This is a genomic window from Sphingomonas echinoides ATCC 14820 (assembly GCF_000241465.1).
GTDB classification, from domain to species: Bacteria; Pseudomonadota; Alphaproteobacteria; order Sphingomonadales; family Sphingomonadaceae; genus Sphingomonas; species Sphingomonas echinoides.
In genome coordinates this window covers 1,841,964-1,895,981 of sequence record NZ_JH584235.1, presented here as the reverse complement: position 1 = coordinate 1,895,981, position 54,018 = coordinate 1,841,964, and the positions used below count along the sequence as shown (strand labels likewise).

The 54,018-nt window shown below is 65.5% G+C and carries 59 protein-coding genes (2 of these 59 running past the window's edge); 35 read left to right on the top strand and 24 right to left on the bottom strand.

The window, feature by feature from the left end; genetic code table 11:
* On the top strand, window positions 1-50 hold the 3' end of the coding sequence (locus ON00_RS08890) for an AI-2E family transporter (protein ID WP_010405109.1). The gene continues 1,024 nt to the left of window position 1, outside the view; only the last 50 of its 1,074 coding nucleotides appear in the window; its start codon lies off the left edge, out of view; it ends in the stop codon at window positions 48-50.
* Window positions 47-685: a maleylacetoacetate isomerase gene (gene maiA / locus ON00_RS08885; RefSeq protein ID WP_010405107.1), complete on the top strand. Its 639-nt coding sequence runs from the start codon at window positions 47-49 to the stop codon at window positions 683-685. The genes ON00_RS08890 and maiA overlap by 4 nt, the downstream gene beginning before the upstream one ends.
* On the opposite strand, the gene ON00_RS08880 is transcribed toward maiA, so the two are convergent.
* From ON00_RS08880 to ccmA, 3 genes are all read right to left on the bottom strand, one after another.
* Window positions 669-1,772, bottom strand: coding sequence for a glycosyltransferase (locus ON00_RS08880; protein ID WP_010405105.1), 1,104 nt, complete (start codon window positions 1,770-1,772; stop codon window positions 669-671). The genes maiA and ON00_RS08880 overlap by 17 nt on opposite strands.
* 121 nt (window positions 1,773-1,893) lie before the next feature.
* Window positions 1,894-2,538 (bottom strand): heme exporter protein CcmB, encoded by a 645-nt coding sequence (locus ON00_RS08875; protein WP_010405103.1) that lies wholly within the window; start codon window positions 2,536-2,538, stop codon window positions 1,894-1,896.
* A complete protein-coding gene (gene ccmA / locus ON00_RS08870) occupies window positions 2,535-3,185 on the bottom strand; it encodes a heme ABC exporter ATP-binding protein CcmA (protein ID WP_010405101.1) in 651 nt (216 codons plus the stop codon). Before ccmA ends, ON00_RS08875 begins: the two co-directional genes overlap by 4 nt.
* A 51-nt stretch (window positions 3,186-3,236) precedes the next feature.
* Between ccmA and ON00_RS08865 the strand changes: the two genes are divergently transcribed.
* Window positions 3,237-3,530: a 4a-hydroxytetrahydrobiopterin dehydratase gene (locus tag ON00_RS08865; protein WP_010405099.1), complete on the top strand. Its 294-nt coding sequence runs from the start codon at window positions 3,237-3,239 to the stop codon at window positions 3,528-3,530.
* Here ON00_RS08865 and ON00_RS08860 read toward each other — a convergent pair.
* Window positions 3,519-4,319: an SDR family oxidoreductase gene (locus ON00_RS08860; protein ID WP_010405097.1), complete on the bottom strand. Its 801-nt coding sequence runs from the start codon at window positions 4,317-4,319 to the stop codon at window positions 3,519-3,521. The two genes, ON00_RS08865 and ON00_RS08860, sit on opposite strands and share 12 nt — an antisense overlap.
* A gap of 51 nt (window positions 4,320-4,370) precedes the next feature.
* On the opposite strand from ON00_RS08860, the gene ON00_RS08855 reads away from it, so the two are divergent.
* Both ON00_RS08855 and ON00_RS08850 read left to right on the top strand, forming a co-directional pair.
* Window positions 4,371-5,153 carry an ATP-binding cassette domain-containing protein gene (locus ON00_RS08855; protein WP_029622574.1) on the top strand — a complete coding sequence of 261 codons (783 nt, stop codon included), beginning with the start codon at window positions 4,371-4,373 and terminating at the stop codon, window positions 5,151-5,153.
* Window positions 5,150-6,682, top strand: coding sequence for an ABC transporter permease/substrate-binding protein (locus ON00_RS08850; protein ID WP_010405092.1), 1,533 nt, complete (start codon window positions 5,150-5,152; stop codon window positions 6,680-6,682). Before ON00_RS08855 ends, ON00_RS08850 begins: the two co-directional genes overlap by 4 nt.
* A 120-nt stretch (window positions 6,683-6,802) precedes the next feature.
* On the opposite strand, the gene ubiG is transcribed toward ON00_RS08850, so the two are convergent.
* Entirely contained in the window at window positions 6,803-7,543 is a 741-nt protein-coding gene (gene ubiG, locus ON00_RS08845; RefSeq protein WP_010405091.1) for a bifunctional 2-polyprenyl-6-hydroxyphenol methylase/3-demethylubiquinol 3-O-methyltransferase UbiG, read from the bottom strand.
* Between the two features lie 62 nt (window positions 7,544-7,605).
* Here ubiG and ON00_RS08840 point away from each other — a divergent pair, with 62 nt between their 5' ends.
* Complete coding sequence (locus ON00_RS08840) at window positions 7,606-8,865, top strand: aspartate kinase (RefSeq protein WP_010405089.1); 1,260 nt, start codon at window positions 7,606-7,608, stop codon at window positions 8,863-8,865.
* Between the two features lie 18 nt (window positions 8,866-8,883).
* On the opposite strand, the gene ON00_RS08835 is transcribed toward ON00_RS08840, so the two are convergent.
* Together ON00_RS08835 and ON00_RS08830 are read right to left on the bottom strand one after the other, a co-directional pair.
* On the bottom strand, window positions 8,884-9,558 hold the full coding sequence (locus ON00_RS08835) for a hypothetical protein (RefSeq protein ID WP_040601984.1): 675 nt from the start codon (window positions 9,556-9,558) through the stop codon (window positions 8,884-8,886).
* A gap of 42 nt (window positions 9,559-9,600) precedes the next feature.
* Complete coding sequence (locus ON00_RS08830; RefSeq protein ID WP_010405087.1) at window positions 9,601-10,674, bottom strand: hypothetical protein; 1,074 nt, start codon at window positions 10,672-10,674, stop codon at window positions 9,601-9,603.
* Window positions 10,675-11,095: 421 nt separating this feature from the next.
* Between ON00_RS08830 and ON00_RS08825 the strand changes: the two genes are divergently transcribed.
* Entirely contained in the window at window positions 11,096-12,082 is a 987-nt protein-coding gene (locus tag ON00_RS08825; protein WP_010405086.1) for an NAD(P)H-dependent flavin oxidoreductase, read from the top strand.
* Window positions 12,083-12,085: 3 nt separating this feature from the next.
* On the opposite strand, the gene ON00_RS08820 is transcribed toward ON00_RS08825, so the two are convergent.
* Both ON00_RS08820 and ON00_RS08815 read right to left on the bottom strand, forming a co-directional pair.
* Window positions 12,086-13,546 (bottom strand): hypothetical protein, encoded by a 1,461-nt coding sequence (locus ON00_RS08820; protein ID WP_010405084.1) that lies wholly within the window; start codon window positions 13,544-13,546, stop codon window positions 12,086-12,088.
* Complete coding sequence (locus tag ON00_RS08815) at window positions 13,543-14,301, bottom strand: ABC transporter ATP-binding protein (protein ID WP_010405082.1); 759 nt, start codon at window positions 14,299-14,301, stop codon at window positions 13,543-13,545. Before ON00_RS08815 ends, ON00_RS08820 begins: the two co-directional genes overlap by 4 nt.
* Window positions 14,302-14,352: 51 nt before the next feature.
* Between ON00_RS08815 and ybgC the strand changes: the two genes are divergently transcribed.
* The 10 genes from ybgC (at window position 14,353) to ON00_RS08765 (ending at window position 21,464) form a co-directional block, all read left to right on the top strand.
* The gene (gene ybgC / locus ON00_RS08810; protein WP_010405080.1) at window positions 14,353-14,880 is read left to right on the top strand and encodes a tol-pal system-associated acyl-CoA thioesterase; all 528 of its coding nucleotides are present in this window, start codon (window positions 14,353-14,355) and stop codon (window positions 14,878-14,880) included.
* Window positions 14,881-14,888: 8 nt separating this feature from the next.
* Complete coding sequence (gene tolQ, locus ON00_RS08805) at window positions 14,889-15,578, top strand: protein TolQ (RefSeq protein ID WP_010405078.1); 690 nt, start codon at window positions 14,889-14,891, stop codon at window positions 15,576-15,578.
* 50 nt (window positions 15,579-15,628) lie between these two features.
* A complete protein-coding gene (gene tolR / locus ON00_RS08800) occupies window positions 15,629-16,066 on the top strand; it encodes a protein TolR (protein WP_010405075.1) in 438 nt (145 codons plus the stop codon).
* Window positions 16,063-16,968, top strand: coding sequence for a hypothetical protein (locus tag ON00_RS08795; RefSeq protein WP_010405074.1), 906 nt, complete (start codon window positions 16,063-16,065; stop codon window positions 16,966-16,968). Before tolR ends, ON00_RS08795 begins: the two co-directional genes overlap by 4 nt.
* Before the next feature lie 8 nt (window positions 16,969-16,976).
* Window positions 16,977-18,410 carry a Tol-Pal system beta propeller repeat protein TolB gene (gene tolB, locus ON00_RS08790; protein WP_010405072.1) on the top strand — a complete coding sequence of 478 codons (1,434 nt, stop codon included), beginning with the start codon at window positions 16,977-16,979 and terminating at the stop codon, window positions 18,408-18,410.
* A 56-nt stretch (window positions 18,411-18,466) separates the two neighbouring features.
* Complete coding sequence (gene pal / locus ON00_RS08785) at window positions 18,467-18,967, top strand: peptidoglycan-associated lipoprotein Pal (RefSeq protein WP_010405070.1); 501 nt, start codon at window positions 18,467-18,469, stop codon at window positions 18,965-18,967.
* A 162-nt stretch (window positions 18,968-19,129) separates the two neighbouring features.
* Complete coding sequence (locus ON00_RS08780; RefSeq protein ID WP_029622567.1) at window positions 19,130-20,032, top strand: SPFH domain-containing protein; 903 nt, start codon at window positions 19,130-19,132, stop codon at window positions 20,030-20,032.
* Window positions 20,033-20,042: 10 nt separating this feature from the next.
* A complete protein-coding gene (locus ON00_RS08775) occupies window positions 20,043-20,258 on the top strand; it encodes a type II toxin-antitoxin system antitoxin (RefSeq protein ID WP_029622566.1) in 216 nt (71 codons plus the stop codon).
* Window positions 20,245-20,514 (top strand): hypothetical protein, encoded by a 270-nt coding sequence (locus ON00_RS08770; protein ID WP_010405063.1) that lies wholly within the window; start codon window positions 20,245-20,247, stop codon window positions 20,512-20,514. Before ON00_RS08775 ends, ON00_RS08770 begins: the two co-directional genes overlap by 14 nt.
* On the top strand, window positions 20,511-21,464 hold the full coding sequence (locus tag ON00_RS08765) for an alpha/beta hydrolase (RefSeq protein ID WP_010405060.1): 954 nt from the start codon (window positions 20,511-20,513) through the stop codon (window positions 21,462-21,464). The genes ON00_RS08770 and ON00_RS08765 overlap by 4 nt, the downstream gene beginning before the upstream one ends.
* A gap of 116 nt (window positions 21,465-21,580) precedes the next feature.
* Here ON00_RS08765 and ON00_RS08760 read toward each other — a convergent pair whose 3' ends face one another.
* The 3 genes from ON00_RS08760 to ON00_RS08750 all read right to left on the bottom strand — a co-directional run bounded on the left by ON00_RS08760 (window position 21,581) and on the right by ON00_RS08750 (window position 24,583).
* Window positions 21,581-22,456, bottom strand: a complete 876-nt coding sequence (locus ON00_RS08760; RefSeq protein ID WP_010405058.1) for a S1/P1 nuclease — start codon at window positions 22,454-22,456, stop codon at window positions 21,581-21,583.
* A 73-nt stretch (window positions 22,457-22,529) separates the two neighbouring features.
* On the bottom strand, window positions 22,530-23,444 hold the full coding sequence (locus tag ON00_RS08755) for an isoaspartyl peptidase/L-asparaginase family protein (protein WP_010405057.1): 915 nt from the start codon (window positions 23,442-23,444) through the stop codon (window positions 22,530-22,532).
* Window positions 23,441-24,583 carry an acyltransferase family protein gene (locus ON00_RS08750; protein ID WP_010405056.1) on the bottom strand — a complete coding sequence of 381 codons (1,143 nt, stop codon included), beginning with the start codon at window positions 24,581-24,583 and terminating at the stop codon, window positions 23,441-23,443. Before ON00_RS08750 ends, ON00_RS08755 begins: the two co-directional genes overlap by 4 nt.
* Window positions 24,584-24,684: 101 nt before the next feature.
* On the opposite strand from ON00_RS08750, the gene ispG reads away from it, so the two are divergent.
* The 5 genes from ispG (at window position 24,685) to ON00_RS08725 (ending at window position 28,571) form a co-directional block, all read left to right on the top strand.
* Window positions 24,685-25,809 carry a flavodoxin-dependent (E)-4-hydroxy-3-methylbut-2-enyl-diphosphate synthase gene (ispG, locus tag ON00_RS08745; RefSeq protein WP_010405055.1) on the top strand — a complete coding sequence of 375 codons (1,125 nt, stop codon included), beginning with the start codon at window positions 24,685-24,687 and terminating at the stop codon, window positions 25,807-25,809.
* Window positions 25,810-26,019: 210 nt separating this feature from the next.
* Window positions 26,020-26,547, top strand: a complete 528-nt coding sequence (locus ON00_RS08740; protein ID WP_010405053.1) for a P-loop NTPase family protein — start codon at window positions 26,020-26,022, stop codon at window positions 26,545-26,547.
* Between the two features lie 167 nt (window positions 26,548-26,714).
* Window positions 26,715-27,146, top strand: a complete 432-nt coding sequence (locus tag ON00_RS08735) for an ACT domain-containing protein (RefSeq protein ID WP_010405051.1) — start codon at window positions 26,715-26,717, stop codon at window positions 27,144-27,146.
* 43 nt (window positions 27,147-27,189) lie between these two features.
* Window positions 27,190-28,095: a DMT family transporter gene (locus ON00_RS08730; protein ID WP_010405048.1), complete on the top strand. Its 906-nt coding sequence runs from the start codon at window positions 27,190-27,192 to the stop codon at window positions 28,093-28,095.
* Window positions 28,092-28,571: a GNAT family N-acetyltransferase gene (locus tag ON00_RS08725; RefSeq protein WP_010405046.1), complete on the top strand. Its 480-nt coding sequence runs from the start codon at window positions 28,092-28,094 to the stop codon at window positions 28,569-28,571. Before ON00_RS08730 ends, ON00_RS08725 begins: the two co-directional genes overlap by 4 nt.
* A 36-nt stretch (window positions 28,572-28,607) precedes the next feature.
* On the opposite strand, the gene ON00_RS08720 is transcribed toward ON00_RS08725, so the two are convergent.
* Genes ON00_RS08720 through ON00_RS08710 form a run of 3 tightly spaced genes read right to left on the bottom strand, consistent with a single transcriptional unit; the run spans window position 28,608 to window position 29,988 of the window.
* On the bottom strand, window positions 28,608-29,072 hold the full coding sequence (locus ON00_RS08720; protein ID WP_010405044.1) for a RidA family protein: 465 nt from the start codon (window positions 29,070-29,072) through the stop codon (window positions 28,608-28,610).
* Window positions 29,069-29,716 carry a hypothetical protein gene (locus ON00_RS08715; RefSeq protein ID WP_010405041.1) on the bottom strand — a complete coding sequence of 216 codons (648 nt, stop codon included), beginning with the start codon at window positions 29,714-29,716 and terminating at the stop codon, window positions 29,069-29,071. The genes ON00_RS08720 and ON00_RS08715 overlap by 4 nt, the downstream gene beginning before the upstream one ends.
* Window positions 29,713-29,988, bottom strand: a complete 276-nt coding sequence (locus ON00_RS08710; protein ID WP_010405039.1) for a DUF3572 domain-containing protein — start codon at window positions 29,986-29,988, stop codon at window positions 29,713-29,715. The genes ON00_RS08715 and ON00_RS08710 overlap by 4 nt, the downstream gene beginning before the upstream one ends.
* Before the next feature lie 37 nt (window positions 29,989-30,025).
* Between ON00_RS08710 and ON00_RS08705 the strand changes: the two genes are divergently transcribed.
* On the top strand, window positions 30,026-30,388 hold the full coding sequence (locus ON00_RS08705; RefSeq protein ID WP_010405037.1) for a response regulator: 363 nt from the start codon (window positions 30,026-30,028) through the stop codon (window positions 30,386-30,388).
* Window positions 30,389-30,639: 251 nt separating this feature from the next.
* Here the strand turns inward: ON00_RS08705 and rpmG are convergent, their stop codons facing one another.
* A complete protein-coding gene (gene rpmG / locus ON00_RS08700) occupies window positions 30,640-30,807 on the bottom strand; it encodes a 50S ribosomal protein L33 (protein WP_010162189.1) in 168 nt (55 codons plus the stop codon).
* Window positions 30,808-30,978: 171 nt separating this feature from the next.
* Between rpmG and ON00_RS08695 the strand changes: the two genes are divergently transcribed.
* From ON00_RS08695 to ON00_RS08685, 3 genes are all read left to right on the top strand, one after another.
* Window positions 30,979-31,302: a hypothetical protein gene (locus tag ON00_RS08695; RefSeq protein WP_245535548.1), complete on the top strand. Its 324-nt coding sequence runs from the start codon at window positions 30,979-30,981 to the stop codon at window positions 31,300-31,302.
* Between the two features lie 10 nt (window positions 31,303-31,312).
* Window positions 31,313-31,876 carry a TMEM165/GDT1 family protein gene (locus ON00_RS08690; protein ID WP_010405027.1) on the top strand — a complete coding sequence of 188 codons (564 nt, stop codon included), beginning with the start codon at window positions 31,313-31,315 and terminating at the stop codon, window positions 31,874-31,876.
* Window positions 31,877-31,984: 108 nt separating this feature from the next.
* Entirely contained in the window at window positions 31,985-32,476 is a 492-nt protein-coding gene (locus ON00_RS08685) for a Dps family protein (protein WP_010405025.1), read from the top strand.
* Between the two features lie 4 nt (window positions 32,477-32,480).
* Here ON00_RS08685 and ON00_RS08680 read toward each other — a convergent pair whose 3' ends face one another.
* Window positions 32,481-33,311 carry a metallophosphoesterase gene (locus ON00_RS08680; protein ID WP_010405024.1) on the bottom strand — a complete coding sequence of 277 codons (831 nt, stop codon included), beginning with the start codon at window positions 33,309-33,311 and terminating at the stop codon, window positions 32,481-32,483.
* A 49-nt stretch (window positions 33,312-33,360) separates the two neighbouring features.
* On the opposite strand from ON00_RS08680, the gene ON00_RS08675 reads away from it, so the two are divergent.
* Window positions 33,361-34,950 carry a cisplatin damage response ATP-dependent DNA ligase gene (locus ON00_RS08675; RefSeq protein ID WP_010405022.1) on the top strand — a complete coding sequence of 530 codons (1,590 nt, stop codon included), beginning with the start codon at window positions 33,361-33,363 and terminating at the stop codon, window positions 34,948-34,950.
* 41 nt (window positions 34,951-34,991) lie between these two features.
* On the top strand, window positions 34,992-35,945 hold the full coding sequence (pip, locus tag ON00_RS08670; RefSeq protein ID WP_010405020.1) for a prolyl aminopeptidase: 954 nt from the start codon (window positions 34,992-34,994) through the stop codon (window positions 35,943-35,945).
* A 27-nt stretch (window positions 35,946-35,972) separates the two neighbouring features.
* Here the strand turns inward: pip and ON00_RS08665 are convergent, their stop codons facing one another.
* The 3 genes from ON00_RS08665 to ON00_RS21315 form a co-directional block, all read right to left on the bottom strand.
* Entirely contained in the window at window positions 35,973-36,200 is a 228-nt protein-coding gene (locus ON00_RS08665) for a hypothetical protein (RefSeq protein ID WP_010405017.1), read from the bottom strand.
* A 219-nt stretch (window positions 36,201-36,419) separates the two neighbouring features.
* Window positions 36,420-36,926, bottom strand: a complete 507-nt coding sequence (locus ON00_RS08660; RefSeq protein ID WP_010405015.1) for a thioredoxin family protein — start codon at window positions 36,924-36,926, stop codon at window positions 36,420-36,422.
* Window positions 36,927-37,066: 140 nt separating this feature from the next.
* A complete protein-coding gene (locus ON00_RS21315; protein ID WP_010405012.1) occupies window positions 37,067-37,867 on the bottom strand; it encodes a cold-shock protein in 801 nt (266 codons plus the stop codon).
* A gap of 206 nt (window positions 37,868-38,073) precedes the next feature.
* Here ON00_RS21315 and ON00_RS08650 point away from each other — a divergent pair, with 206 nt between their 5' ends.
* From ON00_RS08650 to rpoN, 6 genes are all read left to right on the top strand, one after another.
* Window positions 38,074-38,850, top strand: coding sequence for a TerC family protein (locus ON00_RS08650; RefSeq protein ID WP_010405010.1), 777 nt, complete (start codon window positions 38,074-38,076; stop codon window positions 38,848-38,850).
* Between the two features lie 47 nt (window positions 38,851-38,897).
* The gene (locus ON00_RS08645) at window positions 38,898-39,518 is read left to right on the top strand and encodes a ribonuclease D (protein WP_010405006.1); all 621 of its coding nucleotides are present in this window, start codon (window positions 38,898-38,900) and stop codon (window positions 39,516-39,518) included.
* Window positions 39,511-40,146, top strand: a complete 636-nt coding sequence (gene lptC / locus ON00_RS08640; RefSeq protein ID WP_010405003.1) for an LPS export ABC transporter periplasmic protein LptC — start codon at window positions 39,511-39,513, stop codon at window positions 40,144-40,146. The genes ON00_RS08645 and lptC overlap by 8 nt, the downstream gene beginning before the upstream one ends.
* Before the next feature lie 5 nt (window positions 40,147-40,151).
* Window positions 40,152-40,676, top strand: coding sequence for an LptA/OstA family protein (locus ON00_RS08635; protein ID WP_010405000.1), 525 nt, complete (start codon window positions 40,152-40,154; stop codon window positions 40,674-40,676).
* Between the two features lie 144 nt (window positions 40,677-40,820).
* Window positions 40,821-41,597 (top strand): LPS export ABC transporter ATP-binding protein, encoded by a 777-nt coding sequence (lptB, locus tag ON00_RS08630; RefSeq protein WP_010404999.1) that lies wholly within the window; start codon window positions 40,821-40,823, stop codon window positions 41,595-41,597.
* A gap of 128 nt (window positions 41,598-41,725) precedes the next feature.
* Window positions 41,726-43,243 carry an RNA polymerase factor sigma-54 gene (gene rpoN / locus ON00_RS08625; RefSeq protein ID WP_010404997.1) on the top strand — a complete coding sequence of 506 codons (1,518 nt, stop codon included), beginning with the start codon at window positions 41,726-41,728 and terminating at the stop codon, window positions 43,241-43,243.
* Window positions 43,244-43,282: 39 nt separating this feature from the next.
* Here the strand turns inward: rpoN and ON00_RS08620 are convergent, their stop codons facing one another.
* Window positions 43,283-45,229 carry a sialate O-acetylesterase gene (locus tag ON00_RS08620; protein ID WP_010404995.1) on the bottom strand — a complete coding sequence of 649 codons (1,947 nt, stop codon included), beginning with the start codon at window positions 45,227-45,229 and terminating at the stop codon, window positions 43,283-43,285.
* A gap of 254 nt (window positions 45,230-45,483) precedes the next feature.
* Here ON00_RS08620 and ON00_RS08615 point away from each other — a divergent pair, with 254 nt between their 5' ends.
* A complete protein-coding gene (locus ON00_RS08615) occupies window positions 45,484-47,055 on the top strand; it encodes an alpha-N-arabinofuranosidase (RefSeq protein WP_010404993.1) in 1,572 nt (523 codons plus the stop codon).
* A gap of 97 nt (window positions 47,056-47,152) precedes the next feature.
* On the opposite strand, the gene ON00_RS08610 is transcribed toward ON00_RS08615, so the two are convergent.
* The 3 genes in view from ON00_RS08610 to ON00_RS08600 are tightly spaced (at most 58 nt apart) and all read right to left on the bottom strand, a layout consistent with a single transcriptional unit that may run on beyond the window.
* Window positions 47,153-49,843, bottom strand: coding sequence for a glycoside hydrolase family 3 C-terminal domain-containing protein (locus tag ON00_RS08610; protein WP_010404990.1), 2,691 nt, complete (start codon window positions 49,841-49,843; stop codon window positions 47,153-47,155).
* Between the two features lie 42 nt (window positions 49,844-49,885).
* Complete coding sequence (locus tag ON00_RS08605) at window positions 49,886-51,427, bottom strand: tryptophan halogenase family protein (protein ID WP_010404988.1); 1,542 nt, start codon at window positions 51,425-51,427, stop codon at window positions 49,886-49,888.
* 58 nt (window positions 51,428-51,485) lie between these two features.
* Window positions 51,486-54,018 carry the 3' portion of a TonB-dependent receptor gene (locus ON00_RS08600; RefSeq protein WP_010404987.1) on the bottom strand. The gene runs 440 nt beyond the window's last position, so only the last 2,533 of its 2,973 coding nucleotides appear in the window; the start codon falls outside the window, past its right edge; its stop codon occupies window positions 51,486-51,488.

The following is a 54,018-nucleotide window of genomic DNA, read 5'->3' as shown; positions in this document are numbered from 1 at the left end:
AGCGCAGCTCGGAAGCCGAGGCGCAAGACGAAAGCGCGGACGCGGCGTGACGCCGGTCCTTTACGATTATTGGCGGTCCTCAGCCGCCTATCGCGTGCGGATCGCACTCAATCTCAAGCACGTCGCGTATGAGCGCGTCGCGATCGATTTGACGCAGGGCGAACAGCGATCAGCGGCGTTTCTCGCGCGCAATCCGCAAGGGCTGCTGCCCGCGCTCGACATTGGCACCGCAGTGCTGACGCAGAGCCTCGCGATCATCGATTATCTCGACGCGATGCACAAAGAGCCGCCAATGGTGCCGTCAGGCCCGGCCGCGCGCGCGGCGGTGCTGGCGCAGGCGCTGGTGATCGCCGCCGATCTTCATCCGATCGACAATCTGCGCGTGCTCAACCGGCTGACCAGCCAGTTCGGCGCGGATCAGGCCGCGCGCGAGGCGTGGTATGTACATTGGATGGTCGAAGGCCTCACCGCGCTGGAGGCGATGACCGCGTCCGCGTCGGGGCCCTTTCTGGGCGGCGATACACCGAATCTCGCCGACGTCTGTCTAGTGCCGCAGCTTTACAATGCCCGGCGTTTCTCGGTGCCGCTCGATGCGTTCCCACGCCTGCTGGCCGCTGATAAAGCAGCCGCAAATGTGGCCGAAATCGCGGCGGCGCACCCCGATCGGGTCAAGCCGCAAGCTTGACCCGGCGGTCGAGCACGACGCGATCGAACAGATCGAGGTAAGCGGCGGCGGCATTTTCGCCGGGTTGGGGGACCGGCGTCGGGCGCGCCCGTCCGGGAACCAGCCAATGGTCGAGGGCCGCCACCAAGGCCGCCGCATCGCCCGGCGGGACAATGCTGCCGAGCGACGGATGGGTCACGATTTCCCGCACGGCGACGCTTGAATCGGTTGTCACCACGGGCGTGCCCACCGCGAGCGCCTCGCGCAACACGCCCGGCACCCCCTCGAAATCGGACACCAGCGCCAGCGCCGCCGCGCGCGCCAGGATTGGCGTCGGGTCGGCGACGTGCCCCGGCAGCAGCACGCGACCGTGCAGGCCGAGGCGCGCGATGTGCGCTTCGAGCGCAGCCCGCTCATTGCCTTCGCCGATGATCACCAGGCTCAAATCGCGCTGCGCCATCTGGCCGAAAGCGTCGATCAGCCGATCCCAGCGCTTTTGCGGCGCGAGCCGCCCAACGCCGAGAAGCAAGCGCCCATTCGGGAGCGCCGGAACGCTCGCCCCAAGCACTGGGCGGAGCGGTGGATTGGGGATGACGTGCAGCATTTCCGGCCGCGCGCCCATTTCGATCCGCGCCTCGTCGGCCATCGCCGGGCTCATCGCGACCAGTTCGTCGACAAAATGCGGATGCCAGCGCAGCCAGGTGCGATAGGCGGCGGCAAAGGCCGCGCCATGATCGCGCCGTACCAGTGCGTTGGAGATCTTCGCCACGATCGGCGGACAGCGCCGCCCGAGCCGCATCTTGGTCCAGGCGGCGAGCGCGGAATAGTGGTTGCCTGGGCAAAACAGCACGTCCGGCGCGATCTCTTCGGTCACGCTGGCGAGGCTGCCCATGCCGATCATCGAAGGACGACCCAGAATACGCGTTTCGATGGCGGCCGGCACATCGCGGGCGAGCGGGCCGGTGCTGTCGCCAAGAACCAAGGTGACGCGGCGCCCGAGATCGCTCCAGCCGCGCACCAGCCGCAGCAGCGCCTTTTCCACGCCGCCGCCGTCCAGCGTCTGGGCATAGGCCAGGATATGGGAGGCGGGGGGACGCGGGCTTAACATCGTTGGGATTGTGTAACGATGGTTTGTCGCAAATGTTTCCCGCCCCCGCCCCACATGACAGTTTTTTCAGAATTTTTTTGGCCGCCGGGCTTAATCGACGGCACCGGTCGGGCTGGAGTGCTTAGTCCAACGTGCCGCGCATCGCCGCGCCCGCGACGAACGGCGCGCCCGCCACTAGCATCAGGCTGACCGCGCCGAGCAGTTTGAGCGCGCCGACGCCGCCATCGATCGAGCCCGCGCCGAAAATCAGCAGCGGCACGGCAAGTGGCAGCATCACCAGCCCCGCGACCGAGCCTGCGCCGCGCAGCCCGGTCACCAGCGCGGCGGTCGCCACCGCCAGCGCCGCCAGCCCCGGCGTGCCAATCAGCAGCCCAAGCTCGACCATGCCCAGCGTTTGCGTCGACAAACCCAGCAATCCCGCCGCGATCACCGTCGCCAGCAGCAACGGTGGCCCGAAGCTGATCCAATGCGCGACGATCTTCGCCGCCGCGACCACCGGCATCGAAAAACCGCGCACGCTCAACTGATCGAGCACGCCGCTCTCGGCATCGGGGCCGACCAGCCGCTCGACCGGCATCAACGCCGCCAGCAGCGCCGCCGCCCAGATCGCCCCGCCGCCGATCCGCGCCAGCAACGCCGTGTCGGGCCCGACCGCAAAGGGAAACAGGATGGTGACGAGCAGAAAGAAAGCGAGCGCATTGACCACCCCGCCGCTGGCCCAGGCGATGCGCACGTCGCGGGTGATGAGCGCGCCAAGCCCGGTCATAGCAGCGAGATCGTCTGCGCATCGGGCAAGGCGATCGGCAAATGCGTCGCGACCAGCACCGCGCCGCCGCGCCTGCGGTACGCCGCGATCAAGTGTTCGAGCACCGTGACGCTCGCCACGTCGAGGCCATTGGCGGGTTCGTCGAGCAGCCACACCATCGCACCGCTTGCCACGACGCGGGCCAGTGCTGCACGGCGGCGCTGGCCGGTCGAGAGCAGGCGCACCGGCACTTCGGCGATGTGGGACAGGCCGACCGCATGAAGCGCCTGGGCGACGCGCCCGTGCGGATCGGCTGGGTCGGCATCCAGCGCCGCCCAAAAGCCGAGCGCATCGCGCAAGGGGCGCGCGGCATCGAGCGCGGCGGCTTCGGCCATCAGCGTTCGTGGTGCCGTTCCCGCAATCGCGCCGCTGGCGGGCCGCAACAGCCCAGCGGCAACGCGGATCAGGCTCGATTTGCCAATGCCGTTGGGGCCGGTGACCAACGCCGCGCCGCCCGGTGGCACCGCAAAGGACAGGCGTTCGAACAGCACGCGCCCGCCGCGCACGCAGGTGACATCGCGAAAGGCGAGCGCGTCGCCCGTGCCGGGGGCGACGGCAGCGGCGGCGGGGCCAAAAGTCGGGCCCGAAGGTTGATCGGCCTGCACCATCCTCTATGCCTTACGGCGAAGGCGCACGGTGCGCCAGCAGGAGAGCAAGCGGTGCGCGTTGAACCACTGAGCGAAGACGAACGGACCGAGGCGCTCGACGCGCTCGACGAATGGGATTTCGACGAAGCGCGCGATGCGATCACCCGCACCTTCACCTTCGCCGATTTCAGCGAGGCGTTCGCCTTCATGACGCGCGTCGCCTTGCTCGCGGAAAAGGCCGATCATCACCCCGAATGGTCCAATGTGTGGAACCGCGTCGATGTGCTGCTGACCACGCATGATGCAGGCGGGCTGTCGCATAAGGACGTGGCGCTGGCGGAAGCGATCGACCTTTTAGTCGGCTGACGTCGCGATCCCGCGGCGCATCATCTTGCGCAGGCGGCCGGGCAGCCAGCGGGCGGCAAAGGCCATACGGTCGGCGGTCTTGCCGACATAGGTGTGGACCTTGTCGCCATGCACGGCGTCCCATGCGGCCTGCGCCACAGCATCGACCCCGGTCAGTTCGAGCCCGGCATTGGTGACGACTTGCTTGATCGAATAATTGGAAGTGCCCGCCGGGACCGCGAGCAGCGGCGTATCGATGAAGCTCGGCACCAGATCGCGCACCTTGACGCCTGCGCTATACCATTCCCCGTCCAGTGCTTCGGTCAGCGCGCGCACGCCGAATTTGGTCGCGGAATAAACCGACAGCCCGGACGAGCCATAGATGGCCGAGGCGGAGGCGGTGTTGAGCAGGCACGATCCCGGCGTGCGCGCGAGATAGGCATAGCCGATCTTGGCCCCATTGAGCACACCGACCAGATTGATCGCCACGACGCGGTCGAGGTCGTCGAACGTCATGTCGATAATTGGCCCGCCGGTGCCAATCCCGGCATTGTTGAACAGCACGTCGAGTCGGCCGCCGGTGGTCGCGGTAAAGGCATCGAGGCTGGCGACCCAGGCGGCGCGGTCGCGCACGTCCATCGGATAGGTCTCGACCATGCCGGCCGGCAGCATCGCTGCGGTCTCGCGCAAGCCCGTCGTGTTGACATCGGCCAAGCCAACGCGCCAGCCGCGCTCGGCAAACAGCCGCGCCGTTGCCTGCCCGATGCCCGAGCCGCCGCCCGTGATGAAGATTGCCTTTTGTTGGGCCATAGTGCCTCTCCCCTTTGACGCAAACGGTATCCTCCCCCAGTGTCCGCGTCGATGGCGGATTCGCACAGTACAGGCCCAAGCGTGGCATTCGCCGCGGTGACCAAGCGCTACTCCGGCGGCGCGGTCGCAGTGGACGATGTCTCGCTGGAGATTGCGGGCGGCGCTTTCGTCGCTTTGGTCGGCAGTTCGGGCTCGGGCAAATCGACGCTGCTGAAGATGATCAACCGTTTGATCGTGCCGAGTGCGGGCGTCGTGCGGATCGACGGTGCGGACGTTGCCGATGGACCCGCATATGCGCTGCGGCGGCGGATCGGCTATGTCTTTCAGAATATCGGGCTGTTCCCGCATATGACGGTCGGCGAGAATGTCGCGATCGGGCTGCGGCTGGCGGGGGAGCGTGACACGGCGGCGCGTGTCGCGGCGTTGCTCGATCTGGTCGATTTGCCGCAGGCTTTCGCCGCGCGCATGCCCGATGCGCTGTCGGGCGGGCAACGCCAGCGCGTCGGCGTGGCGCGCGCGCTCGCCACCGCGCCGGGGCTGTTGTTGCTCGATGAACCGTTCGGTGCGCTCGACCCGGTGACGCGCGATCAGCTTGGCAATGCGGTGCGCGCGCTCCATGACCGGCTGGGCCTGACCACGATCATGGTGACGCATGACATGGCCGAGGGGCTGATCCTGGCCGACCGCGTGCTGGTGATGGACGCGGGACGGATCGTGGCGGACGCCACGCCGCAAGCCTTGCTCGCTGGGCAGGGCGGCGCGGTGGCGGATGCGCTGGTGGCGGTACCGAGCGAACAGGCCCGCCGGTTACGCGCACTGGAGGAGGGGGCATGAGCCCGTTTCTCGACGCGATGACGCGCGTGCCGCCACTGCTGGCGGCGCATCTGTTGCTCGCCGCGGCGGCGCTGGCGCTGGGGTTGACGATCAGTCTGCCGCTGGCGATCTGGTCGGCGCGGCGACCGGGCGTGGCGCGCGTGGCGCTGGGCTTTGCCAGTCTGGTGCAGACGATTCCGAGCCTGGCGCTGCTCGCGCTCTTTTATCCGCTGTTGCTGTTCGTGTCGGGGCTGGCCGGGGGCGGGATTCCCGCGCTCGGTTTCTTGCCGTCGCTGCTGGCGTTGACGCTCTATGCGTTGCTGCCGATCCTGCGCAACGGCGTGACCGGGATGGCCGGGATCGACCCTGCGGTGATCGAGGCGGCGGACGGCATGGGCATGACGGCATGGCAGAAGCTGCGCTTGGTCGAGGCCCCGTTGGTGGCACCTGTGCTGATGGCGGGGGTGCGCACGGCGGCGGTGTGGACGATCGGTGCGGCGACGCTGTCGACCACGGTTGGCCAGCCGAGCCTTGGCGATTTGATCTTCGCCGGGTTGCAGACTCAGAATTGGGCGCTGGTGCTGGCGGGGTGCGTCAGCGCGGCGGGGCTGGCGCTGGCGGTGGATGCGCTACTTGGGCTGATCGAGCGCGGCATTGCGACGCGCAGGCGGGGGCGGGTTTACGGCGCGGGCGCGGTGCTGCTGCTCGCCGTGCTGGCCGCGCTCGCGCCGCTGGCGGTGCCGCGTGCGCCGACGATCGTGATCGGCAGCAAGAATTTCTCCGAGCAATATATTCTCGCGCGCGTGATCGGGCATCGGCTGGAACGCGCGGGCTACCGCGTCGAATATCGCGAGGGGCTGGGCTCGGCGGTGATCTATGGCGCGCTCAGCTCGGGCGCGATCGACGTCTATGTCGATTATGCAGGGACGCTGTGGACCAATGCGATGCGACGCAGGGATACGCCCGCGCGGCCCGCGATGGTAGCGGCGATCGGCAACTGGAGTGCGCGGACCTCAGGGGTGCGGCTGCTCGGTGCCTTGGGGTTCGAGAACGCCTATGCCTTTGCGATGCGAGGCGATGCGGCGCGGGCGAAGGGGATCGTCTCGCTCGACGATCTGGTGCGCGCGGCGCCGGGGCTGACGCTTGGTTCCGATCTCGAATTTCTGGAGCGGCCCGAATGGGCGGCGGTGCAACGCGCTTATCCGATCCGCTTTGCCGCGACGCATGCCTATAGCCCGACCTTCATGTATCGCGCGCTGGAGAGCGGTCAGGCCGATGTCATCTCGGCCTTTTCGTCGGACGGGCGGATCGCGGCGGAGCATTTGACCGTGCTCACCGACCCGCGCCGCGCGATTCCGGGTTATGATGCGATCCTGCTGCTGGCACCCAAGCGCGCGAAGGATGCGCGGCTGGCGGCGGCGCTCACCCCGCTCGTCGGGCGCATTCCGGTCGCGGCGATGCGCGAGGCGAATTATCTGGTCGATCGCGACCGCAACAAAGTGTCGCCCGAGGGTGCGGCGCGCTGGCTGGAGCGACGGCTGGGGTTGTAGCGAGCGCTGACTCCCCTCCCTGGAAGGGAGGGGGCGGGGTGGGTCGGCCCGTTGGTCGGACCGTCGCCCAGCACGGAGAGCCACCCACCCCCAGCCCCTCCCTTCCAGGGAGGGGAGGGGTTACGCCCGCACCGCCGTTACGAAATAATCGAGCTTGGTATCATCGGACAGCACGAAGCCCTTGGCGACCGAGAAGCCAAGCCCGCGCACATCGACCACGCGCAACCCCGCTGCCTCGACCAGTTCGGTCAGGGCATCGGGCACCAAAAACTTGTCCCAGTCATGCGTGCCGCGCGGGATTTGCCCCAGCCCTTCGCCGACCGTGATCAGCGCGAGCCGTGACAGCGCGGTGCGGTTGGGGGTGGAGAGGATCAGCAGGCCATCTTCCGCGAGCGCGCCCGCCAGCCCGGCAATGAAAGCGGCGGGGTCGGTAACGTGCTCGATCACTTCCATGCTGGTCACGAGATCGAAGGTCGCGCTGTCCAGATCCTCTACACTGCCGGTGCGATAATCGATCGCGAGGCCCGATTGCGTGGCGTGGGCGCTTGCCACTGCGACATTCTCCGCAGCCGCATCGAGCCCGGTGACGTCTGCGCCCAGCCGTGCCAGTGGCTCGCACAGCAAGCCGGCGCCGCAGCCGACATCGAGCGCGCGCTTGCCCGCGAGCGGGGTGAAGCCCGTCTCATCGCCATGCCAGTGCGCGTCGATCCGTTCGCGCAGATAGCGAAGCCGCACCGGGTTCAAGCGGTGCAGCATCGCCGAGGAGCCCTTGGGATCCCACCATTCCGCCGCCATCGCGCCGAAATGGGCGGCCTCGGCCGGGTTGATAGTGGTTGCAGACGTTACGGTTGCGCTCTTCATGCGTGCTTCCTATCAGGACGCCCCCAATAGCCCAAGCCCCAGCTCAAGGATGTCTGCTGCGCATGGCCCGTATCGTGATGAAATTCGGCGGCACCTCGATGGCCGGGATCGAACGGATCCGCAGCGTTGCCGCGCGCGTCAAACGCGAAGTCGCGGCGGGCAATCAGGTCGCGGTGGTGGTATCGGCGATGGCCGGCGAGACCGACCGGCTGGTCGGCTTCTGCCGCGAAGCCTCGTCGCTTTACGACCCCAAGGAATATGACGTGGTCGTCTCGGCGGGCGAGCAGATCACCAGCGGCTTGCTGGCGATTGCGCTGCAGGCGGCGGGCGTGCCGGCGCGCAGCTGGCTCGGCTGGCAATTGCCGATCGCCACGTCGGACGCGCACGCCTCGGCCCGGATCGAGGGAATCGACATGGCAGCGCTGGAGACCAGCCTTGCGGCGGGCGAAGTGGCAGTGATCCCCGGTTTCCAGGGCATCGATGCCGATGGCCGCGTCACCACGCTTGGCCGTGGCGGCTCCGATACCTCGGCAGTCGCGATGGCCGCGGCGATGAAGGCGGACCGCTGCGACATCTATACCGATGTCGACGGGGTCTACACCACCGACCCGCGCATCGTGCCGCGTGCGCGCAAATTGAAGAAGGTCACCTACGAAGAGATGCTGGAGCTTGCCAGCGTCGGGGCCAAGGTGCTCCAGACACGCTCGGTCGGGCTCGCGATGAAGGAAGGCGTGCGCGTGCAAGTGCTGTCGTCCTTCACGGGCGAGGATGCACCGATGGCGGATACATTGCCCGGCACGATGATCGTGGGCGAAGAGGAGATTGCAGACATGGAAAGCCAGCTAATCACCGGCATCGCGCATGACAAGAACGAGGCCAAGATCACGCTGACGGCGGTGCCGGACAAGCCCGGCGCGGTCGCGTCGATCTTCGAGCCGCTCGCGGCGGCGAACATCAACGTCGACATGATTATCCAGAATATCGCCCATGCGGCAGGCTCGACCGACGTCACCTTCACCGTACCGGCGGCCGATCTGGCGCGCTCGATCGAGGCGCTGAACGCCGCGCGCGAGAAGATCGGCTTCGTGTCGCTGGTGCATGACACGCGCGTGGCCAAGATTTCGGTGGTGGGCGTGGGCATGCGCAGCCACGCCGGTGTCGCCAGCACGATGTTCTCGACGCTGGGCGAGCGCGGCATCAACATCCAGGCGATTTCGACCAGCGAGATCAAGGTCTCGGTGCTGATCGAGGAGGATTATACCGAACTGGCGGTGCGCGTGCTGCACACGGCATACGGCCTTGATGCCGAGGATGCCGCCTGAACGGCGAAAACGGCCCGCTCAGCGCGTGCTGAGCGTGCCGTTGCCGGAAGCATCGAAGGTCAGGATATATTGCCCGCCGATCGGCATCGACCAGGCTTCCTCCGCCACCGAGATGACGTCGCCGATCTCCTGCCCGCCCGCATTGCGGACGAGCTGAAATCCGCCCGCTTCCACCACGGCGGTGCTGACGGGCGAGACTTGCAGTGCATAGGCACAAAAGATCGGATCGCTGCCCAGGCCAAAGCCGACGGTCACTTTGTAGAGCGTGGCATCATAGCTCGGGATGTGCCACCCGGCCGAATCATGGGTGAGCGTGACCGCTTTGTTGAGCGGCAGTATGAAGCTGTCGGCATCGCTGGAATAGGGAAACGCCGCCGCATTGGGGCTGATCTCGCCCGTCTTATAAATCGATGCGAACCATGACACCGGCATATCGCGGTTGAAGGCGATGTAGACGGTGGTGTCGACGGTCTGCAGTCCGGCGACGATGCGTTCCCCGCCAAGCTGCGCCATGTTTGCGGGGAAGAAGGTCGCCACCAGCGCAATCGCGTAATCCCGTGCAGGTTTGATGGTGACGGTCGTGGTGGGCGGGTATGCGGTGGCTGCATACAGCGTGTCTGCAGCCACCGGGGTGAAGCGCGGGTTTGCCTGTGCGAGCTCGGCGGGCGTCGGTGAGAAGGGGGTGGTTTTCACCGGGATGTCGCCTTTGCCGAGCCGCACGGACGGTTGCGCCCTTCAGGGCCTGTTGCCGCCAAAGATGGCCTGGGCGCCCGCGACCAGAAGGTTTTGGATGGTGGCGGCCGATTGCGCACCGCTATAGCTGAAGTTCACGGTGGTGGCACCATTAACGCTGGTGATCGAGAATTGCACCCCGCTCACCACGAAGTAGGCAAATCCGGCCGTCAACGCTGTCGCCACGGTGATCGTCCCGGTGAGGAACGTGTTCGCGACATAGCCTTCCGCTTCTTCTTCGGCGGAAAGCTTTGCCACAGACGCCGTGTCCCAGTGAACCTGCGTCACGGTATCCTGTTGGATCGTGGCATCTTCCAGATACGCCATCGCCATCAACTGCGAATGCTCGTCGGATTTCAGGAAAGCCAGGTTTTCCAGCAACGCGAACTGGGCTGGCTTGCCCGGCGCGATCTTCCACTTTCCGTTGTTCAGCAGCGTTACGGTGCAGGCCCCGCCGGAGAAGGAGCCGGGGACCGAGACCTGGGCGGAGTCGTTGCTCACTTGCGTCCAGTCGGCGAGGGTCGACGATCCGAATGATCCGACGCTGATATAGAAGCTCAGCTTCGGCGTCAGCGTCCGGCTTTGGTTGGGCGAGGGAGACCAGGTCATCCCCATGAAACCGCTGGCCGTCTGGATGCCGAACGACTGGTTGCTGTACCAGCCCAGCGCTTCGTTATCTTCCTGGTTGAAGGAATTGGTGACGAGTTTGATGCTGTTCGGGCCGGTCGACGTGCTCGCCAAGTTCAGTTTTGGCCCCTTTTTGGGCGGAGCGTTGGCGTAATCGGCGTTCCACACCTGCGCGAGCTCGCTGTTTTGCGAGATCGTCGAAGTGACTTGAACGTCCAGACCGACGGCGTTGTTGCTCGCACCAGCGCCGACCGAATATTGCACGGGAATGACGAAGTAATTCGTGCTCGGATCGTTCGAATCGATCGCGATCGAGGCGCTCGAATTGGCAAAGACGTTGGGATCGCTCGCGATTTCCGCAGGCCGGGTGAGGAAGCACCAGAATGTCTGAGTCGAGGAAGACTGGTTGACCAGATAGATGGTATATTGGCTAGGCATGATCGTCTCCATTGCGAGAAGGATACGCTGCACATCACTAACTTGCGACAAGAGGTATCAGATCAGCCAGTCTAGGCGGTAGATCGCTATCCCGATGAAAGACGATCAATAGATATGATGCGTAGAAGGCGTCGGTGATAGTGTCATCGCAACATCCTATAAGCGACGTGACGCTCATACTATGGATGAAGATTATTGCACCGTGTTGCTGAACCAATTTGACGGTTTGCTGCGATGATTGAGCGAGGTTGCTCCGATCTGGAGCGAATGCCGGTCGAAAAAGACGAGCGTTTGCTTCGCCGGTGTGAACGGCTGATCGGGGAATGTCGGAGGGGGCTAGATGGTCTTGCCCGTAGCGGCTAGGCACGATGGCATGACCCAAGCGACCCCCATTGTAGCTCCGCTTTCCGGCGCGGAGCGTCTTCAGCGCCGCATGGCGCGCGGCACCGCCTTTCTCGGCAGCCAGACCGCGATCATCTGTGGCGCGATGTCATGGGTGTCTGAGCGGCACCTCGTCTCGGCGATTTCCAATGCGGGCGGGTTCGGCCTGATCGCCTGTGGCGCGATGACGCCGGAATTGCTCGATGCCGAAATCGCCGCGACCAAGGCGATGACCGACAAGCCGTTCGGGGTGAACCTCATCACCATGCACCCCGCGCTGTTCGATCTGATCGAAGTGTGCAGTCGCCACGGCGTCGGCCATGTCGTGCTGGCCGGCGGCTTGCCCCCGGCGGGATCGATCGACGCGATCAAGGCCAAGGGTGCCAAGCTGATCTGTTTCGCCCCGGCGCTCAGCCTCGCCAAGAAACTGATCCGCTCGGGCGTCGACGCGCTGGTCGTCGAGGGCATGGAAGCGGGCGGGCATATCGGCCCGGTGTCGACCAGCGTGCTTGCGCAGGAAATCCTGCCCGACGTCGCCGACAAGGTGCCGGTGTTCGTGGCGGGGGGCATCGGACGCGGCGAGGCGATCGCCGCGTATCTCGACATGGGCGCGGCGGGCGTGCAGCTCGGCACGCGCTTTGCCTGCGCGACCGAGAGCATTGCGCATCCGAACTTCAAGAAGGCCTTCCTACGCGCTTCGGCGCGCGATGCGGTGGCGAGCGTGCAGATCGACCCGCGTTTGCCCGTCATCCCGGTGCGCGCGCTGAAGAATGCCGGGGCCGATTTGTTCACCGCCAAGCAGCGCGAAGTGGCGCAGGCGCTCGACGAGGGCACGATCGCGATGGGCGAGGCGCAATTGCAGATCGAACATTATTGGGCGGGCGCGCTGCGCCGCGCGGTGATCGAGGGCGATGTCGAGCATGGCAGCCTGATGGCGGGCCAGTCGGTCGGCATGGTGACCAAGGAAGAGCCCGTTGCCGACATCATCGCCAGTCTGATGGAGGAAGCCGCCGCCGCGCTGGCACAGCGCGCGGCCTGAGCCTCAGCTTAGCTGCGCCAACCCGCCGCCGAGCAGGAACACTGCCGCCGCCGCGCCGCCGCCGAACACCAATGCGATCAGCAGCGACAAGATGCCCGCGACCACGCCGCCCTGGCGACGGCGCACGAAGGTGCTGCGCTGGCCGGGTTTGCCGAGCTTGAGTTCGACATAGCCCGCCGCCGCGCCGCCAAAGGCGGTCATCACCAGCGTGATCGCGGCCCCCGGCACCGTCTGGGTGGCGATAGCGATCGGTAGCAGCAGCGCGAACGGCGTGGCCATCGCAAAGGCGGCGAGCAGTTTCGCAATGTCGATCTCGTCCTTGCCGACCGGTGCCACCGCCAGCAGATCGGGCGAATCTTCCGCCGAAACCGTCAGCCAGGCAAAGCTGCCGACGAGCTGGCTCGCGATGAACACGCTGCCAAACGCCAAGGTCGCCGGGAGCGGGAGGGTGTGCCCCTTGCCAAAGGCGACGAACAATAAGGGGGCCATGTAGATCAGCCGCACCACGATCTGGAAGGCGAGCGCCGGGTCGCGCGCCAGCAGCCGCCACTCCTTGGCGAAGATCGTGCGCGTCAGCCCGGCGTGAAACAGGCGTCCGCTGGCGCGGCCGGTCGGCTTGCTGCGCGACAGGCGCATCCCGCCATCCTGATAGCCCGATAGGAACAGCTGCTGCAGCGCCGATCCGGCGGCGAAGAACAGCAGCAGCGCACCGCCCAGCAGGATGACGATGGCGAGCGGATCGCCCAGGGCCGCGCGACCGGGCAAAGCGGAGAGCCCGTGCGATCCAACGCCGTTTGCGCGCAGACGCTCGAACAGCGCGACCAAAGCGCCTGCGCGCCGGTCGCTATGCGACAGCAATTGCGTGCCGAGGAAGATCGCGCCGCCGAGCACTGCCGCGACGATCTGCCCGACGGTGCGCGCGGCGCGCGGGCCGACCAGCGTGGCGATCGTCAGCGTCAGCGCGAGGCCAAAAGCGGCGGCGGCAAAAGCGAGTGCGGCGAGCAACGCGACCAGCCCGAACAGCTGTGGATTGCCGAGAATCGCAACCGGGACGACCATCGGCAACAGCAAGGTTGCGTAGGTCAGCGCAATCGCACCCGCGATCCCCAGCAATTTGGCCAGCAAGACCGTTCGTTCCGGCACGGGGGCGGTAAACAGCAGCGACAGGTCGCCGCTATCATAGAGTGTGCGCTGGCTGCCGATCATCGCTTGCGCGGTCATGAAGGTCAGCGCGAGCAGGCTCGCCCCAAGCGCGCCGATCAACATCTCGGGCAAGACCGGAATCGGGGTATCCCGCAGCGCCCAGCCGGTCGCACACCCGATCAACAGCCATAGCGCGAGCAGACCATAGCCAATCCAGCGCGACACACCCTTGCTGGGGCGGGCGCGGAAGGTCAGGCGCAATTCGTGCAGCGCCAGCCAGACGAAGCTTCCCGGCCGCGCCCGGCGCATCGCCCAGTTCATGCGGCGACGGGCTCCGCGCTGGTCAGGCGAATGAAGGTGTCTTCTAGCGTCATGCCCTCAGTGCCAGCGCGGTCGCGCAGTTCGTCGAGCGTGCCCTCGGCGAGCAAGCGCCCGCCGCCGATGATGCCGATGCGGTCCGCCATGCGTTCCGCCACTTCGAGGATATGGGTGGTGACGATCACGGTCTTGCCCGCTTCCACCTGCGCGCGCAGCGCATCCTTGACCGAACGCGCCATGTTCGCATCGAGCCCGGTCAGCGGTTCGTCGAGGATCAGCAGCTTTGGATCATGGATCAACGCCCCCGCCAGCGCGACCTTCTGCTTCATGCCGCGCGAAAAGCCTTCGCAGCGCGTGTCGCGTTGCTCCCACAAATCGAGCCAGTGGAGCAGCCGATCGGCCTCGCGCGCCGCGAAGCCGGGGTCCATCCGCCACAGCCCGGCGACGAAGGCGAGATATTCGAGCGGCGACAATTTGTCATAGAGCATTGGCTCGTCGGGCAGCCAGGCGGTGATCGCCTTGGCCCCAAGCGGATCGCGCCGTGTGTTGATGCCGAAAATCTCGATCGACCCGGCGTCGGGCTTGGCGAGCCCTGCGACCATGCGCAGCGTGGTGGTCTTGCCCGCGCCGTTCGGGCCGAGCAGCGCGTAAAGCTGGCCCCCGGCAATATCGAGATCGAGCCCGGCGATGACAGGCTTGTCGAAGCTCTTGGCCAGGCCTCGGATGCGCAAGGCGGGCGCGTGCGGGGAATCGATCATGTGTTCTGTTTAAGCGATACACTATGGGCGTCCAGTAGGTACGGCGCGCCTATGCGGGGTTTTCGGATCGCGCGCGTGCCGTTACAGGGCGACGTCATGCCGCACGCCGACCTCGATTTGCCGACGCAAGGCCGTATCGTCGCAGGCGAGCATCGTTTCGCGCTGCGCGTCTATTTCGAGGACACCGATCTTTCGGGGATCGTCTACCACGCCAATTACCTGCGCTATATGGAGCGGGCGCGTTCGGACATGCTGCGCCAGGCGGGCATCGACCAGCGCGCGCATCAGGAAAGCGGCGGCGGGGCCTATGCCGTGACCGCGCTCAACATCCGCTATCGCGCGCCGGCGAAACTCGATGACGCGCTGCTCGTTGTGACCAGGCTTACAAAAGTTCGCGCTGCGTCGGTCGATATTCATCAGCGAGTCATGCGCGGCGGTGAGATACTGACCGAGGCAGACGTGACCGCAGCGCTGGTCGGTGCAGCGGGGCGCGCGGTGCGCCAGCCCAGGGATTGGATTGCCGCCTTCGCCCAAGTGATGGGCGAAGGCGTTACGACATCAGGAGATCAACGTTCGTGACTGGATTCATGCTCAATACCGATGCGACGACACTGTCGCCGATCGCACTGTTCCTTCAGGCGGATTGGGTGGTGAAGACGGTGATGATCGGCCTGATGCTGGCGAGCGTCGCGACCTGGGCGGTGATCCTTGGTTTCCTGTTCAAGCTGGGCAGCACGCGTCGCCAGATCACGCGGTTCGAGCGGGATTTCTGGAAGGCCGAGGATATCGATGCGTTCCACCGCGTGGAGAGCGAGAACACATTGCCGATCGCGCGCGTGTTTACGGCGGGGGTCGCGGAATGGCGGCGCTCGACCGCAGGCGGCCATGTCGACCGTGAAGGCACGCGGGAGCGGCTGGCGACGGCGATGGGCTCGGCGGTGGCAAGCGAGATCGATACGCTGTCGGACCGGTTGAATATCCTGGCGACGGTCGGCGCGGTCGCGCCGTTCGTTGGCTTGTTCGGCACGGTGTGGGGCATCATGCGCAGCTTCACCGGCATTGCGGCGGCGCAGAACACGTCGCTCGCGGTGGTGGCACCGGGCATTGCCGAGGCGCTGTTCGCGACCGCGCTCGGCCTGTTTGCCGCCATTCCAGCGGTGATCGCCTACAATCGCTTCAGCCACAGCATCAACCGGATCGAGGCACGGCTCAACCGCTTTGCCGATGCGTTCCACGCAACCCTCAGCCGCCAGCTCGAAGTCGAGGTCCGGCGGTGAGCGTGCTGTCTGTGGCGTCCCTCCGGATCGCGGGCAGGGCGTAAACCGCGATGGCGATGAACCTTCCCTCCCAGCGCGGCCGCGGGCGGCGCGCACCGATGGCCGACATCAACGTTACGCCGATGGTCGACGTGATGCTGGTGTTGCTCATCATCTTCATGGTCACCGCACCGTTGCTGACAGCGGGCGTGCCGGTGAATTTGCCCGACAGCCGCGCCAAGCCGCTCGACCAGGACCAGAAGCCGGTACAGATTTCGATCGACGCGGCCGGCAAGCTGTTCGTCGATAAGGAAGCGGTCAATGAGGCGCTGCTGCCCGATATCCTGTCGCAGATCGCCGCCAAGGCCGATCCCGCGAAGCCGCCGCAAGTGTTCCTGCGCGCCGATCGCAAGCTCGATTATGGGCGGGTGATGCGCGTGATGGGCGAACTCAACCGCGCCGGGCTCAACCGCGTCGCGCTGGTCACGGTCGGCCAGGACGGCAAATGACGCAGCGTGACGGACTTGGGCTTGGGCTGGCCGTGGTCGGCCATGTCGCGGTGTTCGCGCTGCTGTCGCTTGCCTGGACAAGCGCCCCGCCCCCGCCGCCGCAGAACAAGCCAATCGAAGTGTCGCTCGCCGACGATGTCGCGCTTGATCAGCACGCTCCGGCGGCACCAGAGCCGCCCGCACAATCCGCCGCGCCCGAAGCGGGGCCTCCCGATGATGCTCCGCCCCCGGCCAAGGTCGCAAAGGTTACGCCCGAACCCGCTCCGCCCAAGCCGCAGCCGGAGGCGGCACCACCGCCCAAACCAGCGCCCAAGCCCGTTCCTGCGCCCAAAAAGCCCGTCGCGGAAAAGCCCGATAAGCCGGTCAAGACCAAGACGCCGCCCGCAAAGGCGGCGGCTCCAGCGGCGAAGACCGAGGCCAAGGCGACCGTGGCCAAGGCGGCCGGTACCAACCCGAAATCGACCAAGCCGCGCCCGACCGGATCGCTGCTTGACGATGATTTCCGCAAAGGGCTGACCCAGGCCCCGTCGCACGCGAAGGTGTCGCAAGCCGCCCCCGGCGCGACGATGGATGCCAAGGCAACGGCGGACATCGGCTCGGCGATTCAACGGCAAGTGCAACCCTGCGCCAATCGCCAGGTCATCCCCGGCCCGGGCGCGGCGAAGATCGTCGCTTATGTGCGGTTGCAGCTTAATCGCGATGGGTCGCTGGCGGCGCGCCCGACGATCCTGCCCAGCCACCGCGGCGTCGATGACGATAACCGCATCTATGTCGATGCGGTGGACCGTGCCGCGATCGCGACCTTCACGGGGTGCGCTCCGCTACGCGGGCTGCCACCAGAGCTTTATGACGTGCCACGCGGGTGGAAGGTGTTTATCCTGACATACCACATGCCGGGCTGAGAAGGACGATGATGCTCCACAAGATGATCTTCGCGCTTGCGCTCGCCGGTGTCGCGACGGGGGTGGCCGAGGCGCAGACCGCGCCGGCACCTTTGCCCGTGCCGTTCCCAAACGCGCCGCAGACCGGCGCACCCGCGCCGCAGGCTCCCGGCCAACCCGGCGGCGCCAACCCGCAGCAGCAAGGGGAGTTGGTGGTCGATGTCGTGGGCGGCGTGTCGGCCCCGCTCGGCATCGCCATTCCGGTGATGCCGACCTCCGAGGTGGTGAATACGCCGGCCGGGCGCACCGATCAGCTCGGGCAGCAGCTCGCGCAGATCGTCACCACCGACTTGCGCAATTCGGGCCTGTTCAAACCGCTCGATTCGGGCGTGAAGCCAGTGCTCTTCCCCGAAGTGACCGCGCCGACCTTTGATTATTGGGGCGGGGCCGGGGCGTCGGCGCTGGTGCAGGGGTTCATCCGCGCCAATGGCGATGGCACGCTGACGGTCGGTTGCTACCTCTATGACGTGACGTCGCGCGCCGAACTGGCGCGGCAGGGCTTTGTCGTGCCGCCGAGCGAATGGCGCCGCGCCGGGCACAAATGCGCCGACGTGGTCTATTCGAAGCTGACCGGCGAGGGCCCCTATTTCGACAGCCGCGTCGTCTATGTTTCCGAAACCGGCCCCAAGGGCAAGCGCATCAAGCGGTTGGCGATTATGGACCAGGATGGCGGCAACCACCGCTTCCTCACCAACGGCCAGGCGATCGCGCTGACGCCGCGCCTGTCGCCCGACCAGCGCTCGATCGTCTATATGAGCTATGTCGAGGATCGCCCCGCCATCTATGTCTATGACATTGAAAGCGGGCGGCAGCGGCTGCTGGTGCCCAACACCAATTTGACCTTCGCGCCGCGCGTGTCGCCCGATGGCAAATGGGTGCTGTTCTCAATGGCGGTCGGCGGCAATACCGACATCTACCGCGTGCCCTTTAGCGGCGGCACGCCGCAGCGGCTGACCGATTCGCCCGCGATCGACACTGGCGGCACCTATTCGCCCGATGGATCCCGGATCGTGTTCGAAAGCGATCGTTCGGGCACGCAGCAATTGTATGTGATGAACGCCGACGGATCGCAGCAGCAGCGGATCAGCTTTGGCAGCGGCCGCTATGCGACGCCGGTATGGAGCCCACGCGGCAATCTGATCGCCTTCACCAAGATTGGCGGGTCGTTCCGCATCGGCATCATGAGCCCGGCGGGTGGCAATGAGCAGTTGCTGACCGACGGCGCGCAGGATGAAGGGCCAAGCTGGTCGCCCAATGGCCGCGTGCTGATGTTCTTCCGCTCAAGCGGCGGCGGCAACGGCCGCGCCGATCTGTGGTCGGTCGACCTGACGGGGGTGAACGTTCGCCGCGTTCCGACCGTGCTCGATGGATCCGATCCCGCCTGGGGACCGTTACGCCCCTGACGCAAATCGTGTGTAGACGCGTGCATCACCACCTCTTCCCCTAAGGAGACGCTGACATGGCTAAATTGACGACCTCGCTGCTGATCGGGACTGCATTGTTTACCGCCGCGTGCGCCAAGAAGCCGCCTGCGGTGATTCCGCCCCCGCCTGGCCAGTCGGTCGTCGATCCCAATGCCGGTCAGCCCAGCATTGCACCGGGGTCGCGCGCCGATTTTGAGCGTTCGGTCACCAGCAACACCGTCAATTTCGCGCTCGACAGCTTCTCGCTCGACGACCGTGCGCGGGCGATCCTCGATAGCCAGGCGCAGTGGCTGACGCGCTACCCCAACGTGCCGGTCAGCCTGGAAGGGCATTGCGACGAACGCGGTACGCGCGAATATAACCTGGCGCTGGGTGATCGCCGCGCGCTCGCTGCCAAGAACTATCTGGCCGCGCGCGGCGTGGCACCCGGCCGCATCTCGACGATCAGCTATGGCAAGGAACGCCCGATCGCGCTCGGTTCGGACGAAGCCAGCTGGGCGCAGAACCGTCGCGCGGTGACCATCGTTCTCAATTAAGATCGCCTGCTCCGCCTTGGCGGGGTTGAGAAAGAGGGCGGCGTCGGCTTTGTCGGCGTCGCCCTTTTTGCTGTTTTTCACCCGTTCGCGTCGGTTCTTTTGCCCCCTTGCAGCGCGCATAACTTCGATATAAATATGATATCATATTTAACGGAGGGCATGATGGTCGAGTCGGGTACACGCAACACCGCGCTGACGCTGTCGAGCGAGCATAAAGCAGCGACATCGAGCGGCTATGCGATGTTGATGGTGATGCTGGCATCGGTGGCGCTGGGCATTTTCGGTCTGACGCTGCTCAAACACGATGCCGCGCTGGGCGGCCCGATCGTGGCGGTGGCGAGCATCGTGTTCGTGTTCGTCTCCGGCGGTTTCTACATGCAGCAGCCCAATCAGGCGACGGCGATCACGCTGTTCGGCGCGTATAAGGGCACCGATCGCAACACCGGCCTGCGCTGGCTGTTGCCGTGGCTGGGGCGCAAGAAGGTGTCGCTGCGCGCCAACAACATGATTTCGGAACGGCTGAAGGTAAACGACCTGCGCGGCAACCCGATCGAGATCGCGGCTCAAGTCGTATGGCGTGTGACCGATACCGCGCAGGCGCTGTTCGATATCGACGATTATAAGGCGTTCGTGATCGTCCAGATCGAGGCGGCGGTGCGCACCATCGGTGCGCGCTACCCCTATGACGATTATGAGCATCAGGAAGTGACGCTGCGCGGCAATCACGATCAGGTCGGGGCGGAGTTGCGCCAGGAATTGATCGCGCGGCTGGTGACGGCGGGCATCACCGTCGACGAATGCGGCTTCACCCACCTTGCTTATGCCCCGGAAATTGCCGGCGCGATGCTGCGGCGGCAACAGGCGCAAGCGGTCGTCGCGGCGCGCAAGACATTGGTCGAGGGCGCGGTCGGTATGGTTGAGATGGCGCTCGATCTGCTCTCGGCCAAGGGCGTGGTCGAGCTGGACGATGAACGCCGCGCGGCGATGGTCAGCAATTTGATGGTCGTGCTGTGCGGCGAGCGCGATACCCAGCCGGTCGTCAACGCCGGTTCGCTCTACCAATAGGACGCGCACCTTGGCGGCTCCCCCCAAAAAGGCGTTTCCCTTGCGTCTCGACCCCGCGCTCTATGCCGCGGTCGAGCGGATGGCGGCGGCCGATTTGCGGAGCGTCAATGCCGAGTTCGAATGCCTCTTGCGCGAGGCGCTGGCCAAGCGCGGCATGAAACTCGCCGCCCCCAATCCGCCCCGGCGCGGGCGCCCACCCAAGGGAGAAGACCATGAAGACGCGTGATCTGGTCGATCATTATCGGGTCGCAAAGGGCTATTGGTTCGTGCCGCACATGTTCGGTTTCGGCGTGACGCCGGTGACCTGGCAGGGATGGCTGGTTACGATCGGCTTTGCTGCGCTGCTGGTCGCCGATGTCCGCTTCGTTTCGGACCAGATTGCGCAGATCGGCATTGGCGTGGCGCTGTTCGCGCTTTTCACCATGGTGGCGATCCGCAAGACCGAAGGCGGGCTGGGCTGGCATTGGGGTGTCCGCAAATGATCCGCAGCGGGCTTCTCGCCGTGGCGGCGCTGGCGGCATCGCCCGCTTTGGCCGCTCCTCCGGCCCCGGTCGAACTGACCGCGCCAGGTCCCGAAGGACCGCTCGCGGGGACGCTGCTTGATCCCGATGGCAAGGCACCGCTGGTGTTGCTGATCCCCGGATCGGGCCCGACCGATCGCGACGGCAACAATCCGCTGGGCGTGGCGGGCGGCCCCTATCGCCAGCTCGCCGAGGCGCTTGCCGCCAAGGGCATCGCCACGCTGCGCATCGACAAGCGCGGGCTGTTCGGCAGCAAGGCGGCGCAGGCCGACCCCAATGCCGTGACCACCGCCGCTTATGCCGCCGACGTGCAGGCGTGGAGCAAGGTCGCGCGCGCCCGGACCGGCCGCGCGTGCATCTGGCTGCTCGGCCATAGCGAGGGTGGGCTGGTCGCGTTGCAGGCAGCGCAGACGCCTGCCGGGATTTGCGGGCTGATTCTGGTGTCGAGCATCGGGCGGCCGATGGGGGCGGTGCTGCGCGAGCAATTGCGGGCAAACCCGGCCAACGCGCCGCTGCTCCCCGCCGCCGAGGCGGCGATTGCATCGCTAGAGGCTGGCAAGCGCATCGATACTGCACAGTTGCCCGCGCCGCTGCAGACATTGTTTCCCGATCGCCTGCAGGGCTATTGGATCGATCTGTTGTCGCACGATCCGGCGCGGTTGATCGCGGCGGTGAAGCTGCCGGTGCTGATCCTGCAGGGCACGCGCGATCTTCAGGTGAGCGTCGCGGATGCCGAGGCGCTGCACCGCGCGCAGCCCAAGGCGAGGCTGACGCTGCTGCCGGGTATCAATCATGTGCTGCGGCCCGTTGGCAGCGACGATCGCGCGGCGAACCTTGCCACCTATCGCGATGCGACGCAGCCGATTTCACCGAGCATCGCGGAAGCGGTGGCGACGTTCGTAGGGCGGTAATTGCCCATACCGTTCGGGCTGAGCCTGTCGAAGCCCCCCCGGCCGCAAGCGCGGTTTCGTGGGGGAGGCTGCCCTTCGACAAGCTCAGGGCGAACGGAAGGCGGGGTCGAGCGCTCTCACCCCAGCGCGGCGTCGAGCAGTTTGGCGAGGCGCAGGCCGCCGCGTTCGACTTCGAGACGGGCGACGGGCACGAGCTTCTCGATCGTCGGCTCGTCGAGTGTCACCCGTGCCGGGGTGGGGGCGCAGGGGTCAGCCATCACGCTGCCATAGGTCACGTCATGCGCGACCTGCCAGCTTTCGCGGCTCCAGTCGGTGACGTCGCCCGCCGCGATCTTCGCGCGCACGGCGGCGGGGTAGCGGCGCACCAGCGACGGGCCGGTGGTGATGGCACGTTCGGCGAGATAGCCGTCCCAGATGCTGTGCAGGTTGAGCCGGGCCGGGCCGTAGCTGCCATAGACCGCCTTCACGTCATTGCCGCCTTTGTCCTCCTTCTCGCCGGCATGGAGCGGCTGGTGGAGATCACCGACGAAGTGGATCAGGAACGCCAGCGCCTGGACGCGGTCCTTCTCCGGCGCGTGACGGTTCTTGAGCAAGGCGACGTCGCGCGTGATTTGCGCCGACACGCAATTGCCGTCCTTGCACGGCACCATCAGATCGAACGGGTGGCAGATGTTCACATCCTGAAAGTGCCACGTATAGGCATAACCGAAGCGCGATTTGCCGTTCGCGTCCTTCAGCGGTTTGACGCAATCGGCCCAGACGCTCGCATCGGCGATGGTGCCCGCCTTGCATTCGGGCGTGCCCAGCAGGTCGGAATGGCGGAGCAGGTCGCGAATCGCGGCGCGCGTCTTGGGGCGGACATTGGCCTCGGCGATGCGGGCCACGGTCTGGTGGCCATATTCCCAATAGGCCGAAGCGGGTGCCGCGACGCTGGCGGCCAGCAGGGTGGCGAGAACGGCAAAGCCGGGGCGAACGCGACGGATACAGGTCATGGGATGGCTTTAGTCGTGTGGTGCCGCTGACGAAAGCGCAGATCGTTTCCCTCTCCCGGAGAGAGAGGGAATTTCAATCGTCGCCGAAGATGGCGACTTCGCGCTCGCCGTTGGAGCCAAGGCGCGCGCGGTACATGCCGGGCGTGGTGAAGTGCCACAGCGCCTTGCCGCTCGGGCCAGTGACGATCACCCCGCCGGTGCCGCCGAGCGCGGCGACCTCTGCCAGCACGGCCTGGGCCGCGACCTCCAGCGATTCGCCCGCCAGGCGCGCTCGTGCGCAGATTTCGTGCGCGACATTGACGCGGATGAAGAACTCGCCCGAGCCGGTGCACGACACCGCGCCCGCGCGATCATCGGCATAGGTGCCGGACCCGATCAGCGGCGAATCGCCGATGCGGCCCCAATTCTTGCCGGTCACCCCGCCAGTCGAGGTGGCGGCGGCGACATGGCCAGCGGTGTCGCGCGCCACCGCGCCGACCGTGCCATATTTCATGTCGACATCGAACGCGCCGCCGCCGCCGAGCATCTCTTCCAATTGCGCGCGGCGTTCGGGCAGGATCAGCCAGTCCTGGGTGGCGGGCTCGCAGCCCTGTTCGCGGGCGAAGGTTTCGGCCCCCGCGCCACTCAGCAACACATGCGGGCTGTGCCCCATTACCGCGCGGGCGAGCGAGACCGGGTGGCGCGTGGCGGTGACCCCGGCGACGGCCCCCGCCGCGCGATCGCGTCCGTCCATGATCGCCGCGTCGAGTTCGGCCACGCCTGCGCGGGTCAGCGCGGCACCGCGCCCGGCATTGAAATGCGGGTCATCCTCCAGCACGCGTACTGCGGCCTCGACCGCGTCGAGCGCCGCGCCGCCATCCGCGAGGATCGCCGCCCCGGCATCGAGCGCCCGGCCTAGCCCAGCGCGCGCGCCCTCGGCTTGCGCGGGCGTGATCGAGTCGCGCGTCATCTTCCCTGCGCCGCCGTGCAGCACCAACGTCCAGGTCATCGCATTCCGTCCTTACGCACGCGCGGTCGCAGCCCAATCAGCGGCCGCAACCAGCCAATATCGCGCCCCACCGCATAAAAGATCCAGCAACCGCAGAGCGTCGCCACCACCAGAATAGCAAATTCGGCGACGCGCGGCAGGCCGAAGTGCAGCAACCAACCCTCGACCCCGACGATGATCGTCTGGTGGACGAGATAGAAGGGAAACACCGCCTCGGTCAGGGCGCGCCGCCATGGGTGGTCGCGGTTGAGATAGGTATCGGCCAGGCCAATCAGTGCGACGATCATGCTCCATCCCTGCACCGCGCGCGCGCTGGCGAAGAGGATGCCCCACGGCCAGGCCGGGCTCGAGCTGTTCGGCCAGCGCAGTTCGATTGCGGCGACCAGCGCATAACAGAGCAAGCCGACGCCGAGTGCCCACGGCCACCAGCGCCGCATCGCCGCCAGCCCGGTCGTGGACCCCGCAAGCGCGAAGCCGAACAGGAAGCCCGGCAGATATTGCGCGTGCGACACCATGTCGTCGACCAGATCGTTGGTCGGCGCGACGCCGGGGAACAGCCAGGCGCTGACCAGCACCAGCCATGCCGCCGGGATCAGCCACACCAGTACCCCGCCAAACATGCGGTCGAACACCGGCTGGAAGCTCCGCCGCCCCACCAGCGCGACGGCGAGCGCCAGCAGCATCGTGTAGATCCACAGATAGCCGACGAACCACAGATGCTGCCAGGTCGGCAGTGCGATGCCGCTGATGGTGGCAAAGCGGAAATAATCGTGGGCCAGAAAATAGCCGAAGCCATGCGGATACCCATGCTGCGTGACCAGCTCGACCCAGGGCTGCACCGGCACGATCACCACCACCCCGAACAGCAAGGGCAGGATCAGGCGCAGCGTGCGGTTGGCAACGAAATCTCCGGTGCCGTCCCCACGCACCAGCAGCGCGCGGCTGGCATAGCCCGACACCACGAACAGCAGCAGCAAGCGCCAGCTGTTGATCGCCAGCATCGGCACCACCACCCATGGCAGCGGCTGCGCGGTCTTGGCGTGAAAGCCCCAGGGGACGAAAACCATGCCGATATGATAGAGAATGAGCAGACCGAATGCGCCGATGCGCAACCAGTCCAGTCCGTAATGCCGTTCCATCCGGGGGCCCTAGGGTGTTGTCTTTGCGGGCGCAAACTCTAGCGGTTTCGGTTGGCGCAGGACGGCGCTATAGGGGCACCGCAACCCAGAGGAATTTCTCCATGTCCGTTCGCCCGTGGCGCGACATTACCCGCCGCCAAAGCCGCCAGATCATGGTCGGCAACGTCCCTGTCGGCGGCGATGCGCCGGTCACCGTCCAGACGATGACCAACACCCCGACCAGCGATGCCAAGGCGACGATCGACCAGATCCGCCGCTGTGAAGATGCCGGCGTCGACATCATTCGCGTGTCCTGCCCCGATGTGGAGAGCACCGCTGCACTGAAGCAGATCGTCCGCGCGAGTCGCGTGCCAATCGTGGCGGACATCCATTTCCACTATAAGCGCGCGCTGGAAGCTGCCGATGCGGGCGCGGCGTGTCTGCGGATCAACCCCGGCAACATCGGCTCGGCCGAGCGCGTCAACGAAGTCGTCAACGCCGCCAAGGCCAATGGCTGCGCGATTCGCATCGGCGTGAATGCGGGCAGCCTGGAAAAGGACTTGCTCGAAAAATATGGCGAGCCGTGCCCCGAGGCGCTGGTCGAATCCGCGCTCGACCATATCAAGCTGCTGCAGGACCGCGACTTCCACGAATTCAAGGTGGCGGTGAAGGCGTCCGACCTGTTCCTCGCGGTTGCCGCCTACCAGCAACTGGCCGAGACGGTCGATTGCCCGCTGCATCTGGGCATTACCGAGGCGGGCGGCTTCGTCGGCGGCACGGTGAAGTCGGCGATCGGGATCGGGTCGCTCTTGTGGTACGGCATCGGCGACACGCTGCGCGTCTCGCTCTCGGCCGAGCCCGAGGAAGAAGTGCGCGTCGGCTTCGAGATTCTGAAGGCGCTCGGCATCCGCAATCGCGGGGTGCGCGTGGTGTCGTGCCCGTCCTGCGCGCGGCAGGGCTTTGACGTGATCCGCACGGTGCAGGCGCTGGAGGAACGGCTCCAGCACATCCGCACGCCAATGTCGCTGAGCGTGCTCGGCTGCGTCGTCAACGGGCCCGGCGAAGCGCGCGAGACCGATATCGGCCTGACCGGCGGCGGCAATGGCAAGCACATGGTGTATCTGTCGGGCGTGACCGACCACACCGTGAACAGCGAGGACATGCTCGAGCACATCGTCAAGCTGGTCGAGGAAAAGGCCGCGGCGATCGAGGCGCATGAGGCGCAACAGGCGATGGCGGCGGAATAAGAGGCGCTTCGGCTTTCGGTTCGCGCTTCCTCGGCCTTCGCCGGGGAGCGTGCGGCAAGGACATGCTCTCGGTTCAGCGCGGTCGGCGCTTTGAAAGAGTCGGTCGAAGAGGGCGCGATTGCGTGGCTGGGGGAGCGCCTCGTTTTTGAGGAGATCCGCCCCGTACCGAGATTGCGGCACGGTGGGGTGGCGCTGTAGAAGATCGACCTCATGACCCTCGACGCGCTTGGACCCCGCATCTGCATCATGGGGCCGTCGAACAGTGGCAAATCCACGTTGGCGGTGGCGATTGGTCGTGCGCGCGGCCTGTCGCCGGTCCACCTCGACCAACTCCGTCATCGACCCAATACCGACTGGCAAGAGCGACCCGAGGCAGAGTTCATCGCTTTGCATGACGCGGCCATTTTGGGGGATCGGTGGGTAATAGAGGGCAATTACTCCCGCTGCCTGCCACAGCGGCTGGAGCGTGCCACCGGGGTCATCTTGCTGGACGCCTCAACGCTGACCAGCCTGCTGCGCTATTTTCAGCGATGCTGGTTTCAGCGGAATCGCCACGGGGCGCTTGAGGGAGGTGTGGACAGGGTGAATTGGCTGATGATTCATCACATCGTGGCGGTCACACCGGCAAGCCGCAAACGCTATGCCGCGATGTTCGCCGACATTGCCTTGCCGAAGATCAAGCTCGCGACGGCGCGGGAGCTGAATGCCTTTTATCGGTCTGAAGATTTGCGCCGATAGCGCGGTTGGGCTCGATTGCCGCCGCCAAGGCATCTGGGCATGGCGTCGAATCGAAGGTACCGGTGCGCGATGCTCCGTCGTTACCCCTGCGCCAATCGAATTAGCCGCCCAGCCTGATCCGTCAGGCTGGGTCCCTTCAGGCTATTTTCGAACTTCCAGGTGGAACAATGACACAAACGCACAAACTCGTGCGCGAGCGACAGGCGATGCTCGCGGGAATGACTCCGGTTCTTACAGAGGGAACGTATATCTTCTGCTCGACCAGTGACGCTGCCGCCGCCGCGATCCTGGCGCCCAGGAGCCTGGCGCTGTTTCGCGAAGCGGAGGGGCTTGCGTTGGTCCTGACACTGGCAGACGCGGCGGCGCATGGTTTCGACGTGTCGCTGCCGATGCGCCGGATCGTGCTGGAAGTGTTCTCCGCGCTCGACGGGGTTGGCCTGACCGCTGGCGTCGCAACAGCGCTGGCGGATGCGGGCATCCCCTGCAATATGATCGCGGCCTATCATCACGACAATGTCTTCGTGCCCGAGCCGCAAGCGCTACAGGCGCTTGCCCTATTGCAGGCGGTGCAGCGCGAGGCCGCAGCGGGCATGGGCTGACCGGGGAACGATCTTTACCCTGACGGGCGGCCCGGCACGCGCTATGGCCAGCGCCATGAAGCCCGTTTCCGCCACGCTCGCCTTCACTGTCGCCGCGATCGGCATCGCCACCTATTCGACGATGGACGTGCTGATGAAGGGGCTATCGATCGCCAGCGGGGCCTATTCGGCGGTGCTGTGGCGATCGGTGGCGGGTGTGGTGCTGCTCGGCCCGGTGTTCGTCGCGCGGCGGCGGCCGTGGCCGGGGCGGGCGGCGTTGCGGCTGCATGCGCTGCGCGGCGCGACTGCCGGCATTTCGGTGGTGTTGTTCTTCTGGGGCCTCGCGCGCGTGCCGATGGCGCAGGGGGTGGCGCTGACCTTTCTTGCGCCGCTGATCGCCTTGTATTTCGCCGCGGCGCTGCTGGGGGAGACGATCCGGCGCGGGGCGATCCTCGGTTCGATCGTGGCAAGCGCGGGCGTGTTGGTGATCGCGGCGGGCGAAGTGCAGGCGCATGCCTCGACTGCACATGTGCTGGGGTCGATCGCTATTTTCGCGGCGTCGATCTTCTACGCTTATAGCCTGATCCTGCTGCGGCAGCAGGCGCAGGTCGCCGATCCGCTGGAGGTTGCGCTGTTCACCAGCATCGTGCTCGGTGCCTTGCTGTTGATCGGCGCACCGTGGTTCTCGGGGCTGCCGACGGTCGCGCAATGGCCGCAGATCGGTGCGGCGGCGGTGCTGGGCTCGGTCTCGGCGATGGCGCTCGCCTGGGCGTATGGCCGGGCCGAGGCGCAGGTGCTGGCGCCGGTGGAATATACTGCCTTTCTGTGGTCGGCTTTGCTTGGATGGTGGGTGTTCGGCGAGACGGTGTCGCTCTACACGACGCTCGGAGCGGCGCTGATCATCGCGGGGTGCGTCGCTGCGGTACGCGGCCATGCCGCGCCCGCCCCGCAAACGGAGGCTGCCGCATGACCCATATCCGCCCCGCTACCCCCGCCGACGTGCCGCTGATCCTGCATTTGGTGCGCGAACTCGCCGAATTTGAGCGCGAGCCAGACAAGGTGGTGGCGACTGAGCCGTTGTTGCAGGACGCGTTGTTCGGCGCGCATCCCGCAGCCGAGGCGGTGATTGCCGAGCTCGACGGCAAGCCCGTCGGCATGGCGCTGTTCTTTCACAATTTCTCGACCTGGACTGGCTGGCGTGGGCTGTATCTGGAGGATCTCTACGTCACGCCCGAGGCGCGGGGGGCGGGCGTCGGCAAAGCGTTGCTCAAGCATCTGGCGGCGCTGGCGGTGGCGCGCGGCTGTACGCGCTTCGAATGGTCGGTGCTCGACTGGAACGAAAAGGCGATCGCCTTTTATCGCTCGATGGGGGCAGCGCCGATGGAGGAGTGGACGGTGTACCGCGTCACCGGCGATGCGCTGGCGGCACTCGCACAACCGGCGTGACGGCGGCGCGGGTCTGCGGACCCGCGCCGAGTGCGCTCAAGCCGTGATCTGAACGATCGCGTCGACTTCGACCGCCGCGCCCAGCGGCAGCGCGGCGACGCCGACCGCGCTGCGGGCATGCTTGCCCGCTTCGCCGAACAACGCGACCATCAGGTCCGATGCGCCATTGGCGACCTTGGGCTGATCGGTGAAATCGGCGGTCGAATTGACGAACACGCCGAGCTTCACGATCCGCTCGACCCGGTGAAGGCCGCCAAGGGCCGCCTTGATCTGTGCGACCAGCATCAGCGCGCACGCTTGTGCAGCGGCGGCCCCGGCTTCGAGATCGACCGACTCGCCCAGCCGCCCGGTGATGACCGCGCCATCCTTGAAGGGCAATTGGCCGGAAATGTGGAGCAGGCCGTGTGCATCAACGGTCGGCACATAGGAGGCGACGGGCGCGGCGGCGGCGGGCAAAGCGAGGCCGAGTTCGGAAAGCTTGCGGTCGATACGGTCGGTCATGCGGAGGTCCTTTCGGGGGATGAGGCGGCGGGCAGCCCAGCCGCGAAACGATCGGAGATCCACACTTGTGCAGCCTGCCAATCATCGATGCGGACATGCGCAGCGGGGGCAGGGGGCACGTTGGGGGCGAGGTCGGGTTCGGAAATCATGTGCAGGCGGTGAACCTGCGGTGCGTGCTTGGCGACCGAGGCGTGGTGCACCGCGAGATCGTCGACGAACACGGTGACGGGGTTGCCATGTTCGGCCACCAGCCGCGCGACAGGATCGCCCTTGCCGCCCTGGTTGGTCTCGACGCGGTACGCCATGTCGTGGCCGAGCAATTGCGCGATGCGCGGTTCGCGATTGTGGTCGGCGAGGTTGGTCAGGATCACGACGTCGGCGATTTGCGACAGCGCGGCGAGCGCTTCGCGGGCATGGGGCACGAGCGTCTGGCGGCTCATCTCGGCGGGAAAGAAGCCCTCGAGCAGGCCCCACATTTCCTCGCGCGTGGGTGCGGGACCGCCCGAGATGCGCGTCATACTGGTGGCGAAATCGCCGCCATTGGCGGCAAAATCGATGTCGTGATGCTCGCGCAACCACACGCCGAAATGCCGCACCATGTGCAGCAGCACTTCGTCGCAATCGCAGATCAGCAGGCCCTTCATGCGGCATTCTCCAGCGCGGCGCGCGCCGCGACGATCGCCTCGGGCCGCTCGCCAATCCCGCCTGCGCAGGCGATCAGATCGGGTTCGTACGATTCCAGAAAGCCGAGCACCGCCGACAGCACGGCGGGTTCGCCCGCGCGGGTGCGCAAATCGGCGGGGGTCATGCCCGTCACATCGAGCAGGCGCAGCGCCCGGTCCGGCTCGCCCAGCGTCCACACCAGCGCGCGCAGCGCCAGTTCGGCCGGTTCGGGGTTTGTTTCTCGGGCGCGCATTGCTTAGGGAAATTCCATGGACCAGGACGATTTGGGCGTGGCAAAAAGGGTGCTCGTTGTCGAGGACAACGAACTCAACCTGAAACTTTTCTGCGATCTGCTGCGCGCGCACGAATATGTGACGGAGGGCGTGCGCGACGGGCGCGAAGCGGTGGCGCGCGCGCGCGCGTTCGCGCCCAACCTGATCGTGACCGATATCCAGCTGCCGCATCTGAGCGGCTATGATCTGATCCTGCAGTTTAAGGCCGATGAAGCCCTGCGCGATATCCCGATTATGGCAGTGACGGCCTATGCCGGGCGCGAAGATGAGGAGCGGATCCGCGCGGCGGGCGCCGATGCCTATGTGTCAAAGCCGATTTCGCTGATGCGCTTCGTGGATGCGGTGGCGGCGTTGGTGTGAGGGGCGCGGGGTGGGCAAGTTTGCCCCACCGCCGTTCGGGCTGAGCCTTCTCCCCTCCCTGAAAGGGAGGGGCTGGGGGTGGGTCGGCCCGTAATCGGGCGTAACACCTCGCCATCAGCCAACCCACCCCTCAATCCCCTCCCTTTCAGGGAGGGGAGGTATGTGGAAAGCAATACAAAACACGAAAAGGGCCGTCGAGCATGCGCTCGCGGCCCCTTTTCGCTCCGGCTGGCAGGACGCCAGCGCCGGGCTTACTTGATCTTGGCTTCCTTGAACTCGACATGCTTGCGCACGACGGGATCATACTTGCTGAAGCTCAGCTTCTCGGTCTTGGTGCGCGGGTTCTTCTTGGTGGTGTAGAAGAAACCAGTGTCCGCCGTGCTGACGAGCTTGATCTTGACCGTGGTCGGCTTTGCCATGACCTGAATTCCTGTGATCTGAAAATGCAAAAGCGGCGAACCGGTCGCCGCTCTTAAGCGTCGCCCGATGAAGGAAGCGGCGCGTGATGTCAAGCAAGACCGACCATCCGGCAGGGTTTAAGCGCGTGTTTACCAGTGCGGGCGCAGGATGCCCGCCAAAGGGGACGGATTGTGACGGCACCTGATAGCGCGATGGCAATAGCACAGGCCGAACTCGCCGCGCGAGTCGCGTTGACGGGGATGCGCGCGGGCACCGCGTCGACGGCCGCACTGGCCGCCGAGATCGATGCGATTCGCGCGGCGGCGCTGGCTTATGGCCTGTATCCGGCGGTCGCGGTGACACACGCGATCGATGCCGCATTGGCGCGGGGTGAGCGCGGGCCGCTCGTGCTGGGCTGGATCGCAATCCTACGCGATGCGGTGTCGTCGGACCGGCAGGACCGCAGTGCCTGCGAAACCTTTGCCGCTGCCTGCTCGGTTCGCCTGGCCGGTTGAAGCCCAGCCGATGGACGCTTTGATGGCCGCGCTGGTCGCGGCGCTGCTGACCCAGGTCAGCGACCGCACGCCATGGGCGGCGGCGGCACTGGCGAATCGATACGACAATAAGGGCGTGGTGATCGCGGGCGTCGCGTTGGCGCTGGCGTTCGGCAATACGCTGGGCGCGATTGGCGGGGTTGTCGTCGCCCCAATGCTGTCCCCCAATGCGCAGGGGCTGTTGCTGGCGCTCGCCTTGCTGTCGGGCGGCGTGGCGGGGTTCTGGCCGATCAAGCCCGCCAAAGGGCGCAGCTGGCGGCTGGGGGCGTTCGGATCGAGCTTTGTCGCGGTGGCGATGCTTGGGTTTGGCGATCGTATGCAATTCATCACCGCCGCGCTGGCGGCGCAGGCGACCACGCCAGCCTTTGCCGCGATCGGCGCGACCATCGGCAGCGTTGCAGTCACCATCCCGGCGATCCTGCTGGGGGAGAAGGGTATGCGCAAACTGCCGACCACCGCGCTGCGCCTGGTTGCAGCGGCGGTGTTGATGGTGGCAGGAGCGGTGCAGGCGCTGTCGGCGCTGCGCCTTATCTAGGCGGTCGATCGCTGAGATCGTAATTTTATCCAAGCCGATCGGGAGCCAATTCGCTATCGCTTCGTTCCAGCACCGAACCGAATATCCCGCCTGCCGATGGAGCGAAACATGGCCGCCGATGCACTCAAGACCCCGACCGATTTGAAGACCAACGCCGTCAAGACGGTGTCGCAGGCGCTGAACGGGATCCTTGCCGATTCGTTCGCGCTGTATCTCAAGACCAAGAATTTCCACTGGCACGTGTCGGGCCCGCATTTCCGGGATTATCACCTGATGCTCGACGAGCAGGCCGCACAGATCTTTGCCGCCACCGACGACATTGCCGAGCGCGTGCGCAAGATCGGCCAGACCACGCTGCGCTCGATCGGCGATATCGCACGCCACCAGACGATCACCGACAATGATGCCGATTTCGTCGCGCCCGAAGCGATGCTGAGCGAATTGCGCGACGACAATCTGAAGATGGTCGAGGCGCTGCGCGAAGCCAAGGACCTGGCCGATGCGGCCAAGGACAATGCCACCAGCGCGGTGATCGACGACTGGACCGATCAGGCCGAGCGTCGCGCCTGGTTCCTGTTCGAGGCCAGCCGCAAAGGCTGACCCCTCAGCGTTTCGCCGGACCGACGGTGACGAGCCACAGGTCCGGCGGCGCGTGGACGCGGAGCGGAAGCGTGCTGGTGCCGAGCCCTGCCGACACTACCACCGTCCGGTTGCCGTCGTGGACGACGCCGCACAGATATCGTCGCTGAGTCGGCGAGACACTGATGGGGCCAAGTAGCGGCAGAACAATCTGTCCGCAGTGCAGGTGCCCGGCCAGCAGCAGGCCGATTGTACCCGGCAACGGAGTTGGGATGTCGGGCGTGTGCGTCAGGACGACGTCGGCACCGCGCAGCTTGGCCATCGCTACGCTCATTGCTGCGACATCTGCGTGACCGGTATCGAAATCCCCGAGCCCGCCGATGACGATTGGCCCGCGCTGGAGGGCGGTGTTTTGCAACACCGGGATGCCGACACGCGCAAACGCGCGCGTAACGGCTTGCGGATCGGTGTTATAATCATGATTGCCAAGCACCGCCACGGTGCCGAGCGGGGCCTGCAACCGCGCAAGCGATTCAGCGACGAGCCTGGACCGCACGGGCGCTTTGGCCTTGTCATATTCGGCCAGAAAGTCGCCGCCCAGAAGAACCAGATCGGGTTTCAGCGCGTTGACCTGATCGACGATGCGATCGAGCCGCGCGCGGTCCATGCTGGCATTGCCGAGATGAATGTCGGTCAATAGCGCCAGCGTGACCGGCGCTGCCCCCTGCGGCCAATCGGGCAAGGCGACGGTAAGGCGGCGGACGATCGGATCGGCGCGGGAGGCGGCATAGCTGCCAATCAACAGGGCAAGCCCGATCAGGACCAGGCCCGCGACGAATCGAAGGATACGCGACATGGCGGGACTGCTAGCGGGACGGGACGCGATGCGCCATGGTGCTGCGACGATGCGTGCTTTTGCCGATCTCCTCGACGGGCTGATCTACACCCGCTCGCGCAACGCGAAGCTGAAGCTGATCGTCGATTACATGCGCGCCGTGCCCGATCCCGATCGCGGCTGGGCGATGGCGGCGCTGACCGGGGAGCTTGACCTGCCCGGCGTCAAACCGGCGGTGATTCGCGCGCTGATCGAGGAGCGCGTCGATCCCGTGCTGTTCCGCATGAGCCGCGATTATGTCGGCGATACCGCAGAAACGGTCGCTTTGCTGTGGCCCAAGCCGCTGGTGGTGCCGGATGCCGAGCCACTCGGCATCGCGCAGGCGGTTGATCGGCTGGCGGCATTGTCGCGATCGGATACGCCCGCCGTGCTGGCCGCGATGCTCGACCGCCTCGATGCTGACGAACGCTTTGCCCTGCTCAAGATGGCAACGGGGGCGTTACGGATCGGGGTTTCCGCGCGCCTCGCGAAGACCGCGCTCGCGCAGGCGTTTGCGCTCGATGTCGAGGCGGTCGAGGAAGTGTGGCACGGGATCGCGCCGCCTTACACAGCGCTGTTTGATTGGGCGGAGGGACGCGGCGCGCAGCCGACCAGCGCCGACGTGCCGGTGTTCCGCCCATTCATGCTGGCGCATCCGCTGGAGGATCTGCGCGTCGATCTCGCCGACTATGCCGCCGAATGGAAATGGGACGGGATTCGCGTGCAATTGGTGCACGTCGCCGGGCAGACGCGGTTGTACAGCCGGACCGGCGACGACATCACCGCCAGCTTCCCCGAAGTGGCGCGCGATTTCGCGACGCCGGGCGTGCTCGACGGCGAATTGATGGTGAAGGGCGATGCGCAAGGCGCGGCGACCGAAGAAGGCGGTGCCGCGAGCTTCAATGCCTTGCAGCAGCGGCTGGGGCGCAAGGTGGTTTCGGCGAAGATGCTGGCCGAGGCTCCGGCGTTCGTGCGGCTTTACGACATTCTCTACGATGGCGAAGACGATCTGCGCGGGCTGGCGTGGAGCGAGCGGCGCGCGCGGCTGGAGGCGTTTGTCGCGCGGCTCGATGCCGGGCGGTTCGATCTTAGCACCGTGATTGCCGCAGAGGATTTTACCGCGCTCGAAGGGGTCCGCGCGGGCGCGCGCGATGCCGCGATCGAGGGGGTGATGCTCAAGCGGCGCGATTCGCCGTATGTCGGCGGGCGCAAGACCGGTTTGTGGTACAAATGGAAGCGCGATCCGCTGACCGCCGATTGCGTGATGCTCTATGCGCAGCGCGGCAGCGGGCGGCGATCGTCTTTCTACAGCGATTACACCTTTGGCTGCTGGACCGAGGACGGCGAGTTGCTCCCGGTGGGAAAAGCCTATTCGGGCATCACCGATGACGAATTGAAGATGCTCGACCAGTTCGTGCGGAACCATACGACCGCGCGCTTTGGCCCGGTGCGCGAGGTGGAAAAGACGCTGGTGCTCGAAATCGCGTTCGATTCGATCCACGCCTCCAAACGCCACAAATCGGGCGTGGCGATGCGCTTCCCCCGTATCGCGCGCATCCGCACCGACAAGCCCGCCGCCGAGGCGGATACGGTGGTGGCGCTCAAGCGGATGATCACCTGAGGTGGCGTGACATGGCCGGGGTGCGGCCTTATCAATCCCCGATGACCGACTTGCGCACGCTGTACCCCGAGATCGAACCCTATGCGACCGGCATGCTCGATGTCGGCGATGGGCATAGCATCTATTACGAACGCTGTGGCACGCCGGGGGCGACGCCGGCGGTGTTCCTGCATGGCGGGCCGGGCGGCGGCATTTCGCCGAGCCATCGCCGCCTGTTCGATCCGGCGCGCTATGACGTGTTACTGTTCGACCAGCGTGGGTGTGGGCAATCGACGCCGCATGCGTGTCTGGAGGCGAACACGACCTGGCATCTGGTCGCCGATATCGAGCGGTTGCGTGCGTTGGTCGGGGTCGAGCGGTGGGTGGTGTTCGGCGGATCGTGGGGCTCGACGCTGGGGCTGGCCTATGCCGAAACGCATCCCGAGCGGGTGCGCGCGCTGATCCTGCGCGGCATCTACACCGTCACCCGGGCGGAGCGGGACTGGTATTATCAGTTCGGCGTGTCCGAGATGTTCCCGGACAAATGGGCGGGCTTCCTCGCGCCGATCCCCGAAGATCAGCGCGGGGATATGGTCGAGGCCTATCGCCGCATCCTGACCGGCGATGATCCGACGGCCCAGCTCGAAGCCGCCAAGGCATGGACGATCTGGGAAGGCGAGACGATCACGCTGCTGCCCGATCCCGCGTTGAGCGAGGCGTTCCAGGACGGGCATTTCGCGCTCGCCTTCGCGCGGATCGAGAATCACTTTTTCGCGCATGATGCGTGGCTGGAAGAGGGCCAGTTGCTGCGCGATGCCGGGCGGCTAGCAGGCATTCCGGGGACGATCGTGCATGGCCGCTACGACATGCCGTGCCCCGCGCGCTACGCCTTCGCGCTGCACCAGGCCTGGCCCGAGGCCGAATTTCATCTGATCGAGGGCGCGGGCCACGCCTATAACGAGCCCGGCATCCTCGACCAGTTGATCCGCGCGACCGATCGCTTCGCGGACGGCTAAATCGGTACTATCTCTTTCCGGGTGTTTTTAGCTGCAACCGTAATAGATGGTTTCTTCATACAAAGTCGGCATGCCGACGCGGACGCTACCGCCATCGCAAAAGACGACTCGTTGACCCGAAATGGTGGTCTCATTCTCGTCCGTGTACCAAATGACTACGTAGTCTTGACGCCGATACTGTGCAGCTGCGGGCGCGATCGTGGCACCAGCAATAACAGATCCCAAAGACACTATCTTTACGAGCTTCGACAGCATGGTCCATCTCCCGTTCGACAAGACCTCGATAGTGCTCTTTTGATATTCAGAGTCAAGTCGCTGATAAATAAACAGGAGTGATGGCTGTATTCAGTGCGACATATCTCAATCTGTGTATTTTGGTTTCCTTGTAGATGCCCAGGTGAGCACCGCAAAGAGACATCTAGTCCAGCCAATTGAGTGATCGGCTGAACTCGCGATCGGTGCGGACAGCCGCGCTTACTTCGTCCAGCTTGCCAGCCAGTCGGCAAGCGCCTGCGGGCTGAGGCTGCGGGCATCGGAGAGGGCGGCAGTACGGCCCGCATTCTTGAGCGAATCGGTCTTGGGGTCGACGATCAGCACGCTTGGCACGCCGCCACCGAAGTGACCGTTCAGCCCATATTTCGCAGCAATGTCGAGATTCTTGTCGAAGCGACCGACATCGACGGTGACGATTTCATACTGTTTGGCCAGGAAGCTGCGCAGTTCGGGCAATTCCATCGTGCCCGCGAGGAGGCGGCAATCGAGGCACCAATTGCCGCCAAGGTCGATCAGCAGCAATTTGTGCTGCGCCTTGGCGCGTGCGCGTGCGGCGGCGACCTGCGCCTTTGCGTCGGCGGTTTCGTCATAGGGAAGCGGGAGCGGGGTCTTGAGCTGGGTGAAGCTGGTCGCGGCGACCTTTGGAGCAGGCGCGGCGAGGGCCGGAGCGGCGAGGGTCAGGGCGATCGCGGCGAGAACGAGGCGCATAGAGGGTCCTTCTACAGTCCTTCCGGCCAGTGCCGGGGTCGCCCGAGTCGTAGGGTGGCGCGTTGAACTCGCACACAAAGAAAAACCCGGCAGGCCTAAAGGCCTGCCGGGTTCAATCTTTTCGCCAGTGGCGCGAGCGCTTACGCGATCGAGGTCAAATTGACCGCTGCCATCTTGCCGCGACGATCGACTTCCAGCTCGAATTCAAGCCGGTCGCCTTCGTTGAGCGAGGTCATGCCACCACGCTCGACCGCCGAGATGTGGACGAACGCGTCGGGCTGTCCGTCGTCGCGCTGAATGAAGCCGAAGCCCTTCATCGCGTTGAAGAACTTGACCGTGCCGGTCGCCTTTTCGCCCGTCAGCTGGCGCTGCGGTGCGCCGCCGGGGGCGGCACCGCGCGGTGCGCCGGGGCCTGCGTCACGGTCGCGCGGCGGGCCGCGGTCGGTGACGGGGAGCGGCTCGCCGTCGATCTTGAGGTCGGTCGCCGAAATGCGGCCGCCACGATCGACGAGCGTGAAGCCGAGCGGCTGACCCTCGGCCAGACCGGTCAGGCCAGCTTGCTCGACTGCGGAAATGTGCACGAACACATCTTCGCCGCCATCGTCGCGAACGACGAAGCCAAAGCCCTTCTGGCCATTGAAAAATTTGACGACGCCGGTGCCTTCGCCAACGACCTGCGGGGGCATGCCACGGCCACCGCCGCCTGCGCCACCGCCGCCGAAGCCGCCACCGCCGCCGCTGCGGAAGCCGCCGCCACCGCCGCCGCCGAAGCGATCGCCACCGCCGCCGAACCGGTCACCGCCACCGCCGAAGCGATCGCCGCCACCGAACCGGTCACCGCCGCCGAAACCGCCGTCGAAGCCGCCGCTGTCGCCGAAACCGTCGCGCTTGTCGCGCCCACGCCCGCCACGATCACCGCGGCGTCCTTTATCGAAACTCATGCCCTGTTCGTCTTCCCGGTTCGTCCGACATCGTTATAGCAACCGTTGCGTCGGACGAAAGACGCAGGGCTTCGTGCACCAAACCAAATGTGCCACCGACTCGTGTTAGCCTAAAATTTGAAGCGCTGCGAACAAATTCGTCCAAAATGCGGCGCTTCCTGTGTCGATCTTGCGCGAGCGTGGCAATACCGGCACAGGATGGCGCTATGTCGCTCCTCCATTTGCTCGCCAATCCCGCCGCCTGGGCGGCACTTGCCACGTTGATCGTCATGGAGATCGTGCTCGGCATCGACAATCTCGTCTTTATTTCGCTGCTGTCGAACAAGCTGCCTGAGGGGCAGCGAGTGAAGGTGCGCCGCGTCGGGATCGGGCTGGCCCTGGGGCTGCGGCTGGTGCTGCTGTCGGCGATCGCCTGGATCGCCGGGCTGGTCGAGCCGGTGTTCGATCTGGGGATTGCCGGTGCGGTCGATGCGCACGGCGTGCCGTCCTTCGAAACCGCTTTTTCGGTGCGCGACCTGATCCTGATCGCGGGCGGGCTGTTTCTGCTGTGGAAGGCGACCACCGAGATCCATCACACAATCGACCCCGACGATTCGGGCGACGTGCTCGACAAGAAAAGTTCGGTCGCGATGTCGTTCGGCGCGGCGATCGTGCAGATCCTGCTGCTCGACATGGTGTTCTCGATCGATTCGATCCTGACCGCGATCGGCATGACCGACGATTTGCCGGTGATGATCGTCGCCGTGATCGTCGCGGTCGGGGTGATGCTGGTGGCGGCGACGCCGCTTGCCAATTTCATCGATCGCAACCCGACCGTGGTGATGCTGGCGCTCGGCTTTCTGCTGATGATCGGCGCGGTGCTGATCGCCGATGGCTTCGGCGTGCATGTGCCCAAGGGGTATATCTACGCGGCAATGGCGTTTTCGGGCCTGGTCGAAACACTCAACATCGCCGCGCGCAAGGCCCGCGCGCGGCAGCGCTAACGGCGGACCCCATTGAGCACGCTTCGATTCGCCGCTAGGGCCGCGCGATGACAGTGCATCTCCACGAAGAAGACATCCCCGCCAATCTGTTCGTCCCCGGCGTCGATATTGCCGTCGACACCGAGACGATGGGCCTGATCACGCCGCGCGACCGGCTGTGCCTGGTGCAGCTTTCCGATGGCGGGCCGGACGAGCATCTCGTGCGCTTCGCCCCCGACAGCGATTATGCCGCGCCCAATTTGCGTGCGTTGCTGGCCGATCCGGCACGGGTGAAGCTGTTTCACTTCGCGCGCTTCGATCTGGCGGCGATCAGCCATTATCTCGAAGTGACCGCAGCCCCGGTCTATTGCACCAAGATCGCCTCGCGCCTCGTGCGGACCTATACCGATCGCCACGGGCTGAAGGAGCTGGTGCGCGAATTGCTGGGGCAGGACATTTCCAAGGCGCAGCAATCGTCCGACTGGGGCGGCCCGGTGCTGAGCGACGCGCAGAAGGATTATGCCGCGTCGGACGTGCGCTATCTCCACGCGATGCGCAACGAGCTCGACTTGCGGCTGGCGCGCGAAGGGCGGACCGAGCTGGCGCAGGCGTGTTTCCAGTTCCTGCCGTGGCGCGCCGAGCTCGATCTGGCGGGTTGGCCGGAGGTCGATATTTTCGCGCATGCCTGATTCGGGGGCCATCCGCAGCCAGCGCCTGATCTGGGCCGCGCCGGGCAGCAGCCACGATCGCACGATCGGCGTGCTGCGCGTGGTGCTGCCGATTCTGATCGGCGTGCTGGCGGCGTTTGTGGTGGTGCTGCCGCTGTATTCGGGCGGCGATGTCAGCTTCCTGCTCGACAAGAACAAGGTCGAAGTCGCCAAGGAACGGCTGCGCGTGCAGTCGGCCACCTATCGCGGCAATGACGATAAGGGGCAGCCCTTCGCTTTGGTGGCTGGGTCGGCGATCCAGAAGAGTTCGGCCGAGCCGATCGTCTGGCTGCAGCAATTGTCGGCGCAGATCGGGCTGTCCGACGGGCCGGCCGATGTCGTCGGCGATCGCGGCCATTATAATATGGATCGTCAGCAAGTGACGATCGATGGGCCGTTGCAGGTGAAAAGCAGCGGCGGCTACCGGCTCGATACGCAGAATTCTACGCTCGATCTCAAGTCCAAGACGTTGAAAAGCGGGGGTGCCGTTACGGGTACGGTGCCGCAGGGCACGTTCAGCGGCGATCAGATGAACGCCGATCTCGAAAATCATGTTGTTCGGCTGGACGGTAATGCCCGCTTGCGGATCGTCCCGCGAAAGACGAGATAGCGCACATGCGTCGCACCCTTGCCCTTATCGCCCTGTCGTCCGCCCTTGCGGGGGCAGCCTATGCGCAGACTGCGCATAATTCGACTGCGCCGATCAATTTCTCGGCCGACCATATCGAACTGCAGGACAAGGCCAATCGCGCGGTGCTGACGGGCAATGTCGTGGTCAAGCAAGCCGAGATGACGCTGAATTCCGCGCGGATGACAGTCGCTTACACCGGCCAGATTGTGGATGGCAGCCCGCAAGTGTCGCGCCTCGACGCCTCGGGCAGCGTCACCGTCACGCGGCCCGACCAGACCGCGCGCAGCAATTTCGCAGTATATGATCTCAACAAGCGCGTGGTGACGATGCTGGGCGCGGTCACGCTGATCCAGGGCGGCAACACCGTCAATGGCGGTCGGCTGACGATCAACCTCGATACCGGGCGCGCGGTGATCGACGGCAATTCGGTGGGCGGCGGTGCGACCGGAACCAAGAGCAGTGGCGGTCGCGTGAGCGGCACCTTCTCGGTGCCCAAGCGCGACAACTGAGGCGACCGCGCGCACGCTTCGGCTGGCGGCATCTTCCCAGCCGAACGGGTTTCGCCTAGGTTGTGCACGCGATCATGCACGAATCCTGCCAAATACGGCGCGGTAACCTTTCGTTCACTCTAAAGTGCGAGCACGGGACCTGTAATGACCGAGACCCTCACCCTCGAAAACGCCCCGCCGATCGCCGAAGTGCCGGTGCTGGACGGCTTGTCGGTCGTGTCGATCGCCAAATCCTATGACAAGCGCAGCGTTTTGACCGATGTGTCGCTGTCGGTCGGCAAGGGTGAGGTGATCGGCCTGCTCGGCCCGAACGGTGCGGGCAAGACGACGTGCTTCTATTCGGTGATGGGGCTGGTGAAGCCCGATTCGGGCCGGATCATGCTCGACGGGCAGGATATTACCGGCCTGCCCATGTATCGCCGCGCGATCCTGGGGCTTGGCTATTTGCCGCAGGAAACCTCGATCTTTCGCGGCATGACGGTCGAGCAGAACATCCTGAGCGTGCTCGAACTCGCGGTGCCCGACAAGGCGCAGCGCATGGCGCGGCTGACCACCTTGCTCGACGAGTTCGGGCTGACGCGGTTGCGCGATTCCCCGTCGATGGCGCTGTCGGGCGGTGAACGCCGCCGCGCCGAGATTGCGCGCGCGCTCGCGGCTGATCCTTCGATCATGCTGCTCGACGAACCGTTTGCGGGGATCGATCCGCTGTCGATCGCCGACATTCGTGACTTGATCTGCGAACTCAAGAAGCGCGGCATCGGCGTGCTGATCACCGATCATAACGTGCGCGAAACGCTCGAAATCGTCGATCGTGCCTATATCATCTATGATGGCCGCGTGCTGTTCACCGGCTCGCCCGAGGAACTGGTGGCGGACGCGAATGTGCGGCGGCTGTATCTGGGCGAGGGCTTCTCGCTTTAGGGTATGCGGAGTGCTCTTAATCCGTTCGTGCTAAGCTTGTCGAAGCACTGCTCGCCGCAGATGGGACCTCGCTCGCTGTGCGGGCCCTTCGACAGGCTCAGGGCGAACGGTATTTGGGTGGCCAGCCAATGAGCCTCGCGCCGCGCCTCGACCTGCGCCAGTCGCAATCGCTGGTGATGACGCCGCAATTGCAGCAGGCGATTCGCTTGTTGGCGTTGTCGAACCTCGAGGTTGAGGGCTTCCTGGCCGAGGAGATCGAGCGCAACCCGCTGCTCGAAGCAAGCGCCCCCGATGATGACGGCCCGACCCAGGAACGCGAAGCCGACGCGCCGATCCGCGACCAACCCGCCACCGCCGACGAATTGCTGATCAGCGGCGGCGATGCCGGCGAGGCCTCGCTCGACGTCGATTTCACCGCCGAGAGCTTCCACCACGACAGCGCATCGGATTCGATCGGCGATCAGCCGGGCGCGGCGGGCATGGACGGGGCGCTTGGCCTCAACGGGGCCAGCAGCGGCGGCGGCCTGGGCGAGGATGGCCCCGATTTCGACAGCTTCGCCGATACCGCGCTGACGCTGCAGGACCATTTGCTCGCCCAAGCGGGGACGGCGGTGGATGGACCGGACCTGTTCATTGCGGCGCATCTGATCGACCAAATCGACGAATGCGGATACCTCACCGCCTCGCTGCTCGACGTCGCGACGAGGCTCGGCGTGCCGCTGGTGCGGGTCGAGGCGGTGCTGGGCATCATCCAGACCTTCGATCCGACCGGCGTCGGCGCGCGCGATCTGGCCGAATGCCTGGCGCTGCAAGCCAAGGAGGCCGATCGCTACGATCCGTGCATGGCGCGGCTGATCGACAATCTCGACCTGGTCGCGCGCGGCGATCTCGCGCGGCTCAGGCGATTGTGCGATGTCGATGACGAGGATCTGGCCGACATGATCCGCGAACTGCGCGGTTATGACCCCAAGCCCGGCTGCCGTTATGGCGGGGAACCGACCCAGGCGGTGGTGCCCGATCTGTTCGTGGCCAAGCGCAAGGATGGCTGGGGGATCGAGATCAACGCCGCCACGCTGCCGCGCGTGCTGGTCAACCGCAGCTATTATAGCGAATTGTCGACCGCGCGCGGCGACAAGGCAAGCAAGGCGTGGCTGGGCGACATGCTCGCCAGCGCCAATTGGCTGGTGAAGGCGCTCGACCAGCGCCAGCGCACGATCATCAAGGTCGCGACCGAGATCGTGAAACAGCAGGAGGCGTTCTTCCTGCACGGCGTCGCGCATCTGAAGCCGATGACGCTGCGCCAGGTGGCGGATGCGATCGAGATGCACGAATCGACGGTGAGCCGTGTCACCAGCAACAAATATCTGTCGTGCGCGCGCGGGCTGTATGAGCTGAAATACTTCTTCACCTCGGCGATCCAATCGTCCGACGGCGGCGATGCGGTGTCGGCGCAGGCGGTGAAATCGGCGATCAAGGCGCTGATCGCGGGCGAGGGCGACAAGATCCTGTCGGACGATACGCTGGTCGAACTGCTCAACGCCAAGGGCTTTGACATCGCGCGGCGCACTGTCGCCAAATATCGCGAGGCGCTGGGGATCGGGTCGTCGGTGCAGCGCCGCCGGGCGCGGGCGCTGGGGGCGGGCTGAACGGCGCGCTCGGCTATCGCTAGGGTATAGGTGCGCCGATCACTTAACCGGCAGTTCGAACGGACCCGCTGGCAATTGCGCCGCGTCGACCAGATTGACGACCGGAAAATCCGCCCAAGCGTAGCGCACCCGCTTGACGGGGCGATTGTCGCTTGAAAGCGAGACCTGGTTGCCCGCGACGGTCGCACGGGCATAACGGCAGGAGCCCGCGTCAGCGCCGCACAGCTCGAAGCCAGTCGCGTAATCGGCGCTGCGCGAGTGCAGCGCCCCTGTCACGCCGGTAAAGGTCACGGTCACCGTGCCAGCGGCGTCGCGCGTGGCTGCCACGGGCTGGGGTCCCGACGCCGACGCGGTTTGTCCATAAACGAGGGCACCCATCGCGCGCGCCAGCCTCCGCCCGACTTCATGCTTCTCGCCCGGATGAATATCGAGGGCGTCGCCAAGGTCGAGCGTCACCGCCACCGCCGTATGGCCGTCTTCCTGCGCCACGCGGCGCTGGTCGTCGCGGACTCGCGCCCAGCCGCTCTCACCCGGCGCGATCGATGGCGCGCCAAAACCAGCGAGCGACACGATCGCAAAGGGCAAGTGCGGCTGCGCCACTTGATGCCGCCACTCGGCCATCATCGCCTTCAGGCGGTCGGCATAGCCGGGGATGTCCGTATCGGATTCGCCCTGATACCAGGCCACGCCCGCCAGCGCGGTTTGGCCGAGCGGCGCAATCATCGCATTGTAGATCGTGCCCGCGCCGGTGATCTCGTCCCACGGGACGCGGGGTGAGGTGCCGCTGATGTGTTTGGCGACCGCATAGCGCCAGCCATCGGCGATCGGCACGCTGCTGCCATCGGCGAAGGTCAGCTTCATCGTCTCCGCGGGGCCGGGCATGCCACCCGTCGCATAGGCATTTTCCACGTTGACGGTGATGACATTGCGTCCGGCCACGAACGTGCCGGCGGGGACGGTGTACATCCGCGCGTCCCAACCGCCGCGCCCGCCAACGGGTTTTCCGTTGATCCAGGTGCGATCGGCATCGTCGACCGCGCCGATGGCGATCGTCGCCATCTGGCGGGCTTGTTCAGGCGTCAGCGTGACCGTCTTTTGATACCACAGCATGCCAAGATAGGTCTCGAGCGCTGGCACGCCCCACTCTTCGTAAAAGGCGATCTTCGGGACCGGCTGCCAGTCGAGCGCAGCGTCCGCTTGCCACGGTTCGTGCCCGCGCGTGTCGCCGGTCTTGTCGCGCCACCAATTTTCCCAGGTGGCGCTCGCGCTGCGTTCGGCAGCGGCGGGGTCGCGAGCGTAGAGCGACAGCAGGTCGGCTTGCGCGCCGCGCCCTGCGGCGCGCTGCGCCTCTTCGCCCATCCAGGCCGCGATTTGCGACCCGCCCCAGCTCGAGTGGATCGCGCCAATCGGCACCTTGGCCACCTTGCGCAGCGCTTGCACCATGTAGAAGCAGGCGGCTGAAAAGCCGCCGGTCGTCTTGGCGTCGGCGGCGCTCCAATTGGGCTGTTGCGCAAACCGGTCACGCGGTGTCGCCGATGTGCGCTTGGCGACGGTCACCAGGCGCAGCTGGTTGTCGGCGCTCCCCATGATCGCGCCGATCGCGTCCTGCGCGCGCTCGACCGGCAGCTCCATATTGCTTTGGCCCGAACAGAGATAGACATCGCCGATCAGCACGTCGTGCAGCGCGGTTGTGCCGCTTGGGGCCATCACCAGAACGTCATAGGGGCCGCCTGCGGGCACGGGTGGCACGGTGACGCGGAAATGCCCGTCGCGGTCCGCGCGGGCTTGGGCGGAGTGGCCGGCCAGCACGACGGTCACGGGCTCTCCGGCGATCGCGTCGCCCGTCACCACGATCGGCTGGTTGCGCTGGATGACGCCGTGGTCGGACAGCAGACCGCCCACGGTTGGCGCAGCAGCGGCAGGAGCGACGAGGGCGCCCAAGGCCAGCGCGAGCGCGCTCGTTCCCAAAGCATAGGTGCGACGCATGAAAGACCCTCTCCATCGAACCGTCTGACGATTGCGCGTTTCACGCCGTTGACGCACTGGCTCTGTGCTTATACTCAGACAATATAACGGAAAGCGCAAGGGCTCGTCAGCGCTCTTTGCGGGGGTGAGGGGGGAGTGTTGCGTTTGATCTGCAATCCCGCGCGGCGTCTGGCCGCCCCGAAACACTCGCCCTTCCTGATACCGGTCGCGCTTCGGCCGACCTCCCCCACGCTCTGCGTCAAAGGACCCCTGTCATGATCCGTCGCGCCCACCTTTTGCTCGGCCTTGCTCTTGTCGCCACGCTGCCCGGCGCGGGCTTTGCCCAGGACACTATTGACAGCGCCAGCGGCGCGACGGCCACGCTGCATGGCGATCAGCCGGGGCCCGTGATGAACCGGCAAGTGTTCGGCCAGTTTGCCGAGCATCTCGGCCACGGCATATATGGCGGCATCTGGGTTGGGGAAACGTCCTCGATTCCCAACGACCATGGCTATCGCCGCGACGTGCTCGAGGCATTGCGCGCGATCAAGGTGCCGGTGGTGCGCTGGCCCGGCGGTTGCTTTGCCGATGAATATCACTGGCGTGACGGGGTGGGCCCGCGCGGCAAACGCCCGGTCAAGATCAACACCAATTGGGGCGGCGTCAATGAAGACAATGCCTTTGGCACGATCGAATATATGGGCTTTGTCGAGCGGCTGGGGGCAGAGGCCTATGTCTCCGCCAATGTCGGCAGCGCGCCACCGAGCGAGACTGCGCAATGGGTCGAATATATGACCTCACCGAACGGATCGACGCTGGCCAAGCAACGCGCGGCGGACGGTCATGCTGCACCGTTCAAGGTCCCCTATCTCGGCATCGGCAATGAGCTGTGGGGCTGCGGTGGCAACATGCGCGCCGAATATGCTGCGGACCTGACCAATCGCTATGCGCTCTTCGCCAAGTCGGGCACCGGCAAGATGCTCAAGATCGCCAGCGGTCCAAGCGACGCCAATTATGAGTGGACCGACACGCTGATGCGGCTGTCGGGCAAGAATATCGATGGTCTTTCGCTGCATTATTATACGCGCCCGCGCGACCAGGAATGGAAGGACAAGGGGGCCGCGCTCGGCTTTCCGGAAAGCGAATGGGCCAGCACGATGGCGCACACGCTGCAAATGGACGAGTTCGTCACCAAGCATTCGGCGATCATGGACAAATATGATCCGGCCAAGAAGGTATGGCTGGTCGTCGATGAATGGGGCACCTGGTACGATCCTGCGCCCGGCAGCAATCCGGGCTTCCTCGTCCAGCAGAATAGCGTGCGCGACGCGGTCGTCGCCGGGCTCAACCTCAACATCTTCGCGCATCATGCCGACCGCGTGAAGATGGCGGCGATCGCGCAGATGGTGAATGTGCTGCAGGCGATGCTGCTCACCGACGGCGCAAAGATGGTCAAGACGCCAACCTATTGGGTGTTCGATCTGTACAAGCCGTGGCAGGACGCGACGGTCTTGCCGATCGACGTCAAGTCGCCCTGGTATCACAAGGATGCGACGGCACTTCCCGCGATCAGTGCATCGGCGGTGCGTGACACGGCCGGGCAAGTGCATGTCGCGTTGGTCAATCTCGATCCCAACCGCGCGATCCCGCTGTCGATCGCGCTGGCCGGGGTCACTGCCAGCAGCGTTGCGGGGCGGATCGTCACGGGCACGACGATGGACGCGCATAACAGCTTTGAGCAGCCCGATGTGGTCAAGCCGGTCGCCTTCACCGGCGCGCATGTGAGCGGTGGCACGCTGAGCACGACGCTGCCGCCTATGTCGGTCGTGGTGCTCGATTTGCAGTGAGGCCGCGAGGGCGGTCCTGCGCTGTAGGTGCGGACCGCCTTGCGAACCTTCGATCTTCCGCCCCTCCCTTTCAGGGAGGGGAGAAATAGCCCTTTCGTCAGAGCGGCAGCCGGACCGCGCGGCTGGTGGTGAAGCTGGCGGTGCTGGTCGGCACGCCGGTGTCGGGCTGGCCCGACCCCACGCTGACGCGGTATTGGCCCGCCATCACTTGGCGCGTACCGTCGACCGCCACTGCGCTCAAGTCGCGGGGCGACAGGTCGAAGCTAATGACGCGATGCTCGCCCGGCTTGAGCGTTATGCGTTGATAGCCCCGCAAGGCGATGCGCGGGGTGCCGGGTTGATCGGGGAAATTGAGGTAGAGCTGCGCCACTTCGTCGCCCGAGCGCTGGCCGGTGTTGCTGACCTCGGTCGTCACGCGCAGCCCGGTCTCGGCACCGCCGGCGGCAGGCGTCACGGTCAGCGGGGCGTAGGCGAAGCGCGTGAAGCTCAGGCCATAGCCGAACGGGTAAACGGGCGTACCGGTGAAGTAGCGATAGGTGCGTCCGGTCATCGCATAATCGTCGAAGGGCGGCAGGTCGGCCACGCTGCGGTAGAAGGTCAGCGGCAGGCGACCGGCGGGATTGGTCTTGCCGGTCAGCACGTTGGCGACGGCAAGCCCGCCCGACTGGCCGGGATACCAGGCCTCGACGATCGCGGCGGCATTGTCCTTGGCCCAGGCAAGGTTGATCGGGCTGCCGTTCATCGCGACCACGATCAGCGGCTTGCCGGTCGCCTTTGCATGTTCCAGCAGCGCTTGCTGTTCGGCGGGCAGATCGAGCGAGGTCTTGTCGCCGCCCTTGAAGCCCGGAATGTCGGTGCCGGTTTCCTCGGCCTCCATGTCGGACGTCAGCCCGACCACCGCGACGAGTACGTCGGCTTTGGCAGCAGCGGCGGCGAGATCGGCCTCGGGCTGCGCCGAGATCCGCTTCCACACGAGGTCGGTATTGCCGAAGCCGCGCGCGGTCGAGACCAGCCGCAGGCGATAGCGCTGACCCTTTTGCAGTGTCACCGTCTTGAGCGTGGGCAGCGGGCTGTGATGCTCGCCGCCGACATCGAGGAAGGTGTGCCCGTCAATCTCGAGCAGCCCGCTGCCGCCGAGGCCAAGGCGATAGCTGCCCGTCTCGGGTGCGACCAGAAACCCGGTCCATTCGGTGCGGTGATAATCGTTGACGGTCGGGAGATCGAAGGCGCGTGCGGCCACGTCGACCTCGCGCCGGGTTACGGCGGGGCGATCCTGATAGGTGAGCGCGGCGAGGATGGCCCGGTCGGTGCCGGGCTTGAACGGCAGGACGGGCGGGGTGACCGGGTTGAAATAGCGCGCGAGCAGCCCGGGCTTTCCGTCTGGCCCAAGCAGCGCTGTGGGCGGCACGCGATCGCCATCGGTGATCGATTCCCCGAAGGGCACCAGCGTCACCGCGTTGGCACCGGCGGCTTGGCGCAGACCCTCCACTACCGAGACCGGCGGGGCGGACTGCGTCGAGGAATAATTGCCGCGCAGCACGCGCGTCGCATCGCCGAGCGGGCCGACGACCGCGATCCGCGCGCCGGGGCGCAGCGGCAACACGCCGTCATTCTTGAGCAGCACCAGGCTCTTTTCGGCGGCGTCCAGCGCGAGCGCGATATGATCGGGGGTGAGGATCGCGCTTACCGGAACCACCGCCGGTGCGCCCGCCACGCCCGGCAAATCGCCATTGCGTAGGCGCGCGGAGAACAGCCGCACCAGCGTACGATCGATATCGCCCTGCGAAATCAGGTTGCGCTTGAGCGCGTCGCCAAACCGATCGGGCAGGCCGCCGATATCGCCGATCGTCTGCGTGTTGCATTCATTGTCGACGCCCGCCTTCATCGCTGCCGCGACGGCGGTCGCCTGGTCGGGGGCGTATTTGTGATTGTCGGCAATGTCCTTCACCGCGTCGCAATCGGACACGACATAGCCGGTAAAGCCCCAGGCACCGCGCAGATGGTCCTTGAGCAGCAGGTCGCTGGCGCAAGCTGGCTGCCCCTCGATGCGATTATAGGCGCACATGATCGAGCCCGCGCGGCCCTCGACGATCGCCGCGCGGAAGGCGGGGAGGTAGGTATCCTCCAAATCGTGCGGCGAGACATAGACGTTGGCGGCGTGGCGCGTCGATTCCGGGCCGCTATGGGCCGCGAAATGCTTGGGCGTGGAGATCACGCGCGGAAGATCCGGGTTTGGCCCCTGCATGCCCGTTACGAACGCAACGCCCATGCGTGCGGCGAGATAGGGGTCCTCGCCATAGGTCTCCTGGCCGCGGCCCCAGCGCGGATCGCGGAAGATGTTGATGTTGGGCGACCATGTATCGAGCCCGGTGCCGATCCGGCCGAGCTTGCCCGTCTGCCGCCCCTGCGTGTGGAGCGCGCGCACTTCGGTGCTGATCGCGTCGGCGACCTGATGAACGAGCGGCGCATCGAAGCTTGCCGCGAGGCCGATCGGCTCAGGGAAGTTGGTGGTTGGGATCGGCCCGAGCGCCCCGTGGAGCGATTCCGTCCACCAATTATACGCCGGGATCTTCAGCCGTGGGATCGCAGGCGCGACGTTGAGCAATTGCGGCAGCTTCTCCTCGGTCGTCATCTGCGCAACCAGTGTTGCCGCAAGGCGGTCGGCCTCGGCGCGCGCCACGCTGGGCTGCGCTGCGCCGTGTAGGTCCTGCGCTTGCGACGCAATGGTCGCGACGCTGGCGCTCACCAGCAGCAGCGCGCGCGATGCGAAAGAGACGGTCGATGCCATGCTGTACCTCAAATCCGGGGGAAGGAAGGAGTCGTCGGAGGATTAGATCGTCGGCAATCCATGCTCGACGATCTTGCGGATCAAATCACGGTGTCGTGGCAAGCCCGCGCGCAGCCGCTCGGTTTGCGTCGCGGCTTCGCGCCGTGCCTGTGCCGCGAGCCGGGTTTCGCCCGCGATCGCATCGCGCGAGACTTGCGTGTGAAAGTTCATGCCATAGAGCACATATTGATAGCTCGCCGCCGGGAAGACTTCCTCGACACGGTCAAATTCGTCGTGGAACCAGGGCGGCTGATATTTCCACAGGGTGAGCAGGTCGCGCAGCCGGTCGGGGATCGATTCGGGCCGGACATTGTCGCGCCAGAAGTCGCTGTCGGTGCGCTTGGTCAGCACATAATGCAGCTTGAGGAAATCGATGATCCTGCCCCAACGGTAGAGCGTCGTCGCGTTGAAGCGCGCGGCGAGGATGTCCATCACTTCGCGGCACACCGGCATCTGCTCGGCCACCAGCTTGGCGGAGAGTTCGATCAGCACGATCGCCGATGCCTCAAGCGGTTCGAGGAAACCGGCGGCGAGGCCGATCGCGACGCAATTGTTTTTCCAGAAGGTTTCGCGGTGCCCGGCCCGGATCGCCAGTTTGCGCACCGCCAGATCGCGGCCCCGTGGGCCGAGATAGCCGCGCAATTCCTGCTCGGCGGCATCGTCGGAGATGTGACTGCTCGAATAAACGTGCCCGACGCCGCGCCGCGTCGGCAAGCCGATATCCCAGATCCAGCCTGACGATTGCGCGGTCGAGATGGTGTGCGAGGCGATCGGCCCGTCCGGATCGTCATGCGGGATTTGCACCGCCAGCGCCGTGTCGCAAAACAGGGTGTCGCTGCAACTCTTGAACGGCACGTCGAGCGTCTTGCCGATCAGCAGCGCGGCAAAGCCAGTGCAGTCGATGAACAGATCACCCGCGATCTCGCCCGCTTGTTCGGTGACGACGGCAAGGATGTCGCCATTTTCGGCCTGCGTCGCATGCTGGACATCGGCGAGCACATGGCGAACGCCGAGCGTTTCGCAGCAGTGCCGCTGGAGAAACCCTGCGAATTTCCCGGCGTCGAGATGATAGGCGTAGTTGGCGAGCGCCTCATATTCGGGGGTGGCGATCGTCTTGGGGGCAAGCCCGTCATCGCACAGCCGCCCTTGCGGCGAGACCATGTCGCAAAAGCTTTGGCCATGGCCATCGGCCAGCCAATGCGGCGCAAGATTAACCCGCGAGAAACTCTGCGGCAGCATTAGCGGATGATAATAGCCTTCGTCAGGAGCGCCGGTGGTCCAGCGGGCGAAGCGCGCGCCTTGTTTGAACGATGCGTTGCATTCGCGGAAAAAATCGCTTTCCGACACACCGATTTTGGAAAGCGTCGTGCGCAGCGTCGGCCAAGTGCCTTCGCCAACCCCGATGATCGGCGTTCCTGGGGATTCGATCAGCGTGACCGAAAAGCCCTCTGCCATCCGGCTGCGATGCCGCGCGGCGATGATGCCGGCCGTCAGCCAACCAGCCGTCCCGCCACCGACGATAACGATGTTTTTGACGCTCTGCATCGCTCCCGACTACCAAAAATGGGGGGGTGCCGATACGGCACCCCCGAGGTGGCAGAGACTAGAAGCGGAAGCGCGCGCCGGCCAGATAGCGCCGTCCATAGTCGAACACATCGAGCAACTGATTGTCGAAGCGGCCGTGGGTGCTTTGCTGGTTGTTGTTGACGTTCTGGACTTCGCCAAACACGCTGAAGTGCTTGTTGATGTCATAGCTCGACGACAGATCGAGCTGCAGGCTCGAATTGACGAAGGTCGGCTCGGCCCCGAATTGTCCGGTATTCTGGTTCTGGCCGAACTGGAGCAGATATTTGTCGCGCCAGTTGAGCGCCGCCCGGAACTGGAAGCCGTGCTTGTCGTAGAAGCCAACGAAATTCGCCGAATTGGCCAGGCCGGTCACGGCAAAACCGGTCTGCGAGATGTTGGTCGGGTCATACGGCTTGTTGGTATCGACAAAGGTGGCGTTGGCGGTGAAGCCGAAGCCCGATTCGCCGAACACCTGCTGCCACGCAACCTCAACCCCGCGCACCGTCGCGTCGGGTCCGTTGACCTGTTGCGTCACCGCGAAGTTGGCGAGCTGCCCGGTGGTCGGATCGACCACACCGTTGATGGACTGCCGCGTCACGCCGCCAACGATGAAGTTGCTGACGTTCTTGACGAAGAAATCGACCGAAACGTACGAATTGCGCTTGTAATACCATTCGGCCGCGACGTCGAAATTGTCCGACAGATACGGCTTGAGGTTGGGGTTGCCGCCGCTTGCCGTCAGCGCGTTGACGCGCTGGCCGCTGCCGACGTTGAGCACCGGCGACAGCAGGTTGAGCGCCGGGCGCGTCAGCGTACGCGAGGCGTCGAAGCGCAGCTGCAGCCGGTCGGTGACTTCAAGCCGCGCGTCGAGGGTCGGCAGCAGGAACGAATAGCTGCTCTTGCTCGACACCGTCTGCACCGGCGTATAGCTCGACACCGTCAGCAGCGTCGGATCGGCGCTGCTGGTGCTGAGCACCAACGGCAGGCGTCCCTGGCCGATCGAGGTCAGATGCGTGTTCTCGTTCCGCACGCCCGCGTTGAAGTGGAACGGCATGCTGCCGATATCGGCGGTGAAATTGACACTCATGTAGAGCGACCAGGTCTTTTCGCGAACGTCCTGGATGCTGCCGGGGTCGACCGCTTCGTCAAAGGTTCCGGTAAAGCCTGTCACGCCCGAATAGTTATAGCCGGGGATGTTCTTGGTCTGCGGGTTGCCGAGGCTGGTCAGATAGTTCTGATAGGCGATCGGGTTGAACATGATCAACGACGGCGGCAGCGAGCCCTGGAAACCGGGGATGAAGTTGTTGGTCGAGATCGTGCCCTGATACAGGCTGCTTGGCAGCGGCGCGATGCCACCACCCTGCGCGGACGGTGTGCCGTAGCCGGCATAGGCCTGCCAGAAGTTGTTGGTGAAGGTGCTCTGGTTGCTGAGCTGGAAGCGGTCCTCGATATACTGGCCGCCGGCCTTGATCGTCAGATTGTCCTGATGCCAGGTCGCGTTGAAGCGCGCTTGCTTCAGGGTATCGGTGTTGCGCTGGGTCTGGTTGACGGTGACATGCGACCCGATCAGCGCCGGATTGGCGAAATCTGCGGCGGTGCCGTTGGGCCCAAAGGCGGTCAGCACCGGAATGGCGTTGCTGCTGTTGCCGAGAATTTGCAGCCCGGTCGTCGTGCCGAGCGCGCCACCATAGCCGATATCGCCATTCTGGCTGCCGATATTGCCGTCCGGATTACGCCAGCTCTGCGCGTAATTGAGATCGCCTTCGAGCGTCAGATGTTCGGTTGCGTCCCATTTCACGTTGCCGCCAATGGCGTTGGTCTGCAGCACTTCGGTGTTGATTGCCGAGGTGAAGTCGGTTGGTGAGCCGGTCTGCGTGAAGTTGGTGGTCTGCCCGTTCTTGTCGAGCTCGACGTTGCGCAGCGCGCCTTGGTTGAACCACACGCCGAAGCCGTAAATGTCGGTGACGACCTTCTGCCGCGAGAAATTGTCGTCGATCGTGACCATCACATCGTCCGACGGATGCCATTGCAGCGCGATGCGCCCGTCATAGCGTTCGTCCTTGGTGCGGTCCTGCTCGTAAACATATTGCTGCGGGAACCAGCCGACCACCGTCTGGCGATTGCGGGCGTCGGCATAGGCGGCGCTTTTGGAGTCGCTGGTTGGCGAGCAACTGGTCGCAGTGGTGCCCTTCAGCTGGCACGGCGCGTAATAGCCGCCCTCCCAGCCGTTCACGCCGACGCGGTTGGTGTTGGTATCGCGGCGCGTGTAGATGAAGTCGGCCAGCACGCCGAGCGTGCCATTGGCGAAGGTGTCGCTCAGCAGCACGCCGCCGGTCGGAACGATCTTGCCCGAGCGATCCTGGATCGAGCCCGCAATGCTGGTCGCCAGACGGAGCCCCGGATGATCGAACGGCTTGGGGAATTCGACATTGACGGTCGCGCCGATCGAGCTCGAGGTCAGCGCTACGTCGGGCGTCTTGAGGACGCTCAAGCGGCCGATGAAATCGGAACCGACGGTCGAGAAATCGATCTGGCGGTTGCCGGTCGCGGTCGAGATACGACGACCATCA

Excerpts from the sequence above, each read along its gene's own strand:
- ON00_RS08880 (WP_010405105.1), bottom strand. The coding sequence starts at position 1,772 with ATGTTAAGCCCGCGTCCCCCCGCCTCCCATATCCTGGCCTATGCCCAG.
- ON00_RS08875 (WP_010405103.1), bottom strand. The coding sequence starts at position 2,538 with ATGACCGGGCTTGGCGCGCTCATCACCCGCGACGTGCGCATCGCCTGG.
- ccmA (WP_010405101.1), bottom strand. The coding sequence starts at position 3,185 with ATGGTGCAGGCCGATCAACCTTCGGGCCCGACTTTTGGCCCCGCCGCC.
- ON00_RS08860 (WP_010405097.1), bottom strand. The coding sequence starts at position 4,319 with ATGGCCCAACAAAAGGCAATCTTCATCACGGGCGGCGGCTCGGGCATC.
- ON00_RS08855 (WP_029622574.1), top strand. The coding sequence starts at position 4,371 with ATGGCGGATTCGCACAGTACAGGCCCAAGCGTGGCATTCGCCGCGGTG.
- ON00_RS08850 (WP_010405092.1), top strand. The coding sequence starts at position 5,150 with ATGAGCCCGTTTCTCGACGCGATGACGCGCGTGCCGCCACTGCTGGCG.
- ubiG (WP_010405091.1), bottom strand. The coding sequence starts at position 7,543 with ATGAAGAGCGCAACCGTAACGTCTGCAACCACTATCAACCCGGCCGAG.
- ON00_RS08840 (WP_010405089.1), top strand. The coding sequence starts at position 7,606 with ATGGCCCGTATCGTGATGAAATTCGGCGGCACCTCGATGGCCGGGATC.
- ON00_RS08830 (WP_010405087.1), bottom strand. The coding sequence starts at position 10,674 with ATGGAGACGATCATGCCTAGCCAATATACCATCTATCTGGTCAACCAG.
- ON00_RS08825 (WP_010405086.1), top strand. The coding sequence starts at position 11,096 with ATGGCGCGCGGCACCGCCTTTCTCGGCAGCCAGACCGCGATCATCTGT.
- ON00_RS08820 (WP_010405084.1), bottom strand. The coding sequence starts at position 13,546 with ATGAACTGGGCGATGCGCCGGGCGCGGCCGGGAAGCTTCGTCTGGCTG.
- ON00_RS08815 (WP_010405082.1), bottom strand. The coding sequence starts at position 14,301 with ATGATCGATTCCCCGCACGCGCCCGCCTTGCGCATCCGAGGCCTGGCC.
- ybgC (WP_010405080.1), top strand. The coding sequence starts at position 14,353 with ATGCGGGGTTTTCGGATCGCGCGCGTGCCGTTACAGGGCGACGTCATG.
- tolQ (WP_010405078.1), top strand. The coding sequence starts at position 14,889 with ATGCTCAATACCGATGCGACGACACTGTCGCCGATCGCACTGTTCCTT.
- tolR (WP_010405075.1), top strand. The coding sequence starts at position 15,629 with ATGGCGATGAACCTTCCCTCCCAGCGCGGCCGCGGGCGGCGCGCACCG.
- ON00_RS08795 (WP_010405074.1), top strand. The coding sequence starts at position 16,063 with ATGACGCAGCGTGACGGACTTGGGCTTGGGCTGGCCGTGGTCGGCCAT.
- tolB (WP_010405072.1), top strand. The coding sequence starts at position 16,977 with ATGATGCTCCACAAGATGATCTTCGCGCTTGCGCTCGCCGGTGTCGCG.
- pal (WP_010405070.1), top strand. The coding sequence starts at position 18,467 with ATGGCTAAATTGACGACCTCGCTGCTGATCGGGACTGCATTGTTTACC.
- ON00_RS08780 (WP_029622567.1), top strand. The coding sequence starts at position 19,130 with ATGGTCGAGTCGGGTACACGCAACACCGCGCTGACGCTGTCGAGCGAG.
- ON00_RS08770 (WP_010405063.1), top strand. The coding sequence starts at position 20,245 with ATGAAGACGCGTGATCTGGTCGATCATTATCGGGTCGCAAAGGGCTAT.
- ON00_RS08765 (WP_010405060.1), top strand. The coding sequence starts at position 20,511 with ATGATCCGCAGCGGGCTTCTCGCCGTGGCGGCGCTGGCGGCATCGCCC.
- ON00_RS08760 (WP_010405058.1), bottom strand. The coding sequence starts at position 22,456 with ATGACCTGTATCCGTCGCGTTCGCCCCGGCTTTGCCGTTCTCGCCACC.
- ON00_RS08755 (WP_010405057.1), bottom strand. The coding sequence starts at position 23,444 with ATGACCTGGACGTTGGTGCTGCACGGCGGCGCAGGGAAGATGACGCGC.
- ON00_RS08750 (WP_010405056.1), bottom strand. The coding sequence starts at position 24,583 with ATGGAACGGCATTACGGACTGGACTGGTTGCGCATCGGCGCATTCGGT.
- ispG (WP_010405055.1), top strand. The coding sequence starts at position 24,685 with ATGTCCGTTCGCCCGTGGCGCGACATTACCCGCCGCCAAAGCCGCCAG.
- ON00_RS08740 (WP_010405053.1), top strand. The coding sequence starts at position 26,020 with ATGACCCTCGACGCGCTTGGACCCCGCATCTGCATCATGGGGCCGTCG.
- ON00_RS08735 (WP_010405051.1), top strand. The coding sequence starts at position 26,715 with ATGACACAAACGCACAAACTCGTGCGCGAGCGACAGGCGATGCTCGCG.
- ON00_RS08730 (WP_010405048.1), top strand. The coding sequence starts at position 27,190 with ATGGCCAGCGCCATGAAGCCCGTTTCCGCCACGCTCGCCTTCACTGTC.
- ON00_RS08725 (WP_010405046.1), top strand. The coding sequence starts at position 28,092 with ATGACCCATATCCGCCCCGCTACCCCCGCCGACGTGCCGCTGATCCTG.
- ON00_RS08720 (WP_010405044.1), bottom strand. The coding sequence starts at position 29,072 with ATGACCGACCGTATCGACCGCAAGCTTTCCGAACTCGGCCTCGCTTTG.
- ON00_RS08715 (WP_010405041.1), bottom strand. The coding sequence starts at position 29,716 with ATGAAGGGCCTGCTGATCTGCGATTGCGACGAAGTGCTGCTGCACATG.
- ON00_RS08710 (WP_010405039.1), bottom strand. The coding sequence starts at position 29,988 with ATGCGCGCCCGAGAAACAAACCCCGAACCGGCCGAACTGGCGCTGCGC.
- rpmG (WP_010162189.1), bottom strand. The coding sequence starts at position 30,807 with ATGGCAAAGCCGACCACGGTCAAGATCAAGCTCGTCAGCACGGCGGAC.
- ON00_RS08690 (WP_010405027.1), top strand. The coding sequence starts at position 31,313 with ATGGACGCTTTGATGGCCGCGCTGGTCGCGGCGCTGCTGACCCAGGTC.
- ON00_RS08685 (WP_010405025.1), top strand. The coding sequence starts at position 31,985 with ATGGCCGCCGATGCACTCAAGACCCCGACCGATTTGAAGACCAACGCC.
- ON00_RS08680 (WP_010405024.1), bottom strand. The coding sequence starts at position 33,311 with ATGTCGCGTATCCTTCGATTCGTCGCGGGCCTGGTCCTGATCGGGCTT.
- ON00_RS08675 (WP_010405022.1), top strand. The coding sequence starts at position 33,361 with ATGCGTGCTTTTGCCGATCTCCTCGACGGGCTGATCTACACCCGCTCG.
- pip (WP_010405020.1), top strand. The coding sequence starts at position 34,992 with ATGACCGACTTGCGCACGCTGTACCCCGAGATCGAACCCTATGCGACC.
- ON00_RS08665 (WP_010405017.1), bottom strand. The coding sequence starts at position 36,200 with ATGCTGTCGAAGCTCGTAAAGATAGTGTCTTTGGGATCTGTTATTGCT.
- ON00_RS08660 (WP_010405015.1), bottom strand. The coding sequence starts at position 36,926 with ATGCGCCTCGTTCTCGCCGCGATCGCCCTGACCCTCGCCGCTCCGGCC.
- ON00_RS21315 (WP_010405012.1), bottom strand. The coding sequence starts at position 37,867 with ATGAGTTTCGATAAAGGACGCCGCGGTGATCGTGGCGGGCGTGGGCGC.
- ON00_RS08650 (WP_010405010.1), top strand. The coding sequence starts at position 38,074 with ATGTCGCTCCTCCATTTGCTCGCCAATCCCGCCGCCTGGGCGGCACTT.
- ON00_RS08645 (WP_010405006.1), top strand. The coding sequence starts at position 38,898 with ATGACAGTGCATCTCCACGAAGAAGACATCCCCGCCAATCTGTTCGTC.
- lptC (WP_010405003.1), top strand. The coding sequence starts at position 39,511 with ATGCCTGATTCGGGGGCCATCCGCAGCCAGCGCCTGATCTGGGCCGCG.
- ON00_RS08635 (WP_010405000.1), top strand. The coding sequence starts at position 40,152 with ATGCGTCGCACCCTTGCCCTTATCGCCCTGTCGTCCGCCCTTGCGGGG.
- lptB (WP_010404999.1), top strand. The coding sequence starts at position 40,821 with ATGACCGAGACCCTCACCCTCGAAAACGCCCCGCCGATCGCCGAAGTG.
- rpoN (WP_010404997.1), top strand. The coding sequence starts at position 41,726 with ATGAGCCTCGCGCCGCGCCTCGACCTGCGCCAGTCGCAATCGCTGGTG.
- ON00_RS08620 (WP_010404995.1), bottom strand. The coding sequence starts at position 45,229 with ATGCGTCGCACCTATGCTTTGGGAACGAGCGCGCTCGCGCTGGCCTTG.
- ON00_RS08615 (WP_010404993.1), top strand. The coding sequence starts at position 45,484 with ATGATCCGTCGCGCCCACCTTTTGCTCGGCCTTGCTCTTGTCGCCACG.
- ON00_RS08610 (WP_010404990.1), bottom strand. The coding sequence starts at position 49,843 with ATGGCATCGACCGTCTCTTTCGCATCGCGCGCGCTGCTGCTGGTGAGC.
- ON00_RS08605 (WP_010404988.1), bottom strand. The coding sequence starts at position 51,427 with ATGCAGAGCGTCAAAAACATCGTTATCGTCGGTGGCGGGACGGCTGGT.